This is a genomic window from Bacteroidota bacterium, from assembly GCA_016213405.1.
Classification (GTDB): Bacteria; Bacteroidota; Bacteroidia; order Palsa-948; family Palsa-948; genus Palsa-948.
On sequence record JACRAM010000125.1, the window covers coordinates 115,344 to 173,014 of the forward strand.

A 57,671-nucleotide genomic window follows, 5' to 3' on the forward strand; every position below is an offset into this window, starting at 1 on the left:
ATTACAGGAAAAAGCGACAGGCGCGGAGTGGAACTGAGATTACTGACACTTGTTGGTCATTCCATTGCTTTAGCAAAACCTGTTTATCTGAATATATGGCATCAAGACCTTGTTAATCCGCCTTTTGGAAATATCACCACGGAGAGGTATGATCCTACGAATCCCCTGCATACACCTAATTATATTATTGGACGTGCAGGATATTTTCATGGGTTTAGTGAAATGAATTTTTTTCCCGGTGGATTTTTTAAACTCGGATTAAGTTTTGAGCATTCCAATTTAGATGATGACATAAAGCTTCTTGAATTAGGAATGACGGTGGATGCTTTTTACAAAACAATTCCCATCATGGCGAATGCGAAGAACAATCAGGTATTTGTAAATGTGTACCTGAACATCATGTTCGGTAAGAAATGGTTTTAACCCACCGAAGTACGAATCATTTACGAACCTACGAAGTACGAACAATAGATGAAACCGCCTGTAAGAAGAGATGATTTAGTTTTTCCTGAGTTGAGTTATCAGATTGTAGGATGTGCGTATGAAGTATTTGACGAATTAGGTCCTGGTCATTTGGAGAAAATATATCAAAGAGCATTTGCGATTTCCCTTAAAAGAAAGGAAATAAAATATGCTGAACAAGTTGGCTATTTATTAAAGTTCAAAGATGAAATTGTAGGAAAGGGAATTCTTGACTTTTGTGTTGACGATAAAGTGATAGTAGAATTAAAGAAAGATGGTAATTTTTCTAAAACCCATATTGAGCAGGTTTTAAATTATCTCAAACTTTCCGACTTGAAGTTAAGCATACTCATTAATTTTACCAAAGAGGGAGTTAAGTTCAAAAGAATAGTAAATATCAATAAATAGTTTTCGTAGTTTGTAACTTCGTATTTTATTCGTACTTCGATGGAATCAACAGCCGAACCCCGCCTGAAGAAACCCGACTGGCTCAGAGTTAAACTTCCCGCAGGAGAAAATTATTTGCACGTTCGCAAGTTAGTTGACACGCACAAGCTTCATACGATATGTGAAAGCGGCAACTGCCCGAACATGGGCGAATGCTGGAGTGCGGGCACTGCCACCTTTATGATTCTTGGAAATGTGTGCACGCGCTCTTGCGGATTCTGTGCAGTGGCAACCGGCAAACCTGGCGCAGTGGACAAAGAAGAACCCATGCGTGTTGCAAACTCTGTGAAGCTGATGAACGTAAAACATTGCGTCATCACTTCGGTGGACAGAGATGATCTGACCGATGGAGGTTCTTTCATCTGGGCTGAAACCATCCGCGCTGTAAGAAGAATTTCTCCGCAGACAAAATTCGAAACCCTTATTCCTGATTTCAAAGGGATAAAAGAAAATATGGAGAGGGTTTTTGTTGAACGCCCGGAAATTCTTTCTCACAACATTGAAACGGTGAGAAGACTGACCAAGCAAGTGCGCGTTCAGGCGAAGTATGACAGAAGTCTGGATGTTCTGCGCGCGGCAAAAGAATTTGGATTGAGAACAAAATCCGGAATCATGCTTGGCTTGGGAGAAACCGAAGAAGAGGTTCTGGAATCAATGATTGATTTGCGGAATGCGAAAGCGGATGTGCTCACGCTGGGGCAATACCTGCAACCCAGCAAACAGCATTTGCCTGTGGCAGAATTTATTCATCCTGATAAATTTGCAACGTATAAAGAGATTGGTTTAAAGATGGGATTCCTGTTTGTTGAAAGCAATCCCTTAGTGCGCTCTTCGTATCATGCCGAGAAGCATGTGCTGTAACGCTCAGCACCACAGTTCATGTTAGCAAATGCGCCCCACGTTTTGTTTGTCCGTGCGAAGTTGTCGACTCCAAAACCCCAAATTCCAAGTCCCAAGTCCAAAGTCCCAAGAAATACAACATCCGCTGTTTCTTGGTACTTGCTGCTTGAGACTTTGGTCTTGTTACTTGGTTCATATTTCTTCCCCAGCTTCTGGAAATAAATTCAGAATTAATACAGAATATAGTAGTACTATTGTTTAGTTTTAATGCTTTTGAAACCATTATTCAACAAAAACACTTATCATGAAAAAACTATTAATCATTTCAGTTGCTGTCCTGCTTTTTGCTTCCTGCGAAAAGTTAGGCATGGGCAAAAAACACAAAACCTGTGCAACCGTTTCTGCCGATGCAGTTCCTGCTGCGGTTACCAAAGCATTTTCTGACAAACATCCAGGCATTGCTGTAACCAACTGGTTCAACAAAGATGACAAGGGATATGCCGCCAGGTTCAACAGCAGAGGAAAAGACGCGCTGGATTTTTTCGACAACAATGGAAACTTTCAGAAAGAAGAAGTGGATGAAGACAACCAGCAAGGCAACCATCAGGATGGTGATGACGATGACGGATGCGAGTGTGAAACGGGAGATTAATTAATCAGATTTTAATATGGTTCAACAGCTTCATGGCTGTTGGGCAGTGTTTTTTATTGATATTATAGTCAGGAAAACAGTAACTTTAGTAAAATTTTTTATGAAAAAAATTCTTTTCTCTTCTATTGCTGTTTCAAGTATAACGATGAATTCTTTTTCTCAATGGAATTTCAGTTCAGCCATTAATACTCCTGTCTGCATTTCCGCAAACGATCAGAAAAATATCAGCATGACATCTGATTCAAAAGGAGGTGCGATTATTACATGGGTTGATTTCAGAAACAATCTCATTCGTTCTGATATATTTTCGCAGCGGATAGATGCTTCAGGATTTGTGAAATGGACATCCAACGGTACATCCATCTGCACTACCGCTGCAGATCAAACCAATCCATCAACTGTTGAAGATGGAATAGGCGGAGTAATTATTGCATGGGATGATTCCACCAACGGCAACAAAGATATTTTCGCACAGCGGATTGATTCATCCGGAAATATAAAATGGGCTGTGAACGGAGTTCCGGTCATAGTGAAAGCCGGTCAGCAGAAAAATGTTAAGATAACAACAGACGGATCAGGAGGAGCGATTGTGGTGTGGGAAGATTCTATTGGCGGAACCTGGGATATTTACGCACAGCATATTAACGGAAATGGTGCAACCACATGGACAGCCGGAGGGGTTGCCATCTGCACAGCAGCGTTCACACAAAAAGGCGCTCGATTGATTCCTGATGGATCAGGTGGAGCCATCATTATCTGGCAGGATAAACGAGGCGGTTTTGATTATGATGTTTATGCACAAAGAATAAATTCTTCCGGAGTTTTTCAATGGGCGGCAAACGGAATAGTTATTTCTGCCCTCACCGGAAACCAGCGCAATGGCAAAATAGTTTCTGACGGTGCAGGCGGTGCAATCATTGTTTGGGAAGATAAACGTGGCGCACTGGCGTATGATGTGTATGCACAACGTGTAAATGCTTCAGGAGTTGTTCAATGGGCAGCAAACGGAACAGCCGTTTGCACGGCAGACAGTTCTCAAACATCCATTGATGTAACTTCAGATAATATAAGCGGAGCTATTGCAACATGGAGAGACAAACGCAGTGGACTTTATCATGATGTATATGCACAGAAAATAAATTCAACCGGAACAATGGCATGGGCTGCAAACGGAATTGCCATTTCAAATGCTGTTAATGCTCAAACCAGTCCGAACGTCTGTGCTGACGGTGTTGGCGGAGCCATAATTGCATGGGAAGATTCCTGCTGCAACAATAGCTGGGATATAAAATCGCAGCGGGTGGATGCAAACGGAACAGCGCAGTGGGCGGCAGGAGGAGTGCTTATCGGCTCTGCTGCTAATACCCAAAACAACGTGAAAAATATTTCAGATGGCGGAGGTGGAAGTATTTATGCTTTTCAGGATTTCAGAAGCGGAACAAACTATGATATTTATGCGCATCGCATACTTTCAAACGGAACAGCGGCTTCTGTGGATGAACTCGATGTTCAAAGTTCAATGTTTCAGGTTTTTCCGAATCCGAACAACGGGCAGTTTACAGTTTACAGTTTACAGTTTACAGTTTACAGTTTAGAAATCTATAACCTATTTGGAGAAATTGTTTTCCTACAAACCGTAGACCGTAAACAGGAAACCATAAACATTTCTGATGTCCCCAGCGGACTTTACTTTTATCAAATAACTGCTGACGACAAACAGCTTTCGACAAACCATGTTATTTCAACCGGCAAGTTCATGATCACTAAATAATCTTTCTTAAATTTACGTTCTCTGTAACAGATGGATATGGGTATGCGTCTAATGTAAACCAAGATTACTTTAATCACAGTATAAACCTGATACTTGATGAATAGATTCTTTACTCTTCTTTTATGCGTGAATTTCTCGTTTGCTTTTTCTCAGCCCTCGCTGAACAGCAGTAATTTTCCGCTTGCAGGAGTTTCATACAACCGTTTTATTTCAATCGGAGGTTTTGTTGGCAATGCTGGAGCCAGCCAGTTTTACGATTTTACAAATACGTTTATCTGGATGAATGACACCGTGCGCTATATCAGTCCGTCTGCAACACCTTATGCTTCATTTCATCCCGGAGCAAGTGTGGCATCAGTGCAGCCTGGCGCAATCACACAAATCACCTATTACTCTTCCGATGCAAATGCTTTTTGGGCAAGTGGCGCTACTCTCATTGGGGACTTTGGAATGGGTTTCACTATTACTCATGCCAATTATCCGCTGCCTTATACCGATACCCTTGTGTCAAACCAATATACGTACGGTCATATTGAAACAGAAATTTCAGGAATACGGTTTGTGAATATTTATCCCGGAATAGATTATCAAACCATTTCAGGAAAATATATTGTTTGCGATGGCTACGGAACTCTTTATGCCCCGCTTGATACATTCACTAACGTGCTTCGTGTAAAATATGTTGAGTATAAATATGACACCGCATATTCAAACAATGTTCCGATTGATGCAAAAACGGATACATTATATTATTACAAATATTTTGCGCAGAATATCCGTCACCCCGTTCTGATTGCTCACACAGATAAATTTGATCAGGTGCAGTATATTGAAGCGCTGGTGATGCCTGATGTTTTGAATGGCTGTACCGATAGTTTAGCACAAAATTTTAACCCGATTGCAAATCAGAATGACGGTTCCTGTATTTATTGTAATCAGATAAGTTATTCCATTTCTGCTGATACTAGTATTTGTGCTGGTGATACAATTACGCTGAATGCAACTGGCGCTACCAATTTTTTGTGGTCAACAAGCGATACGGTTTCTCCCATTCTTGTAAGCCCTGATTCAACGCAGACGTTCAGCGTATATATGAACTATCAATCGTATTGCTGGCAAATTGGAGCAGTAACTGTTTCTGTTTATGATGATGCACTGGCGGGGTTTTGGGCTGATATGACAAATCCAATTGACGGAGACACCATTTTATTTGTAAACACATCCACAAATGCAACAAATTATTTCTGGGACTTTGGCGATTCCACCACCAGTACAGAAGAAAACCCGCGCCATCTTTACGCAAGCGCAGGAACAAAAACAATTACGCTCATTGCTTCCAATGCCTGTTCATCCGATACGTTGATTATGACGATTGTTTTTTCCGGTGTGGAAGATTTTCTGTCTTCAGATTTCATGCTTCAGGTTTATCCGAACCCGTCAAACGGCAAGTTTACAGTTTACAGTTTACAGTTTACAGTTGGCGAACATTATCAATTAGAAATCTATAATCTACTCGGAGAACTTGTTTTACAACAAACCGTAAACCATAAACAGGAAACCGTAAACCTGAGCGGAGCGAACGGAATTTATTTTGTCCGGATGAAAGCCGGTGATGTGTTCTATCAGAAGAAAATTGTAAAAATGTAAACAGAAAATGAAAAAAATAATCTGTGTAATCTTCTTTATTAATCTGTGTAATCTGTGTTTCTCCCAAATCGTCATCAATGAAGTTTGTTCTAAAAACAATTCTATTATCAAAGATGAAGACGGTGATTTTTCCGACTGGCTTGAGTTATTTAATTCCGGTGCAACTGCGATAAATCTGAACGGATATTATCTCAGCGATGATTTCGCCAATCTTTCTCAATGGCAGTTTCCCGCAATAACCATTCAGCCCCAGAAATATCTTGTAGTTTTTGCTTCGGGGAAAAACCGTAAAACGGTTATTGACCATTGGGAAACACCGGTAAATGCAAACGATTTTTGGAGATATATCATTCCTGTTGTTCAACCGGTTTCTAGCTGGAATACGGTTGGCTTTAATGATACCGGATGGAATCTGGGGATTGGCGGTTTCGGTTATGGCGATGGCGATGACAACACGCTTCTCACTCCTCCTCTCTGGTCAGTGTTTACGCGCAAAACTTTTACGGTGAGTGATACTTCAAAGATCACTGCTGCAATATTAACAATGGATTATGATGATGCTTTTGTTGCCTATGTGAATGGTGTTGAGATAGCCCGTTCTAACATTGGTGTTACCGGTACCCCACCGCCTTTCAATATGGCAGCATTTAAAGAACACGAAGCTCTTTTATATCAGGGGCAACTCCCTGAAAATTTTCAGATTGATATGAGTTTGCTGAAATCAGTTTTAGTGAACGGAACGAATGTGCTCTCCATTCAAACTCATAATAATAACAATAACTCTTCTGATTTATCTTCCATTCCATTTCTTTCATTCGGGATAAAAGATGCTTCTGTGTTCTGGGGTCCTCCACCAGCGTGGATTTATCTTGGCAAGTCTACACTTCACACTAATTTCAAACTTAACGGAAACGGTGAAACAATTTATCTTTCCGATGCATCGCAAACAGTAGTTGATATGTTTAGTTTTCCATACTTGCAATTGGATAATTCTTACGGACGATTTCCGGATGCAAATCCTCTTCTTGTTTATTTCGGCACTCCCACTCCTGATTCTACCAATAATGGTTCAGTTACAAGCATCAGTTATGTAAGTGATCCGATTTTTTCATTGCCTGCCGGATTCTACAATGGCTCGCAAACACTGGCTCTTTCGTGCAATACAGTTGGAGCTGCAATTCGTTATACTACTGACGGAAGCACTCCGAAACAAACTTCCTCTCTGTATTCCTCGTTGATTGCCATTGACTCAACCATGGTGATTCGCGCACACGCATTTATCGGCAGCGGACAACTTCCGAGTGAGACAGTTACCAACACTTATTTTATCAATGACAGCGCTTCGCTGCCTGTGATTTCACTCAGCACAGATCCGGGATATTTGTTTGACTGGAACAGCGGAATTTATGTTCTCGGTCCAAATGCCGACACGATGTCTCCTTTTTTCAATGCAAACTTCTGGCAGGATTGGGAAGTTCCAGCGAACATTGAATATTTTGACAAGCAGAATATTCAGGCGTTTGAACAAGGAGTCGGCATCAGAATACAGGGAAATTATTCACGTGCGAATCCGCAAAAAAGTTTTAAAGTGGCAGCTCGTAGCGTATATGGAAAATCAAAGTTTGATTATCAGTTTTTTCCAGATAAGGAAATCACGGAATTCAATCAAATTATTTTGCGAAATGCTGGGAATGACTGGAATGGTTTGCATTTCAGAGATGCAGTCATTCACAAACTCTGTAATAAAAAAACAGACCTTGATGTTCAGGGATATCAGCCCTGCCTTGTTTTTATTAATGGTGAATACTGGGGGGTGTATAATATCCGCGAAAAAATAAACAAGGATTACATTGCTGAAAATCATGGAGTAAATCCCGACAGCATTGATTTATTGCAGTACAACGGGTTAGTGATGGATGGCAATGTTTTCGATTTCTACCAGTTTGCAACTTTTGTCCTTAATAATAATTTAGACGATACCGCCAATTACTCTGTGGTAAAATCCTGGCTTGACATTGATAATTTCATTGATTATTTTGTAGTGGAAACATATTCTGAAAATGGAGATTGGTTAACGAATAATGTACGATTCTGGCGCGAACAAAAAAATGGAGCTAAATGGCGGCATATACTTTGGGACCTCGATTTTTTTGGTACATCATGGTGGAGTTTTACTGCTAGTTCACTGGATTCAAACCTGAATAAACCGTTTTCTTTTCAATCTATATTATTCAATAAACTTGTTCAGAATATTGAATTCCGAAATCAATTTATTAATCGCAATGCTGATTTGCTTAACACGATTTTTACTCCTGATTATCTGAAAAATTATGTAGCTGCCGTGCATGATTCATTAGATCCCGAAATGAAGCGTCACTTTGCACGATGGGGCTTCGGAGTGAATGAACCTGCTTATGGTTTGGGAGGACAGGGCAACTATAACGACTGGAAATACTTTAATCTTTCTCAATTAAATACCTTCATCAATTACCGCCCCACCACTGCCAGGAATCAAATTCAGAATACGGCTTCACTTAAAAAACAAGTTCCTGTTACTTTCAATGTATATCCTCCGGGTGCAGGCAGCATTGAGTTAAATACCATTGAACTTGATAGTTTCCCCTGGGCTGGAATTTATTTTGACAGTGTACCCATCACCTTCAAAGCAGTTCCGAATCCCGGTTATCAATTCGCTTTCTGGCAGTCAACTATTTTAATTCCGAATCCGAATTTTAATCAGAGCATAAAGATAAATGTGGATACAAGCGATGTTTTCACTGCCTATTTTTTCGGTTCACCTGATACCAACCGAATTGTTCTCAGTGAAATAAATTATAAATCCTCAACTGCCCTTGATGCCGGAGATTGGGTGGAATTGTATAATTACGGAACCGTGGATATTGATATTTCCGGATGGAAATTTAAAGACAGCGTGGTAGCAAACAGTTTTTTTATTCCTCAAAATACTATTCTTGCAAAGAACAATTATCTTGTTTTATGTCAGGACACGGCAAAATTCAAAGCTGCTTATCCGAATGTAAATAATTATGTTGGACCATTTAATTTTGGTTTAAGTTCTGGTGGAGATTATTTACGATTGTTTGATAAAAATGAAAATTTATTTTTATCTATGACATACAGTAATACTTCTCCATGGCCAACCGGATCGAATGGCACGGGCAAAACATTGGAATTATTGGATGAAAACGGAAGCATGAATAATCCTTTTAATTGGTTCAGCGGATGTGTGGGTGGCTCACCGGGTGTTGCCTTTTTCCCTTGTCCACTTTCAGTTGATGAAGAAGGAATCGCTGACAACGGGTTAAACCTCTCAAACTTTCCGAATCCCTATAATAATTCAACTACAATTACATTTACATTGAAAGAATCCGGTCTTGTGCGGCTTATCGTTGTGGATGCTTATGGCAAACAAGTTTTCACTCTTTTAAACGAACAAATCTCAAGCGGAACTCATAATATTCCTTTCAATCCGGGGGCCGTTTCCTCTGGAATTTATTTTTATCAGGTGAGTACAGCCAAATTATCCGAAACGAAAATTATGCAGTTGATAAAATAAAAAAAACAAAAATTATTGACTACAAATAATGATTCTTAGATAAACCAAAAGTGTTTCCTTTTAATAAAATCAGAATGATTCATTATATTATATCAAAAGGAAAATTAATTTTGACAAACTAAAATTAGATTATGAAAAAATTTATTCCGCTTGTTTTTCTGATTTTTCTTATTCCCATTGTTGTTTTCAACTCCTGCAAAAAAGGAGCAGGCGAAGGAGGCAGAGCAAGCATCAAGGGAAAAGTTTATACAGTTAACTATGATGCCCAACTACTGGCAAAAAGAGATTCCGGATATCTCGGAGGTCAAAAAGTGTACATCATCTATGGCGATGAAACAGCCGTGGGCAGCAATCAGGATTCTAACAATGAAGGCGCTTATGAATTTACCTACCTCCGGAAAGGAAAATACAAAGTATATGTTTACACAAAAGTTGCCAATGGGCAGTTGGATTCAGCCGTGGTGCAGTCAGGAGAAATTACGGATAAGAAACAAACTTTAGAACTTCCCGATTTTAAAATCAAAACCAACAAGAATTAATTCTTTTATGAAATATTTTTTTCTTGTTGGAATATTACTCGCTTCATTTTCTTTATTTGGTCAAAACAAAAAAGAAAAAAAAGCTATTAAAACCTACGGCATTAAATCCGTTATTGAAAATGTAACTGAAACAGTGAATGGCAAAGAAACAACAAGAAAAGATTCCTATACTGCTTATGACAAAAATGCCAACATTATTTTAAACGAAGAATATCGAAAGGACGGAACGCTCAAACACAAGGAAACAGCCAAGTACGATTCGAAAGGAAATAAATTAGAAGAAACAGTTTTTGATGCAGCAGAAACTCAGCTCAATGCTGAAAAGAATGTAAAAAAAGTTTGCAAGTATGATTCGAATGATAACAAAACGGAAGAACTTGAATACGATGGCAGCGGAAAACTTGTAGCGAAAACACAAAGTTCTTTTAACAGCAATGGAGATAAAATTCTTGAAGTGGTGTATGACGCTACAGGCAAGCTTACAAAAAAAATTATTTATATCTACAACGCAAAAGGGTTGAAAGTTGAGAAAAAAGAATACGATGGTGCAAATATGCTCGTGTCAGACAGGAAATATACTTACGAATACTAAACAATGCCTGAATTGAACGAAGTCATAAACAAATTTGAACCCATCACGCTTGCTGAAATGGAGAGCGTGAAATTGATGGAGCGCGTGGATTCAAAATATGTTTTTCCATTTTTACAACTCCCGCGAATATTGGATGGGATGGCTTCTACCTACCGCCTTCTGTCAATTAATGATATCCGAATTCATCGCTATGAGTCACTCTATTACGACACAAAAGATTTTCAACTTTATGGACGGCACGAGTTAGGAAAGCTGAACCGTTGGAAACTTCGATTCAGAAGATACGCTGATTCAGGAGGGTTGACTTTTTTCGAAATAAAGTTTAAGAATAGCAAGGAAAGAACAATCAAGAACAGGGTGAAGATGAAAGAGATTGGAAACAGGATAGAAGGAAAAGCAGATGACTTTCTTAAAAAAATCACTTCCTTCAGCGCTGAAATGTTCGAACCAAAAATATGGGTGAATTATTCCCGCATGACTTTTGTAAATAAATTTTCTCAGGAACGCCTGACCATTGATACGAATCTTCATTTTATTAAAGCGGCTCCTGACGGGAATATTATTGAGGCGCGATTTCCACAGATGGTAATTGCTGAAGCAAAACGGGAAAAAGCATCTTCTGTTTCTGAATTTATACGTATGGTTCGGATGGGAGCCATCCGCGAATCAGGAATCAGCAAATATTGTTTTGGCATTTACAATCTTTTCGATTCAGTAAAGAAAAATAATTTTAAGCCACGCGTGCGTTTCATCCATAAAATGGCAGGCACAAATTTATCACCAACAGGAACCTAAAATAAAATAATATGTATTTACTTCAGGAAACACAGGATGTAGTTGCAAGCGGATGGGATTTATTTAATAAACTGTCCCTCAAATTTTTTATCCGCCTGACAGTTGATCTCAGTTCAGTTTTCATACTGATCCGGTTTATTTATTATCCCAACTACCGGACCAAGGAATTCTTTTTCACTTTTTTCATTTTTAATCTGGTCATTTTCCTTATCACGTATATGATGAATAAGGTGGAAATGTCCATGGGTGCAGCATTTGGTTTATTTGCCGTGTTCAGCATCATGCGCTACCGTTCGGAAGATATTTCGATAAAAGATCTCACCTACCTTTTTCTGGTTATTGCAATAGGTTTGATCACAGCAGTTTCAAAAGGCGGATGGGATGAATTATCTCTTATCAACTCAATTATCATTATTGTTGCTCTTCTGCTTGAAACAAATATTCTGATGAAAAGAGAACTTGGCAAAACGGTTATGTATGAAAATATAGAAATGATCAAGCCGGAGAATCATGAAAAACTCCTGGAAGATCTCAGAACACGCACGGGTCTGAATATTCACCGGTTCAGCATTGTAAAAATTGATTTTCTGCGTGACTTGGCAAATATTCGTGTCTATTATTACGATACACGAAGCAAGATTTCAATTTAAGAAGCAATGACTAAAAAATTATTGTCTTTCTTTTTTGCCTATTGCCTATTGCCTGTTGCCTATTGCTTTTCTCAGGATTATCCAGATGCAGGCTCATGGAATACATTAAATATTGACAAAGCAATAAACGGCAAGCTCACTGCACTGTTTACAGAAGAATGTCGCTTCAAAGAAAATTTTTCTCGCTTAAATCTTTTTTATACAAATCTTGGTATTGAATATAAGGTCGCAAAAAATTTTAAAGTAGCGTTGATTTACCGTTGGATTGATAAATTCCAGGACGATAATTCTTATAGTTTTCGCCACCGGCTCATGCTTGACTTGACTTTCAAACAAAAGTTCGGAAAACTTACAGCGTCTTACCGCAACCGAACTCAAGTGGAAGATCGCGATATTTATTCCAGCGATAACGGAAGTGTTCCAGAATGGTATTCAAGAAATAAATTCGGAGCAAAGTATGATATGGGGAAAAGATACATTCCTTTTGCTTCTGTTGAACTCCGCTACCAGTTTCGTGACCCAAGAAACATTGAAAGTGATAAAACCTGGCACCGCGAACGCTATGTGCTTGGCGCGGAATATAAAATCAATAACAAAAATATTTTTAGCGCCTATTACCTGATCCAGCGCGAACACAATGTTCTCAGCCCTCAGAACCTCTATATTGTAGGGCTTGAGTACTCGCTTTCACTCTGAGTTTTTCCTGCATTAATTTTTCAGTTGTATTTATTTTCATTCGTACATTCGTACAAATTCGTTTGGAGTTTATTCTGAGCGAAGTCGAAGAATAGAAGTATGCATTTTGAAGTCACAGAAGATTACCTCGATAAAATTTCCACAGCGATCAGGTCGAACGACATTAAATCGCTCGAGAAGAAATTAAAAAAACTTCACTCGGCTGATATTGCAGGAATACTGAATGAGCTTGAGCTTGAAGACGGAAAAAAACTTTACAATTTTCTTGATGATAAAATCGCTGCCGATGCGCTTATCGAAATGGAAGAAGACAAGCGCGAGCGATTTCTTGAATCGCTTACTTCCGCACAGATTGCCGACCATCTTGACCACCTTCCTTCCGATGAAGCCGCTGATGTAATCCAGGAACTGCCGGACAAAGTTCAGGACGAAGTTTTACGCGAACTTGAAAAGGATGATGCCGCACAGGCAAGCGACATTGCTGACCTGCTGAAGTATGACGAGAATACTGCGGGTGGTTTGATGCAGAAGGAACTTGTGAAGGTGAATATGAACAAAAGCATGATCGAATGCGTGCGCGAACTCCGAAAACATGCCGACCATATTGAAGATATTTATGCTGTATTTGTGGTGGATGATATAGATAGATTAGTAGGGGTTATCTCTCTCAAAAAAGTTTTAACAACATCTCTTCGTGTAAAAATTTCTGATGTGTATGAACCCGAAGTGATTTCCGTAAAGACAAACATGGATGCCGAAGAAGTTGCCCAGTTGATGGAAAAATACAATCTCGTCTTTGTTGCTGTGGTGGATGGACTTGGAAAATTAGTTGGAAGAATTAACATTGACGATGTAGTGGATGTGATACGAAAAGAAGAAACCGAGGATGTTCAGAAAATGGCTGCCGTTCAGGTGCTGGACGAACCCTACATGAACAGTTCTGTTTTTGAAGTGATAAAAAAACGCGCGGGCTGGCTGATGATACTTTTCATAGGCGAAAGTTTTACCGCCACCGCCATGGGTTTTTTTGAAAACCAGATTTCAAAAGCGGTGGTGCTCGCACTCTTTGTCCCGCTTATCATTTCCAGCGGAGGAAATACGGGTTCGCAGGCAAGCACGCTCATCATCCGTTCCCTAGCTCTCGGAGAAGTTTCTGTGAAAGAATGGTGGAGAATTTTCAGCAGAGAAATCAAAGTGGGTTTGATTCTCGGAATTATTTTAGGCATCATCGGATTTTTACGTGTAATAATCTGGTCTGCATTTATTCATGTTTATGGAGATCACTCCGTACTGGTCGGTCTCACTGTAGGAATTTCTTTGCTTGGTGTTGTGCTATGGGGAAATTTAGTGGGCTCAATATTTCCAATATTGCTTAAGAGGGCGGGACTCGATCCCGCTGTTTCGTCCGCTCCGTTTGTCGCAACGCTGGTTGATATCACAGGACTTCTCATTTATTTTACCATCGCATCACTTCTTCTTACTGGGATTTTGCTATGAAAATGTTTTTTCTTGATTCCATCCACCCTTCTCTGAAAAAAGAGCTGGAGAAAAATAATTTCATCTGTGATGAAGATTTTATTTCATCGAAAGAAGAAATTGAAAAAAAAGTTTCTCAGTACGATGGAATTATTCTCAGAAGCCGACTTAAGATTGACAAAAAATTCATTGACTGTTTTGTTCCCTCCCTGAAGGGGAGGGTTAGGGAGGGGCTTCACTTCATTGCCCGTGTTGGAGCAGGCATGGAACACATTGATGTTGCCTATGCAGAGAGCAAAGGGATAAAATGCATTTCTTCTCCCGAAGGAAACCGAAATGCAGTTGCCGAGCATGCGCTCGGAATGTTGCTGAGCTTGCTCAATAATATTTCAAAAGCGAATGCGGAGGTGAAAGAAGGAAAATGGATTCGTGAAGCCAACCGAGGAACGGAACTGGAGGGAAAAACTATCGGCATTTACGGCTATGGAAATACAGGAAGCGCTTTTGCAAAAGTGCTGAGAGGATTTGATGTGAAAATTCTCGCTTACGATAAGTACAAGGCTGTTTCTCTCCCTCTTGGAGGGGGTGCAGGGGGAGGACTTTATCAATCAACTCCTGAAAAAATATTTTCTGAAACAGATGTGTTGAGCTTGCATTTGCCTCTTACCGGTGAAACCAACTATTTAGTCAACGATTCCTTCACCAGCAAATTCAAAAAAAATATTTATCTCATCAACACTTCCCGCGGGCAAATTGTAAAAACAGATGACCTTGTGAAAAATCTTAAATCAGGAAAAATCCTTGGCGCCTGCTTAGATGTGTTGGAATATGAGGAAACTTCTTTTGAATTTTTGTCCCCCTCTGGAGGGGGAGAAGGGGGAGGACAATCATTTCAATATCTAAAATCTTCCAATAAAGTAATCCTCACCCCCCACATTGCCGGCTGGAGTTTTGAATCAAGTGAAAAGATGGCGATAATTCTAGCAGAGAAAATAATCTCTCTCACCTCAAAATAAGTAGCCGGTTTGAGTCAAGTTTAATAAAGATAAACAGCAAAATTGTAAACGCCCATAGGGAAGAACCTCCATAACTGAAAAACGGCAATGGAATTCCGATTACCGGAGCAAGCCCAACTGTCATTCCCACATTTATAGTTACGTGAAAAAATAAAATAGAGGCAACTCCATAACCGTAAATCCTGCTGAAAGAGGAACGCTGCCGTTCTGCGAGAAAAATTATTCTAAGAATAAGCGCAAGAAATAAAAATAAAATAATAGCGCTTCCCAGAAACCCCCATTCTTCTCCAACAGTACAGAAAATAAAATCGGTGCTTTGTTCAGGAACAAAATCATATTTCGTCTGCGTGCCTTGCAAAAACCCTTTTCCGGTAAGTCCCCCTGAACCAATAGCAATCAAACTTTGATTGACATTGTAGCCCGCTTTCTTTTTCATGTCTTTGTCAGCTTCCTTTCCCAAGAAAACATTAATACGTGTTTTCTGATGAGGTTTCATTTTGCTGAAAGCGTAATCCACACCAAACACAGCGCCCGAAGCCACAACCAGCAGAGCGAAAACTCCCATAAGAAATCTTCTTGCTCTTTTCTTATTTCTGCTATTCATCCAAATTACAAAGGCAATAATGCCGGCAATAACAGCCAGAAGAATTACAAGCATGATTTTATTTACAAGCAAAGCAGAGATGAGAAGAATGGTTGCAAAAAAACCTCCCAATAAAAAATTTCCTGAGAAACCTTCTCTGAATAAAACGAAAATGAATGCGATATATACTAACGCTGTTCCTGCTTCTTTCTCCAGAACAATAATCATCGCAGGAAAGAGAATAATGAAGAATGCTATCGCTTTTGTTTGAATTCTCTCAACCCGGATATTCATTGCACTCATATATTTTGCAAGCGCAAGAGCTACCGCAAATTTTCCAAACTCAGCGGGTTGTAATCCGAAATCACCGAACCTAAACCACGATTTGCTTCCTGAAATTTCTCTCCCGAAAAAAATTACTGCTACCAGTGTAACAGCGCTGAAAATATAAATAGGATAGGGGAATGCCGTAAAGAAATTTGCATCAATAATCAAAATAATAATAGCAATAAGAATTGCGCTTCCTATCCAAAGCAACTGCTTTCCATATTTCTGAGAAATGTCAAAAATGCTGTTGTGCTCGTCATTATAAACAGCAGCGTAAATGTTCAGCCAGCCAAGCAATACAAGAACAAGAAATAGTCCTGTTGTTATCCAGTCAATGTTTTGAAAAATATATTTTTGTTCGCGGGACATTTTTATAAATTATTATTCATCTCCTGTAAGAGATTTATCTTCTTCCTTTTCTTTTTTATGAATCATATCTCCTTCCAACATTCTTTTTTCAATTTCAGGACGTTTTATTGAATCTGTCAGATATTTTTCAACTATCAAACTTCCGATTGGTGCAGCCCATTGTGCACCCCATCCACCGTTTTCTACTGCCACGGCTACTGCAATCTTTGGGTTATCTCTTGGAGCGAAACATACAAACATCGAGTGGTCTTTTCCATGAGGGTTCTGTGCTGTTCCGGTTTTTGCGCACATTTCGATTCCTGAAATTTTTGAGGCAGCTGCTGTTCCGTTTTTAACGGCTTGACTCATGCCTTCAATCACTATACTATAGTAAGAAGTATCTGTAACAAGTGTATAATGTTTTTCTTTAAATCTATCGAGGGATGGATCATTTTCATTTCTGTCAATTGCTTTTACAGTATGCGGAATAAAATAATATCCTCTATTTGCAATGATGCAAACAGCATTTGCATTTTGTAATGGAGTGATTCCAACTTCCCCCTGCCCGATGGCGAGAGAAATAATAGTGGAAGAATGCCATCGGTGCTCTCCGAATATTTTATTGTAATAAGGAATGGTTGGCAGTGATCCGCGAAGTTCATTAGGAATATCTGAATTAAGATGCGCTCCTATTCCGAAACCTGTAATATAATTTCTCCATACAGAAAACACAGCCTCCATGGTTTTATATTTTTTGTTGTCCATCACGCTTTTGAATACGTGACAGAAATAAGTGTTGCACGAATGCTGAATAGCTGGTTCAAGAATTAAATACCCATGACTTGCATCACATTTCAATTGTTTTGCGCCACCATAATTAAATCCACCCGCGCAGAAATAGGATGTCCCTGGAAAAAGAACTTTTTCATTTTGCCCGACAAGCGACATGATAAGTTTAAAAGTGGAGCCGGGAGGATAAGAAGCCATTAACGCACGATTGAACAGCGGCTTCATAGAATCCAGCTGAAGTGCTCTGAAATTTTTCGAAAGCGTGCTGCCTATGAGAAGATTAGGATCATAACTCGGACTGGAAACAAACGCAAGAATTTCTCCTGTGGACGGATCAATGGCGACAATGCTTCCGATTTTATTTTGCATCAGTTTTTCTCCATACTCCTGCAGAGCTGCGTCAAGAGTGCAAACCAAATCTTTTCCCGCACTTGCAATCGTATCATAGATTCCATTCATGTAACTCCCTTGAGAACGGTTATGTACGTCCACCACTTCAATATGTATTCCTTTTATTCCTCGTAAAGGAATCTCGTATGCTTTTTCCATTCCGCTGATGCCGATGTAGTCACCATCTTTATAATAAATACTTGTATCCGTAATTTTTTCTGAAACTTCGCCCACATAACCAAGTAGATGGGCTGCAATAGGGTCGGGATATTTTCTGAGCGTTCGAGGCTGAAGAAAAAATCCTGAGAATTTATATAACCTTTCCTGAAGAATGGCGGAATGTTCAACGGAAATTTCTTTTTCAAATACAGACGGCTTCAGAGGGGAATTAGGCGCCAGTATTGCTTTTAGCATTTTCTTTTCAAAAGTTATTTTATCTATTCCAAGTGTTTTGCAAAAATCTACGGTGTCAAAATCTTTTACCTGTTTAGGAATCACCATTAAATCATAAGCCGCCTGATTATACACGAGTCGTTTTCCTTTTCGGTCAAAAATATTTCCCCGAGCCGGATAATCGGTCATGTAGCGAAACGCCTGATTGCGCGCAGTGAGTTTGTACTGATCGTCAACTATCTGGATGTAAAATAGCCGTGCAAGAAAAATCATAATAATGGAAGAAAAAATCGCAATGATGACATATTGTCTGTCGGAGTACTGCGAAGTCATTACGATTTAGAATTAGAAAAGAAAAACTGGCTGATAAAAACAAGTGTGAGCGTGAATATTGAACTGAGAATTACCCGGAAGAAAGTGGAGAAAAATTCAGAGAGGGAAAATATCTCCATGTAGAATAAAAATAAGTGATGCACCAGAACTAAAATTCCAGCATACGAGAAAAACCAACCGAAACCGAATTGCTGAATAGTTGGTTTTTGCACCACATCGTAGCCATCTCGCGGAGAAATTAATTTCAGAATGGGCTTACGGAGAAATGCCATGAGTACGGATGAGGCAGCGTGCAATCCCCCTGTATCTGCAAACATGTCAATACTGATGCCGAGCACGAACGCAAGCAGAAGCACGAGCCAATCGGCTGTCTGAAATGGAAGCATAAGGATGAAGAGCACATAGAGAAAAGGATTGAGGTAACCACTCAGTTGGATATTGTTCAGGATGAGAACTTGAAACAGAAGAAGAAAAAGAAATCGAATAATATTTCTTGTTACTTCGTTAATCATGCTGAGCGTTTTTTTCCAAAGTTGTTTGTTCTTCTTTCATTAGATTGTTCACAATATTCACGTATAATAAGCGATTGAAATCGGTAGATAATTTTATTGTAACATCATAAAAAGTATTGCCCGCAATCTTTTCAAACTCCTCAACAGTTCCAACCATAATTCCTTCAGGAAAGATAGAAGAATAGGAACTTGTTACAATTGTATCTCCTTTTGCAAGTTCAAGGTGAGAAGGAATTCGCTCCATCTCCGCATGCCATTCATCATTTCCGCTCCAAGTTAAAATAGCGTTTTCTCCAAACTTTTTTATGTTTACAGTAATACGCGTGTTCTCATGAAGCAGCGACATGACAGAGCAAAAATTATCTGATACATCCCTGACAATTCCTACAATTCCATCGCTGGAAATAACAGCCATTTCTTTTTTTACTCCCAGCTTTGAACCAACATTGAGCGTGAGATAATTTTTTCTGCGGTTGGTTGAATTGTTCACCACTTTTGCAATGAGATAAAAATATTGCTGCTTGAGTAATGAGTCTTTTACAGATACAGGAGTATTGCTTTGATGCATAAACGATTTGCTAAGCTGATTCCTTAGTATCACATTTTCTTCTGCCAGTTTTTTATTTTCTTGCTTCAATCCGAAATAATCCGTGAAGCCAGAATAAGTTTCATAAATATTTCCCGCAATTGCATTGGATGAATTCAGAAAATGCGCACGCTGAAAATGATTATTCTGAATCACAAGATAAACGGAGAACGATTCGAGAAAAAGAAAAAGTATGATGTAATAATTTCGGGTGAGAAAGAGAATTAGATTTCGCATCTCATTCGATAATGGTTTTCATTATCTGATCAGGAACGGAAATTTATCTGCATTCTTCAGTGCAATTCCTGTTCCGCGCGCAACCGCGCGAAGTGGATCTTCCGCCACATGAACAGGAAGTTTTGTCTTAAGAGATATTCGTTTATCAAGCCCGCGAAGCAAAGCACCGCCTCCTGTAAGATAAATTCCTGTTCGGTAAATATCAGCAGCCAATTCGGGGGGAGTAATTTCCAGCGCGTTCAGAATCGCTTCTTCAATTTTCGCAATGGATTTATCAAGCGCATGAGCAATTTCAGAATAGGAAACAAAAATTTCTTTCGGCACTCCTGTCATCAAATCTCTTCCGTGAACAGGATAATCAGGAGGGGGATTATCTAGTTCGGGGATGGCAGCACCAACCTCAATCTTGATTCTTTCCGCAGTGCGTTCGCCAATCAGAATATTATGTTGTCTGCGCATGTAATCTTCTATATCAGCAGTGAGTTCATCACCTGCAATGCGGATGGATTTATCGCAAACAATTCCGCCAAGCGCAATGATTGCAATGTCGCTTGTTCCACCACCAATATCCACAATCATATTTCCCATCGGCTCTTCCACATCAATGCCGATACCGAGTGCGGCAGCCATCGGCTCATGAATGAGATAAACTTCTTTACCGCCAGCATGCTCTGCAGAATCTTTTACCGCCCGCTTTTCGACTTCCGTGATTCCGGAAGGGATACAAATAACCATACGAAGTGAAGGAGCAAACAATCTCCTACCGGGATTTATCATCTTTATCAATCCGCGAATCATAAATTCTGCTGCGTTGAAATCGGCAATAACTCCATCGCGGAGCGGACGAATAGTTTTTATGTTCTCGTGAGTTTTTCCATGCATCTGCATTGCCAGCTTGCCGACCGCAATCACTTTTCCTGAATTGCGCTCTATGGCAACAATAGAAGGTTCGTCAACCACTACTCTATCGTTGTGAATGATGACCGTGTTTGCCGTTCCGAGGTCAATTGCTATTTCTTGTGTGAGGAAACTAAAAAAGCCCATAGAAAGAATGTACGATTTACAATTTACAATTTAAAAATTCATAACTCAAATTTGCGATTACTAATGACTAAAGGATAATGACTAATGACTTTCTTATTAACAGATTAATGTTTGAAATGGCGAGTGCCAGTTACCACCATCGCCATATTATTTTTGTCACAGCAATCAATCGAATCTTTATCCTTGATGGAACCTCCTGGCTGAACAACAGAGGTGATTCCTGCTTCATGCGCAATCTGAACACAATCTGGAAATGGGAAAAAAGCATCCGATGCCATCGCTGCTCCTTTCAAATCAAATCTGAAAGTTTTTGCTTTTAGGATTGCCTGTTTAAGCGCATCTACGCGAGAAGTTTGTCCGACTCCGCTTGCAAGGAGTTGTTTATTCTTCGCTAAGACAATCGTGTTTGATTTTGTATGCTTCACAATTTTATTAGCGAAAACCAAATCAATCAACTCCTCTTTCGCAGGAATTTTTTTTGTAACTGATTTCATGTCTGATTCAGTTTCAATCTTTGAATCTCTGTCTTGTTCTAAATATCCATTCAAAGTTGTACGGATAATTTTTGAAGGAAGTTCGGTTGATTTCTGAATCAGAATGATTCTGTTTTGTTTTTGCTTGAGTATGTTCAGTGCATTTTCGTCATATGCTGGCGCGATAATCACTTCAAAGAAAAGCTTATTTATCTCCTGAGCAGTTTCTTCATCTACTTTTGCATTTGTAATCAGGACTCCACCGAAAGCGGAAATAGGATCGCCAGAAAATGCGTCTTGCCATGCTTCAACTAATTTCGGACGTGAAGACAGTCCGCAGGCGTTATTGTGTTTGAGAATAGCGAAAGTGGTTTCTGAAAATTCAGCAATAAGGTTTACAGCAGCATCTACATCTAAAAGATTGTTGTATGAAAGTTCTTTTCCATTCAACTGAGAAAATATTTTTTCAAAGTCACCATAAAAGGTTCCTTTCTGATGAGGATTTTCTCCGTAACGAAGTATTTTTGATTTTGAAGCGGTACCGTTCATATTCGACATTGTAAGCTTTGGTTCTCCAGTAAAGTAAGAATGAATGGCAGTGTCATATTTCGAAGTAACTCCAAACGCTTTTGTAGCGAGATATTTTCTGTCTTCAAGTGATGAAACTCCTTTATTCTCATCCAGAATTTTCAGGAGGAATCCGTATTCGTTTTTTGAAGGAACAATTATCACATCATTAAAATTTTTTGCGCCAGCGCGGATGAGAGAAATTCCTCCTATGTCAATCTTTTCGATAATTTCTTTTTCATCTTTTGTTTTTGAAAGGGTTTCTTCAAACGGATACAAATCCACAATCACTAAATCAATCTCAGGAATCTGGTATTCTTCCAGTTGGGAAGCGTCTTCATTTTTTTCTCTTCGGCTCAGAATTCCACCAAAAATTTTTGGATGAAGGGTTTTCACACGCCCGCCAAGAATGGAGGGATAGGAAGTGAGCTTTTCAACGGACGTAACTTGCACTCCAAGTTTCTCAATAAACTCCTGCGTTCCGCCCGTGCTGAAAATTGTTACGCCAAGTTCTTCTAGTTTTTTTACAATCGGTTCAAGATTGTCTTTATAGAAAACGGATATGAGAGCGCTTTTTATTTTTTTATTCATTTAAATACAGATTCAAACAGATTTATTCGGATGCATACGGAAAAAATTCATCTGTCTGAATCGTCCTTTTATCCGTTTGCATCTCGAAGAACAAAAGTATGATTTTACCTGCTACTAAAGTACGAATCTTTACTGATGTACTAATCTAAGTGGGTTTTGCCTTCATTAGTATATTCGCACCCAATTAGTCCCGAAGGGATGCCTTCGGCATAATTTAGTAGAATGCTTTTTCTTACTCTCTTCAAAGAAAGTTTTCTCTTCGCCATACAAGCGCTGGTGACGAACAAGCTGAGAAGTTTTCTTTCCCTGCTTGGAATAACTATTGGAATTTTTGCCATCATTTCTGTTTTCACAATGACGGATTCACTTGAATTCAAACTGCGCGATAGTGTAAAATCGCTTGGCGATAACGTCATCTATATTCAGAAATGGCCATGGACTTTCGGTCCGGATTATCCCTGGTGGAAATACATGAATCGCCCAGTACCGAACATCAGTGAATTGGATGAAGTTCGGAGAGTGTGCCTGAAAGGTGAGTCATTTGCTTTCATGGTTTCAGCAAGAGGAACTGCAAAGTATAGAAGCAACAGCGTGGAGAATTCTGATTTGCAATGTGTGTCGCATGAATATGATAAGATTCGTTCATTTGAAATCGTGAATGGAAGATATTTTTCCGAAACGGAATCATCAAGCGGGAGAGCCGTTTGCATCATAGGGAATACAATCGCAGAGGGTTTATTTGAGAGCGAAGACCCCATCGGTAAAACAATAAAAGTGCGCGATAGCAAATTGGCAGTAATTGGCGTTTTGAAAAAAGAAGGAGAGAGCATGATAGGAAGCAATGTTGATACTCAAGTTCTCATTCCGATAAATTACGCGCGCAACATTGTTGATTTACGTAGTGATAGATTTGAACCGGTGATTCTCGTGAAAGCAAAGCAGGGAGTTTCAAATGATGAGTTGATTGATGAACTTACAGGAATCATGCGCGGAATCAGAAAACTGAAACCCATTGCTGAAGATGATTTTGCCTTGAATCAAACATCTATGCTCTCTGCGCAAGTCGGAGATTTATTTAATGTAGTTGGAATTGCCGGATGGATCATTGGCGGATTTTCAATTTTAGTTGGCGGATTCGGAATTGCAAATATTATGTTTGTGTCTGTAAAGGAAAGAACCAACCTTATTGGAATTCAGAAATCTCTTGGTGCGAAAAATTATTTTATACTCTTGCAATTTCTTGCTGAAGCGATAATGCTTTCCATCATAGGAGGAATTATCGGACTTCTTTTGATTTACGGAGGAACTTTTATAGTGGAAAGTTTAATGGAAATGGAAGTGAATCTCACGCAATCAAACATTATTCTTGGTTTAACAATCTCCGCGTTGATTGGAGTTGTCTCGGGGTTCGTGCCTGCCTACAACGCTTCGCAACTAGATCCTGTAGAAGCAATACGCACAAATTAGCGCAAGAACCAAATAGCAAATATCAAATCACAAATAAATTCCAACACCCAAATACAAAAATTCAAACAATAAAAAGCAAAATGTTAAAAGAAGAAAAGAAGCCAGTTTATGATTTAGAAGAAAGAACTTTTCAGTTTGCAAAGCGAGTTAGGCTATATGTAAAAAATCTTCCTAAAACAACAGCTAACATTGAAGACGGAAAACAAATAATCAGAGCGTCTGGTTCTGTTGGCGCAAATTATATAGAAGCGAATGAAGCATTAAGCGACAAAGATTTTCGCATGAGAATTAAAATTTCCAGAAAGGAATCAAAGGAAAGCGCTTATTTCTTGCGATTGATTTATGAAACAAATTCTTCTGAGTTTGAAAAAGAGGGACGGCTATTACAAGATGAAGCAGTGCAATTAAAAAAGATTTTTTCAACCATTATCAATAAATCTTGATTGTTTTGAATTTGGATTTTCATATTTGGTATTTATTTGTGATTTGTTATTTGTATTTTGGAATTTAAACTTATGGAAATAGTAAGAAAACGCCCGATCATTCTCACCATCATCTGCATCATAGGAATTTTATGGAGTTTGTTGAATTTCATTTTTGTTTTTTCTCCTTTTATAAAGAAAATCTCTGACTGGGCTCCCGCGATTTATGGAATTATTGTGGCGATTCAGTTTATTTCTTTCATCGGAATCTGGCACATGAAACGATGGGGAGTGCATCTTTTTATTTCCGCGTTCTTTGCCAAAATAATTTTCTCTATCCTGATTGACGATGTGAGTTATATGGGAATTGTTCTCTCTGTGATTTTCACAATCTTCTTCCTGGTTTATTACAGGAGGATGGATGAGGAACTGTAATTAATCTTTCATTCTCTTCATTATCTCCATCGCTCCATCAATATCTTTTATATTCTCAACTTTCAACGTCAGTTTGTTTTCACCCTCATTCATCGTGCAGGTTTTCGGATTACTCTGCACGAACCGCAAATTTTTTGAGAAGGTTTCGCTTTGATAGTAAGGGGAGTTTTTATTTGAGACAAACCATGCCGTAAGCTTTCCATTTTTCAAAAAAAGTTTTTCAAAACCCAGTTCAATCGCCAGCCATCGCAGCCGGACAACAATGATGAGTTTTTTTGTCTGCGATGGAATTTCTCCGAACCGGTCCTGCAATTGTTTTTCAAAAGCAGTGAGGTCTTCTTCTGTTTTGCTGTTGTCTAACTGCTGATACAATGCAATACGTTCAGCAATGTTCTCAACATATTCATCAGGAATCAGAATGGATAAATCAGTATCAATCACACAATCACGTGTGAAGGGGCGAGAGTCGAGAGTCGGGTGTCGGGTGAAGTTTTCCCTCGTCTCTCGTCCTTCGTCCTTCGTCTCTTGCATTTCTTCTTTCAGTTCCGCCATCGCTTCATCCAAAATCTTTTGGTACATCTCATAGCCGATTTCAGTGATGAACCCGCTTTGCTCTGCTCCCAATAGATTTCCCGCTCCGCGAATATCCAAATCTCGCATAGCAACATTAATTCCGCTGCCGAGTTCGGAGAATTCTTCAATGGCGCGCAATCTTTTTTTTGCTTCGTTAGTTAACGTGGCGTATGGAGGCGTTAGCAAATAGCAAAAAGCTTTTTTGTTCGAGCGACCCACTCGCCCGCGTAACTGATACATATCGCTCAACCCGTAATTCTGTGCATCATTAATAATAATCGTGTTCGCATTTGGAATATCCAATCCGGATTCAATAATCGTAGTACACACGAGCACATCAAATTCTCCTTCTACAAAATTCATCATTGCTTTTTCAAGCGTCTCGCCTTTCAATTGTCCGTGAGCAACTAGCATTCTCGCTTTCGGACAAAGTTTTTGAATGAGTTCAGCATAGCGCCCGATATTTTGGACCCGGTTGTGAACGAAAAATACTTGCCCGCTTCTTTGCAATTCATATTCGATTCCTTCCTTAATTATTTTTTCATTGAACTGGTGTAGTTCTGTGTGAACAGGATAACGGTTTGGCGGTGGCGTGTTGATGATAGACAAATCCCTCGCACCCATCATAGAAAACTGGAGTGTGCGCGGAATAGGAGTTGCAGTGAGCGTGAGTGTATCTACATTTGCTTTTAGAAGTTTTAGTTTATCTTTTGCACCTACTCCGAATTTCTGCTCTTCATCCACAATCATTAATCCTAAATCTTTGAACTTTACATCCTTTCCAAGCAAGCGATGTGTGCCGATGATGATATCAGTTTTTCCTTCGGCAAGTTTTTTCAGAGATTCTTTCTGGTCTTTTGCTGATTTGAAGCGGTTGATGTAATCTATTGTTACAGGTAATTCTTTCATGCGATCGGAAAATGTTTTGAAATGTTGAAGTGCCAGAATAGTTGTCGGAACAAGAACGGCAGTTTGTTTGCTGTCGCAGGCTGCTTTGAACGAAGCGCGAATGGCAATTTCTGTTTTTCCAAATCCAACATCTCCGCAAATTAACCTGTCCATAGGAGATTCTTCCTCCATATCCCGTTTCACATCGTTGGTGGATTTTAATTGGTCAGGTGTATCTTCGTAGATGAAACTCGCTTCAAGTTCATTCTGCAAATAACTATCTGGAGAGAATGCAAAACCTTTCTGTTGTTTTCTCTGCGCGTAAAGTTTGATGAGGTCGAACGCAATTTCCTTGACTTTCTTTTTTGTTTTACGCTTGAGATTTGTCCATGCATTTGAACCAAGTTTGTCAAGTCGTGGTGCTTCACCTTCCTTCCCTGTGTGTTTTGAAATCTGGTGAAGCGAGTGAATGCTTATATATAAGGTGTCGTTATCCTTATAAACTAACCGAATCGCTTCCTGTTCTTTTTCGTTCACCACAATTTTTTCCAAACCGCCAAATCGCCCGATGCCGTAATCAATATGCGTTACATAATCTCCCGGCTGAAGTGATTTCAGCATTTTTATAGTGAGCACTTCGCTTTTTTTGAATCCACCGCTTTTTATTTTGTAGCGGTGATACCTGCCAAAAATCTGGTGGTCAGTGTAACAGGAAATTTTTTGATTATTGTCAACAAATCCTTCATGGATGGAAGAAATTAACGGAGTGAATTCTAAATTTTTTCCTTCACTGCTTAATGATTCAAAAATTGCATGCAGCCGTTCAGATTGTTTTGCTGAATCGCAGAAAATAAAATTCTGAAAATCTTTTTCTGAATTCGTTTTCAGGTTTGCTTCAAGCAAATTGAAATTTTTATTGAAGGAAGGTTGAGGGGAGAAATTAAAGTTGATATATCCTACACCTTCACCCCCTCCGGAGGAGGACAAATTTCCAAATTCAACTATCGATACTTTTTGAAATTCGTTTTTCAATTCTTCTGCGCTGAGAAACAAATCAGATTTTTCCGAAAGTGATTTTAATCGTTCGTCTATTATATTCAGAGATTGGGGTGCATTATCAATCCAGATACATAAATCATTTTTGTTTTCAAGAATGAAATCAATAATGGAAGTTGATTTGCCTTCAGACATTTTTTCTTGTATGTTCGGAAGAATGGACGCACAGTCAAAGTGCTGAAGCGAAAGCTGGCTCACTGTATCGAATGTTCGGATGGATTCAACTTCATCACCTGAAAGCTCGATTCGGAAGGGCGCATTGTTTGAGAAAGAAAAAATATCCACAATTCCACCTCGGACAGAGAACTGCCCAGGTTCCACTACATAATCACATTGTTCAAAACCATATTCATTTAAAATGTCCGTGAGAAACGATAGAGAAATCTTTTCCCCTTTAGTGATGTTTATTGAATTTTTCTCAAGATGCTCTTTTGAAATTACTTTTTCGGCTATTGCATCCGAATAAGAAACAATAATTAATAATTCATTTGAACGAAGTGCATTCAGAACTTCTGCCCTCAATTGAATGGATGAAGTATCTTGATCTTCAATTGTATATGGTTTTTTGAAAGAAGAAGGAAAAAATAAAGCTTTAGAGCCAAGCGTTTCTAAGTCATTCAGGATATAGGCGGATTCTTCTTTGTCCTGAAGGATTACAAGATGAACTCTTGATTTTTTTTCAGAAACAGCACGAATGATAAATGAAAGTGAAGAACCTGCAAGCCCTTTGATTGAAACAGATTTTTTTTCTTCTAAAAGTTTCGCAATAGATAATACTCTCTCATCTCCGAAATAAATTTTCAGAAGAGAAGAAAGATTTAATGCAGATTTCACAATTATTGTCCTGTCAGTTCTCTCACTTTATCGCGATACTCTTCAGATTTATCTTTATTGCCGATAAGTTCATACGTTACTGCAAGATTACCGAGCGCCTGCGTATTGTTCGGATAAAGTGCGACCACTTTATTCAACACTTCAATATTTTTCTGATAATTTTTTAACATGCCGTAACAGTTAGCAAGATTAACAAGAGCATCCACCAATGCCGGATTTAATGCGACAGTTTTTTCAAGCGAACGTGCCGCATTCACATAATCTCCCTTCGAAGCATAGTCAGTTCCAAGTTTATAATAGAAATTATAATCTCTTTTTTCTTCAGGGGTTGCAATTAAAAGTGAATCGAGATTGTTGGAAGAAGGAAACATCCGCACATCCAGTCCAGTTTTCTTTTTATGTGACTCACTGTTTCTTTTTCCATCGGGGAAATACGGATTTACTTCCACCGCTTTATTATAATAGTAAGAAGCAAGTTCCTGCTTGCCTAATCCCTCATATAAAATTCCGAGATTGTTGTAGGAAATAGCGTAACCAGGCGCTTCCTGTATGGCACGTGTGTAATAATAAATCGCAGAATCATTATTCACCTTCACCGTTTGATACGCAACGCCTAGTTTGAAAAATGCATCTCCAAAGTGTGGATTGATACGCAACCCTTCTCGTAATTGTTCAGTGCCTTTGTTAAACCACTCAGTTTTTTTCTGTGGGTCTTTTTCTGCAATTCCAAGGTTGATGAGTTCGCTCCCGTAATGCCTTCTCACCTGACAGGAATTGGGAGAGGAATTTACATCCGTAGAAAACAAAGTCATGTTATCGTGCCAGATAGGGTTTCGGGTAATAGTTTTAAATGAATACAGAATAAAAAGTAAGCCAACGGGCAGAATGAATTTCACTTCTTTCGCAAGAGAAATAATTTTTATTTCTGCAGAATGAAGATTCGTTTTTGAAAATTTCAGAAGAAGAAAAACTATTGTAATACAAAATCCAAGCGAAGGCGCATACATGAATCTCTCTGCCATGATTCCTCCTCTGAGAAAAACAAACGCGAGAGCGGGAGCAAGCATCACACAGAAAAGTAAAACTCCTAAAGAAAGAACAGATTTTTTAAATAGTCCTTTGAAACTGAAGTAGGCGAGCACAACAGCAATGAGAAATCCAAACAGAACCAATGGCGAACCAAATCCAGCCGATGGAATCTGGTTGTACGAATAATCATACGAAAGCGGATGAGGGAAAACAACTAGCTGAATGCAGTGCATGAAAATCAAAAACGTGGAAGAAAGTTTTGTTCCTGCTTCAGTGTAAGGATAATTCACAATGTCTTTTGGGATTTGTCCGGTTACTGTTCCAAGTACTTCGTATTTGTGTATTTGGAAAAGTAAAATCATCAGCGCAAATGGAATTGTTTTTACCAACGCTTGTTTGATAGTGAGATTATAGGAGAAAAATAAAATCAGAGGAGCGATTAGCAAGCCAGTCATTGCCGACTCTTTAGAGAGAAGTGCGAAATAGAAAAAAATACAGGAAAGAAAAATAAGTTTGAAATTTGTTTTTTGATACCTGTATGCAAAAAGCAAAAGAAAAATTCCGATGATAAGATTCAGAAAAGCAAGAATCTCATCACGGCTTTTGATATTCGCCACCACTTCGGTGTGAATTGGATGAGCGATGAAAAGCAGCGTGATGATAAAAGAAAATATTGGGTGAAAGTTCCGAAAGAGATTCATTAAGAGAAGGCAAAGAAAAAATCCTGTCATTGCGTATAGAATCACATTCCCCAGATGGCTAACGTGAGGATTCTTTGGAAAAAACTGATTCTCGATAGCAAAAGTTATCATTGAAAGCGGACGATAGTAACCAAGATTCACATTGTCAAAATGCCACATACCCACACTAAGAATTTTCGGAATGCCGCTGATGCCTTCCATTACATACTCATTGCCGGTGATAGCTCCTACATCGTCCAATACATAATCATGTTTCACAGTGTTCACGTACAGGCAAAATGCAACTACAGCAGAAATAACTGCTAACCAGATATTTGGTTTAAACACAGTCAAAGTAGATTGCTTGCTTTGTTTTTGCTGTGCTTTTATTTGCTTCTTTGGCTTCATGAAAAGAATCGACTGTAAATATAATTTTCAAAAACGAATCAGAAAGAATTTATTTTCCAGAGAAGTTTTTTGCTTTCTCACTGTATTCTTTCGCTTTTGCTTTATCTCCCATCAGTTCGTAGGTCACTGCAAGATTTTTATACGCCTGAGTACTGTTAGGATTTATCGCGAGAAGTTTATTTAAAGTAGAAATATTTTCAGCGTATTTACCAAGCATTCCATAGCAGTTGGACAAGTTAATATAGATTACTTCCTGTTTCGGCTCCAGTTCAATCGCTTTTTCAAAACACTTGATTCCTCCTGTAAAATCTCCTTGCGAAGCACAGTTCGTTCCGAGCTTGTAATAAAACAGAGCATCTTTTTTTTCTGAACTTTTTTCGATGGCTTCAAAATCAAGCTGGGAAGGGAAGATGTGAACATCCAAACCGGTTTTTTTCTTGTGCTCTTCATGATTTTTTATTCCATCAGAAAATGAAGAATTAATTTCAATAGACTTGTTAAAAAAATAAGATGCCAGCTCTTGCTTGCCTATGGATTCGTAAACAAGTCCGAGATTACAATAGCTCATTTCAAATTTCGGAGCTTCCTGTATCGCACGATTGTAATAATAAATTGCGGAATCATAATTTATTTCCACTGCCTGATACGCAACTCCCATTTTGAAAAGCGCTTCGCCATGATGAGGATTTATTTTAATCGCTTCTCGAAGTTGTTCTGTTCCTTTGTCAAAATATTCTTTTTTCTTAGCTACATCTTTTTCTTCCATTCCTAAATTGATGAGTTCGTTGCCGTAATGTTTCCGTACCTGACAACTGTTGGGAGAAGTCTTTACATCCTCTCCTGCCAACGTAATATTATTTTTCCAGTACGAATTTCTGTCTATTGTTTTGAATGAGTACAAACCAAAAATTAATATGAAAAGTAAAAAGAATAAAGGTTTTATTTTTAATTGCCGCATGCTAAATTCCGGTATTTGAAAATTTATTTTTGTGATTTTCATTAGAAGAAACACAAGAACAATACAGAAACCGAGAACAGGAGCATACAAAAACCGTTCGGCTAAAATTCCACCTCGCAGTAATACAAAACCCAGTGCGGGCGCGAGCGTGATGAGAAAAAATAATATTCCGAACGAAAATGGAGATTTATTTTTCATATTGGAAAATCCCAGCCATGCAAGAGAGATGCCTATAAGGATTCCCAGCCAAACCAGAACAGAAGAAAATTTCACCGCGGGAATCTGGTTGAACGAATAATCATACGAGAGTGGATGAGGAAGAAGAACAAGCTTAATGCATCGCAGGAAAATCAGAAAGGCAGAAGGCGCTTCTGCATTTGCTTCCGCATAAGGATAGTTCACAATATCCTTTGGCACATCCGTTGAAAGAGTTCCGAGTACACCATGCTTCTGCAATAGAAAAAGAATAAGGATACTCAAAAAAGGAATTGTTCGAAGCAAAAGTTGCCTGATAGAAGAACTTTTACTGAAAAATAAAATCAACGGTGCGATTAGAATTCCTGTCATGGCTGTTTCTTTTGAGAGCAGTGCCAGATAAAAAAACAAGCAGGAAAGAATCAAATGCTTTGTGCTTCTTATTTTATTTTCATACGCTTTCAAAAGAAAAAAATAAGTTAAGATTAAATTCAGAAAAGAAAGAATTTCATCGCGGCTTTTAATATTGGCAGTTACTTCCGTATGAATCGGATGAGCAATGAAAAGAAGCGTTATAATAAATGAAAATGCAGGATGAAAATTCTTGAAAAGAGTCATAAGTAAAAAACAAAGAAAAAATCCTGTGAGTCCATACAGAAAAATATTTCCAATATGATATGTGTGCGGATCAGTTCCAAAGAACTGGGTTTCTATCGCGAACGTTACCATTGAAAGCGGGCGGTAATAACCCAGATTGATATTTTGAAAATGCCACATTTCTGTTTGAAGAATTTTTGGAATCCCGCTTATTCCCTGCATTACATATTCATTGCTTGCCGTAACTGCCCCGTCATCAAGAATGAAATTATGCGAAACAGTATTCAGATAAAGAGCGATGCCAGCTAAAGCAGAAATAATTGCCAGCCAAAGATTCGGTTTAAATACATGCGGAGCAACTTTAATGACTTTTGCAGATAGATTTTTTATTTGCTTTTTCTTCTTCATAATATTTCCCGAATTTACGAATTACCACATATGTTTATCTTTACAAACTCAATGAAAAAAACTCTTCTTGCCTACTGTCTGTTGCTTACTGCGTACTGCTTTTCCCAACCGAAACTCGTTGTAGGGATTGTGGTTGACCAGATGCGCTACGATTACATTGACAGGTACTGGAATAAATTCAGTAATGATGGTTTCAAGAGATTGGTGAACGAAGGATATAATTGCAAGAACACAAATTATAATTATGTTCCCACGTTCACTGGACCCGGACATGCTTCTATTTATACAGGTGCAACTCCATCTGCAAATGGAATCGTTTCAAATCAGTGGACTAACAGGGAAAACAGAAAAGAAATTTATTGTGCAGAAGATAATTCAGTGGCCACGATTGGAAGCACTTCGGTTGCCGGACAAATGTCTCCTAAGAATTTGCTTTCATCCACCATCGGAGAGGAACTAAGAAAAGAATCAAAGAACAAATCCAAAGTCATCGGCATTGCGCTGAAAGACAGAGGAGCCATTCTCCCCGCTGGTCATAACGCAACGGCTGCTTATTGGTATGACGGTACGAATGGAAACTGGATTACCAGCACTTATTATATGAAGGAAATGCCTCAATGGGTGAACGACTTTAATAAAAAAGAGTTGGCAAAAAAATATTTATCACAAGCGTGGACAACCATTCTTCCTGTTGAACAATACACTGAAAGCGATTCAGATGATAATTTGTGCGAGCAGCCATTCAAAGGAAAAGAAAAGCCGGCATTTCCTTACGACCTACCTACGCTGATGAAACAAAATGGTGAATTGGGATTAATTCGTTCCACTCCTTTCGGCAATTCATTAACAAAAGAGTTCGCGATGGAGACAATCAGGAATGAAAACATGGGAAAGGAAACTGTTTCTGATTTTTTCAGTGTGAGTTTTTCTTCAACCGATTATATCGGGCATCAGTTTGGTCCCCAGAGCGTGGAAGCGGAAGATTGCTACATCCGTTTAGATAAAGATATTTCAGAATTTTTGAAATTTCTGGATGAATGGCTTGGAAAAGATAATGTACTCGTGTTTCTCACTGCCGACCATGGCGGTGGCGAATGTGTTCCTTGTTTGCAGAAAAAAAATATCCAAGCGGGAGTGGTTGATGAGAAAACCGTTGCAGATTCATTAAAAAAGTTTTTCGCAAAAACGTATAACGATTCTCTATTGATTTCTGTTTCCGATTTTGACGTGTACCTTGATAGAGAAAAAATCAATAAGAAAAATCTCAGCGTTCCGAATGTATCCTACAAAGCGGCTAAATATCTTTTAACGATGAATGGCATTTCCGAAGCGCTTACTGCTACTACCATTGACGGAGATAATTTCCATGATTCAATTCATAATAAAGTGAAAGCAGGATTTTATCCTGACCGCTGCGGTGATATTATTTTTGTTCTGAAAGAACATTGGCTCGAAGGTTTTCACAAAGGCACTTCGCATGGTTCGCCTTACTTGTACGATACGCATGTGCCATTGCTCTGGTGGGGATATAATGTAAAGCATGGGAGCTCAAATGAAACGCTCACAATTACGCAAATAGCACCGACAGTTTCCAAATTGCTAAATATTCCAAAGCCGAATGGATGCACGAGCAAACCGATTTCTTCTCTCGTGAAATGAGTGCACAAAAAATCTTCACCCGCACCATATGGACGCTCTCGCTCGTGAGCCTGTTCAACGATATTTCTTCCGAAATGCTTTATCCCGTGATGCCGATTTATCTGAAGTCCATCGGTTTCACAGCGCTGTGGATTGGAATTCTTGAAGGAGTTGCTGAAGTAGTGGTTGGTTTGTCAAAGGGATATTTCGGAAAACTTTCTGACGAAAAAGGGAAACGTTTGCCATTCATTCAACTTGGATATTTTATTTCCGCCATAGCCAAATCAATGCTGGCGTTATATGCTAATGTGGTTTGGGTTTTATTTTCCCGTTCAGGCGACAAACTCGGAAAAGGAATACGCAGCAGTGCGCGTGATGCCATGCTTTCAGATGAATGTTCGCGTGAGAACAAGGGAAAAGTTTTTGGTTTTCACCGCGCGATGGATACAGTGGGTGCCGCCATTGGTCCGCTGCTTGCGCTTGCTTATCTGCATTATTATCCCGGTGATTACAAACCGCTTTTCTTCATTGCGTTTGCCCCTTCGATGCTGAGTGTTCTATTCACTTTGTTTATTCGAGAGAAGAAAAAAGAAACTTCTGCTTCGGTCAGTATGAAAGCAAAAGGAAATTTCTTCTCCTACTTCTCCTATTGGAAAAAATCTTCTGGCGAATATCGCTCGCTTGTTATTGGTCTTCTTTTGTTCGCGGTGTTCAACAGTTCGGATGTGTTTCTTCTGCTGATGGCAAAGAACGCAGGCATCTCAGACCAGAATATTATTCTGGTGTATGTTTTCTATAACCTTGTGTATGCCTTGCTCTCGCTTCCGCTGGGGCATCTTGCCGATAAAATAGGAATGAAAAAAACTTTTGTGTCAGGACTCTTTTGTTTTTGTATTGCTTATACGGGAATGGCGTTTGTGCAAAACACCGCAATGCTTCTTGCTATCTTTTTTGTGTATGGCATTTATATTGCTTCCACCGAAGGAGTTTCAAAAGCATGGATCGCTAAAATTGCTCCGCCCAGTGAAACCGCCACCGCCATTGGCTTTCATGCCAGCGCGCAGAGCATTGCGCTGATGATTGCCAGCAGTATGGCAGGATTGATTTGGGTACTCACTAATCCACAGGTAACTTTTTTAGTTTCGGCAAGCGGTGTGTTTGTTGCTTTGATTTACTTTGCAGTTAAAACCAAATAACATGAAATATCTTTTTACCACAAAGTACGCGAAGGAATACACACAGAGAAACACAAAGAAAATCCCTTTGTGTCCTTTGCGAAATCTCTTTGCTCTCTTTGCGGTTACTGTATTTTTTTCATGTGGGAATGAGCAGGAAAAAGATTTTCCTCCCACTCCCCAAGACCCGAAAGATTCAGTTGTGAATGCTCCGAAAAATATGGAAGAAGATTTTACTCCTATTCTGAAAGAAATAAACATTACCAACATCAATCAATACATTCATCCTGAGAAAGGGTTGTGGCTGATACAATCTTCAGGCGCGATGCCGAATATGACCAACACTACGCAGGTGGATAAAAACTTTCCTGTTGATTTTGCAAATGTGAAGAATGAAGAACTTCCGAAAGTAAACTGCGATTCAAAATCATTCTGGACGAAAGAAGGTTGCTTTGTGCAGGAAGTAAATTCATTTAAAGATGAAAAAATATGGACGTATTGCGGATTAAATAAAGAAGATGAAGTAAAAGTTTCTGAACTGGCACGAACTATTTCGTGGACTGTGATTAATACTTCTCTTTATGCCCGTTATTATTTCTCGCTCATTGATGGTAAATGGTATTTGGCTTTTGTGGATTTGAGAACTCCCTGCTCAGCTTAGTTGGTCTACGCCTCATTCCGAGTAAATACTGTTGCTGTTGCTTGCATCTTACTTCTTCCCGATTATCTCAAACTTCTGAGAAATGGTTTCGCCAAATTCATCTACGAGCGTGAGGGTGTGCTGCCCTGCTTCGGGAGAAAGTCCCATCTGGTGAATTCCTTTTGTACTTCCTATATAATTATCATCCAGGTGCCAGTAAATAGTTGTTTCGGGTTTGCGGTGCGCTACGCGGAAAACAGTTTTGCCTGTGCTTTCATCCAGTTCAACGGGAACAAAAATTTTGCTCTCCTGTTTCGGATACAATAGTTCCATGGAAGCTACGCTGGTTGTGTTGCAATCTTTTCTGAACGATGGAAGTTCGCTGTAGGTTGGATTTTTTGATTTGTAATACCACTCCATCGCAGGCGGCAGCACAAACCATGATTTATGAATGATGCTTGAAACATTTTCGCAATCGCTGTTCACGCGCCATCTTCCTGTAGCATCCAGATGAATGAGGCGGTGATACGGACAAGGCGCGGTTTTCAATCCTGCCGCCTGCACCCATTGTTTTTCTTTGTGCTCGCAAATGGGCAGCGCGCGGTAGCCGCTTTCTTTGCACACTTCTATTTCTCTCATTTCATCCTGCGGCATCTTGAACCAGCCCCAACCCTCTGAAGGTGAGGGGAGCGCTCCGAAGATTTCAAAAAGAATCGGAGCTGCAGTGCCGATGCCTGTGAGGTTGGGTCTTCCTTCTCCGTTGGCGTTGCCCACCCAAACACCTACTACATATTTCGGTGTCACGCCAATCGCCCATCCGTCTCGGTAGCCAAAACTTGTTCCGGTCTTCCACGCAATCTTTGACGAAGAAGAAAACATCTGCCAGCTTGCGTCAATATCGGGTCGGTTCACTTCTGCCATGGCTTCGAAGGTTAAATAAATGGAGGCAGGATCGAGAGAAATGGTTGATGGTTGATGGTTGATGGTTGATGGAGAAGAAAAATAATTGAGTGGATATAATTCTTGAGAAAAATTTTCTCCGCTATTTGCATGATTCAACGTGCGCGCCATGCTTGCATAAATTCCACAGAGATCCCAGAGTGTTGCTTCGGCTCCTCCGAGAATGAGTGTGAGTCCGTAATGGTCGGCAGAATTATTCAGCGTGGTGATGCCGAGTTTTTTGAGGAAGTAATGAAACCTGTCCACTCCATATTGCTGAAGCATTTTCACGCAGGGAACATTAAGCGAACGTGAAAGCGCACGCCTGGCGGGAACCGCGCCATCATAAGTGAGATAAAAATTCTGCGGAGAGAAGTCTCCTATCTGCATGGGAATATCAGGCACAAGAGTATTCGGAAGGATTTCTCCATCACTGAGCATGGCTGAAAATAAAAATGGCTTCATGATGCTGCCGGTTGAACGAGGTGAAGTGATGATGTCAACAGAGTTGCCGTGAAGGTCTTTGCCCTCATTCCAACCATCTCCCACAGAAGAGGGCGTTGTATTTCCAACATACGCCACCACATTTCCTATCTCCACATCGGCAACAATTGCTGCTGCATTGAAGATTTGATTTCCCTGAAGTTTCAGAGAATGTTTCTCTACAATGTTTTTTATCCGTTCCTGGAGATTTGCATCCAGCGTGGATAAAACAGTTTGTCCGTTCATTCCTTCTTTGGAAGCGCGGTCGAGCAAATGAGACGACAACTGCGGAAGCGGAAAAGGTTTTTCGGGAAGCGGTTCGGATTGAGCAAGCACGCAGCTAAGCGAATCCATTTCTCCTGATTTCCATAGGGAAATTAAAAGACGGTTTCTTTTTTCCAGCAGCCGCTTATGATTTTTTCCGGGATAGATTAGCGAGGGAGCGTTGGGAAGAACTGCCAACGTGGCAGCTTCAGACCAGGAAAGTTCTGCGGGCTTTCTTCCGAAATATCTCCACGAAGCGGCATCTAATCCAACTACATTTCCTCCGAACGGTGCGTTAGAAGAATACAAAGCAAGAATTTCTTTTTTGGAATAGAAAATTTCTGTACGTGTGGCAAAAATTATTTCTATTATTTTTTCAAGAACTGTTCTCCCCTGCCCTTTCCTTGAAAGGCGAATCACCTGCATGGTGAGCGTACTGCCTCCGCTTTTTACTTTTCCGGATTTAATATTCAGATACAACGCACGAAACATGGAGACAGGATTAAATCCTGGATGGCTGAAAAAATATTTGTCTTCAAACTCCGTAATTGCTTTCGCAAACTTCTCCGGAACTTTTTCGTCATAGGGAAAACGCCACTGTCCGTCATCGGCAATCTTGGCTCCGAGCAGAATTCCGGTTTTATCTTCCAGAACGGTGGAGGTCGGGTCTTTGAAAAATTTTAAAGGAAGGCAAAAACAATACCAAACGAACAAAATAAAAAAAAGCAACAGGAAAACTTTTTTCTTTTTGCCGAGGTTAAGAAATTTATTTTTCAGAGAAGAGAACACAGAGCAGAGTATAAAAAAATCCCCCTTCCGAAGAAGAGGGATTGTGGGATTGCTTCGTCATTTCATTCCTCGCAATGACGTACTAAATTAAATCGCTCCAGGCTTCACAATTTCAATCCACTGCCCGGGCTTGCGTGCATTGATTGTGTTGTCATACATCGCTTCACAGAGAACAGTTGGCAGATAAAACTTTCCGATGTATGCCGCGTTCAAAATGATTCGGAATGTAACAGGTTGCCGCACTCCGACATTAAAATATGTGTACACCCTGTCATCGCGAATATCCTGATAAGTCGGGTAAGAACTCTTAAGGACTGAAGCTGTTTCATCCATGCGCGTGTTGTGAATTTCCCATCCTGAAGGGAAAATCTGCGTGAGCGCCATTTCCTGATACCAGTTATTCTTGATTCCTGAATTAGAGATTATGACTTCGGCATAGAAATCTGTTCCCTGTTCAAGTTTGGAAACATCGAGCGAGCCGCCATCCATCGTATGATAGGAAATATCCATTCCCAAATTGCTTTCGGAAGAAGTTTGGTCTCCTGCTTCAGGAATTCCTTCCAGAATAATTCTCGCATAGAGAACTCCTTTTCCGTTGTTCGTCACGGAAACTTTTCCTGCATCGGCTCCTTTTATTCCCATGTTCATTTGCGACATAGGAAGTTTTGTGTTCTTGCTTTCAGGTGTAGAATTGTTAATCGAATACGAGTAACTCATCGTACCTGAACTTCCACCTGTTTTTGCAAAACGCGAGACTGCGATCAAAGAATAAGCAGTCGTTTGTGTGCTCATCCAATAATTTCCGTTGCTAAGTGAAACAGAAAGTTCTTTCACGAGCGGTGCAGCTTTCACATAATCACCCAATACGCAAAGCGCTTCAATGATCATCGCTTCATCGCGGTCGCTGGAGCCATACGAGTAAGAAAGCTCAGTGTATTTATCCACTTTCGTTGTTGTGTTGTACACGAGTTGCTTTGCCACTTCAGTCTGACCAGCAAGTGCATACGCTGCAGCCAAACGCCACCTTGCATTTGCAGAAAGGTAGGGTGATTCACGCAAGCGGTTCATCGCACCGAGTTCTGGCGATTTTGCAAGAGCAAGAGTATAGAGACGATATGCCTGCATCAAATCATCGTTGTAATAATAATACTGATAGTTTTTAGGATGATACGTCCATGAGTTGACAAGTTTCTTCTGATATTTTTTCCAGTTGTCAATTAATCCTGCAGGAAGGGTGTATCCTTTTGCTTCCGCTTCTAAAAGAAAATGTCCTGCATAAGAAGAACCCCAGTCGTTCGCGTCATAATCTCCGGGCCAGTAACCAAGACCTCCGCTGGATGTCTGGAAAGTTGTGAGTCTGCGGACTCCTGCTTTGATGTTGTTGTCAATCGCTGCTTTGAAATCGCTGTTGAGTTCCATGATATCGGAAAGAAACAACTGCGGGAAAACCGAAGAAGTGGTTTGCTCCACGCATCCGTGAGGATATTGGATCAAATATTTCAAACGGTAATCCAGATTCACAGGAGGAATGCCAGAAATTTCCAGCGTGCCTTTATTTGTTCCCGCCATTCCGTTTGGTTTGTAGTCCGAGTTCCAGGTTTTGCCGGGTTCAATCACGGTTTCAATAAAGTCGGTGATTTTCGGATTGGGAGTGCGAACATCAATTTCAATATCGTAAGTCGCTTTTTCTTTTCCGCAGGTGGCAATCACTTTCACTTTTCCGATTCCGAGCAGCGGATTTATTTTCATAGGGAAGTTGATGACCTCATCCCCTATTTCCTTGAAGGAAATATTTTTCTTCGTTCCTTCCAGCGGAGAGAAATATTTATTTGCCTGCACTTCCACACTTACATTCTTGATATTTTTTTCCATAGCGAAAACTGTGACAGGCAAATCCACTATTTCATTCGGACCCACCACGCGCGGCAAAGTTGCAAGCACCATCACAGGTTGTTTCACAGGAACGGCTTTGTCAGAGGAGCCATACGCAGCGCTTCCGCTTTTTTTCGCAGAAGGTTCTCCAGCCACCACCATCACACGCACAGAGCCAACATATTGAGGCATCATAAATTCGTGCGTTGCTTTTTTCCCTTTATCAATATGAAATGGTCCCAGGAATTTCACCATCGGCTTGAAGCGGTTTGCTTTTGCTCCGCCTTTTCCATCGCCTTCACCGTCACCTCCAATCGCCAGAAGTTTTTGCATCATCGCGCCAAAAGCTCCAATGACATTGTCATACATATCCCATGTTTTTACTCCGAGCGCTTCGCGCTGGTAAAAAATTTTCCACGGCTCCGGAGTTTCAAAACGTGTGATGTCAAGCAAACCTTCATCCACCACTGCGAGCGTGTAGGTCATCGGCTTTCCGTTTTCTTCACCAACAGTTACGCTTGCTTTTTGTTCTGGTCTCCAGAACTGCGCAGTCTCAATCGTTGGTCGCAAATGTGTGTTCGGGTCTTCTACCGAAATCGGAATCACTCCATACATTCTTATAGGTAAATCATTCAGCGTTTGCGCGTGTGGCTGAACGAGCGTTACGTGCGCGTAAACATTCGGAGCCATTTCAGCAGTAACGGGAATAGAAATTTCCGTTGTACCTTTTTTTGTTTCCGCCCAGAAAGCATTCAAAACTTTTGAGCCCGTTTCAATGGAAACCAACGCGCGTCCGCCTTCGCCTGAAGGAATAGTGATCTTGATATTATCGTTCACGGCATATTTATCTTTATCCGTTGTCACCGCAAGAATGGTTGCGCCCTGGCTGTCGTCTTTCTGAGAACGACCCGCCCATGCCGGCCAGTCAATGTAAACGGTTTGCCCTGTGGAATGTCCGCTTTCATTATCTGTAACGCGGACTAAAAATCTTCCCCAGTCCGGGCGATTCACGCGCAAAACAAATTGTCCTTTTCCATTCACGGTAGAAATTTCCTGAGAGAAATACGGCTGATGATATTGATCGCCTACATATTGTCCGAGGTCATCACCGTAATGATCCCACCACCAGCGCCACTGCACTTTGTAAACTTTCACAGTGAGCTTGTTTTTTGAAATTGGTTTCCCGTCTTCATCCACCGTTGCAATGTTGATGATGTGATTGGTATCGGTGACGAGGGTGCCTGCGTATCCTTCGCCATCAGGCATTTTTATTCCAACATACGATTTGTATGGAGAATACGGGAGAGAAAATCTATCGATAGAAAAATTTCCGCCTTCTTCAAACACGCGGCAGATAAAATAGGCGCGCAGCATTCCGGGAGCGGAAGATTTTACTTTCAGATTAGGTGTGACGGTTGCTTTTCCTTCTTCGTTCAGTCGGTCGTCAAAAATTGTTTGCTGCTCGGAATAGAAACGCGCGGTGGGATCATCAAAGACATAACCGTCATATCCTTTGAACGAAGTAGATTGCTGATTGAGCGTTACATCCACCTGTGCCTGAAGATTTTTCGCGATGGCTCCGTGCAGCCATTTCACTTCCAGTTCGCCTTTTGTTTTTTCTGCATCGGCATAAATTTTTTCTTTTCCAAAATCCAATCGAATTTTCAGTCGGTTCGGCATGATAGTTTCAATCTTCACATCCTTGCTGAACGAAGCGCCTCCGACTTTAACACTCGCGTTCCAGTTTCCTGTAGGAGCTTCGTGATCAGTTGCAACCGCGAAACTGTAAAATCCGTTCAGCCCTTTGGTGGAAGTAATTTTTTTCACCACCTGCCATTTAGGATTTCTCAATTCGAAAGTCACGGGGTGATTTGCAGGAAGAGTTTGTTGCTTATCCTCAAGAATGAAAGACATAAAGAGCGAATCACCCGGGCGCCACACTCCCCGCTCACCATAAATAAATCCTTTCAAACCTTTTTCTACGGTTGCTCCGCCCACATCAAACATGCTGAGTGAAAGCGATGCTCCGTCTTCCAGTTTTAAATATCCACGCTGGTCGCCATTTTTCGCAACGAGCAGAAACGGAACTTTTTTCATGTTATCAATCTGCGCCATTCCTTCTCCGTTTGTTTTCACGGAAGAAATTAATTGTTGCTGATAATTATATAATTCAACATTCACGCCCGACTGCGGCTTGGTGGTTTTCAAATCGGTGACAAGGAAAGTCATTTGTCCGCTCGTTCCTTTTTTGGCAATGATTCCTAAATCAGAAGCAAGAATGTTTCTGCTTACTTCGTGATTCTTGTTGTAATAATAAAACGATGGCGTGCAGGGGTTTTCGCGATCAGCGTACTTATATCCTCCTCCACCTTCGTCTTCACCATAATAATCGCCTTCATAATAATCCTCACCGTAATAATCGTAATCGGAATAATAACTCTGCGACTGATCGTCATCATTTTCGTTCAGGTTAACCTCCTCATCCACTTCAGCAAGAGTTTTTTTATCGGCTGATTCTCCTTCGCAATGGCAAACGGCATGCTGCTTGCGGAAACCAAGCGTTACCTTATATATAGCACCCGGTTCGGCTTTCACCATATCGGATAAATCCATATAGTAAGTGCTCCATTTGTGAAGTTCCATTTCTGTTTTCGGATTCAGCGTGATGGTTTTTTTCATAATCATTCTTCCGACCCTTTTCAGTTCGCGCTCTCCGCCTAAATCATTCACCTGAAGAAACTGAGTGATATTGTTTTCAAAAATCTTCACCACTTTCACATCTACCGCTTTTAAACTCACAGCTTGAAATGGTAAAACAAATCCTTCGTTTGAGCTTGGGAGGATTACTCCTTTGCCTACAAATTGTATCTGTGGTTTTATTTCTTCAAATAAAACTTCCATCGTCATCTTCGCTTTGAGCGGATAGCCCAGAATATTTTTCACACCTGTTTCCACAGTCACAGTTCTCACACCTCCCTGCCTCGAAGCTGGATATGCTTTCACTTCGTTGCCTTCAATCATAAATTTGAGCGAAGTGCTTTCTCCGCTGAGGCGGATGAGTCCGTCAAGGACTTGATTATCCTGAAGTGGGTCTGAGAACTGGACAGAAATATATTGCTCGGGTTCCTGCACCACTTTTATGTCCATCACTTTGAAATCTCCCAGCGCGGGAATGACAAACTTTTGCGAGTTGGTGACTTCAACGCCAATCGGAGCGCCCGTCCAACTTATGTTCACTTCCATTTCTTTTTCTTTTCGCTCCACGCTGTCAATTACAAAGCGGTGTTTGTTTTCTTCCGCGTGTTCCCAAATCACTTTCAGCTTTCTTCCGCCTTCAGTTGCGGTGAGGATTTTTTCCACATCTCCGCTCTCAGCCACATCCGCAGTGGAAATCAATCCTGTTACGCGCTGCCAGATCATTTCTTTCTTGTCAATGGTTTTCATTCCGTCCACATACACTTCCATGGATTGTGTGATAACGGTAAAATAAAAATCAAAGTCCTCAAAGTCAGGCGGCACCTGCGCAACTTTCGAAAGATGAAAGGTGGCTTCATAATTTTGTCCGGATGGCAAACCATTCTTCGGGCGGAATTCAAGTGTGCGGTTGTCAACCCAAACGGTGGTTCCTTCAATGTTCGGGCTGAACTCGAAAAGTTCTTCTTCCAGCGGTTTGTTCAGTTCCACTCCGTTCACTTCGCTGGCGAGCAAAATGCGGACGGTGCTTTGCTTGGAAATGTATCCCGAAGTGAATGCGGAGATGTATTCGCTGAAAGCAGGATTGATTTTTTCAGCACGCATTTCGTTTCCACCTTTTTTCAGAAAGGGAATAGAAACAATTCCAATCACTGCGAGTGCAGTGAGGAAGAACATCGTTTTACGGTTCATGAAAAATAAGTTTAAGAGTTATGAGTTAATGAATTAATGAGTAATAAATCAATGAGGTTTAGGAGTTGTTGGAGGAACTGCAACAGGTTTTTCTTTTACTGCGTAATCATCTTTGTAAGTATATCTCACTTTCAGATTGTACGTAAACTGCGCAACCGGTTCAATCACGTTTGGATTAATAACGATGTCATAATTGTTGTAAGGAAGTTTATCGTAATACAAAGTTGCCTGTTTGGGCTGATAAGAAATGCTGGTGGATGACACACCGCTTTTCTTCAGCGCCTGCAAAGAAGAATTGTTGTAAGCAGTATAACTTCTGTAGCGTTCAATCGGATAAATGCTCTGCACATCTTCTCCCATCACCTGGAATTTTGGATTAAACTTAATGCCGACTTTCTTGTAATCATCTGCCTTTTGATTCAGAAGTTTGATAGAAGCATCGCGCAACGAATCATACACTGCGCTGATGTTGGCAACCACATAATCCACTTTGATGATGTCGTAAATCTCGCTCTTAGCGGCAAGTGTTACAATTTCATCCAGCGTTTCATTTTTCTTGTAGGCGATGTGAATGTTTTTCTTCAGTTCAAATCCGCTGGGAACTTCATTGTATTTCTTGCTGAAGATTTTTTTCTCGATGGAATATTCAAACACCGGCACCTGCGAAACGAAGTCAACAAATATATCTTCTTTCTTCACGGCTGATTTTGTGAGCAGTGCAACAAAGCTGTTGATGCGGTCATTGATCATGCGCTGGCAGGAATCAATTGTTTCTGCCGCCTGAGAAACTCCGAGCAGAACCACATACGAACTTGCCTTCACATTCATGAGCGAGCTGACACTCAGTTCGAAAACAGAATCCTTAATTATCCAGGCGTTGGCTGATGAAGTTGTGTAGTAAGTTTGTGTTTGCTGCTGGTAGTTGTAATTCTGTTCGTTGTACTTTGGCGCAGCGCTGATGGACGCTTTATAATTATCAGCCGCCTGATTGTAGGTGGCGTTGCCGGCCATCTGGGAAAACAGCATGTAAGATGTAAGAAGGCAGATGGCAGATGTGAGGAAAAGTTTTTTCATGATAAAGAAAAGTTTAGGAATTGGATTTCAAGTTTCGGTGGTGTAAAACGAGCGGAGAACGATTGAGTTGAAAAATATTTTGTGCGAATATAAATTTTCCTCAAACAGAGTCCCGCCCAAGTTTCTCAAACTGAGGTAAAAGTTTCCAACAAGATATTAGAAATATATCCAAGACATCCCCCAGTTTCGAAAAGCCGAAACTTTCCCCCTTTAGAAAGGGGGAATAAACTACAAATACATCACCTCTTTAACCGCCTTAACCACTTTTGAGGCATTGGGGAGGGATCTTTCAACCAAAATTCCTGAATAAGAAAGCGGAACATCTTCGCTGTTGACTCTGCGGACGGGAGCATCGAGGTAATCGAAGGCATTTTTCTGAACGTGATAAGCAATTTCGGTAGAAATATTGCCGAGAGGCCATGCTTCTTCCACCACCACAAGGCGGTTGGTCTTCTTCACGGATTCAACCACCGTTGCATAATCAATCGGGCGGATAGAGCGCAGGTCGATCACTTCGGCAGAAATGTTCTCTTTGGCAAGTTCATCAGCGGCTTTGTACACTTCCTTTATAATCTTTCCGAAACTCACTATGGTTACATCGCTTCCCGTACGCTTTATATCGGCAACACCAATCGGAATCAGGTATTCTCCTTCGGGAACTTCGCCTTTATCGCCATACATCTGTTCGCTTTCCATAAAAATCACAGGGTCGTTATCGCGGATGGCAGATTTGAGAAGTCCTTTTGCATCGGCAGGATTGGAAGGTACAACAACCTTGAGCCCCGCGCAGTTTGCAAACCAGTTATCAAACGAGTTGGAGTGCTGTGCCGCTAATTGTCCCGCAGAACCTGTTGGTCCTCGGAAAACAATCGGCATCGGGAACTGCCCGCCACTCATATTATACATCTTGGATGAGCTGTTTATCACCTGGTCAATGGCAACGAGCGAAAAATTAAAGGTCATGAACTCCACGATGGGTCGCAAGCCGTTCATTGCCGCGCCCACGCTGATGCCCGCAAAACCGAGTTCGGCAATGGGAGTATCCACCACGCGCTTGGCGCCAAATTCCGCCAGCATTCCCTGGCTCACTTTGTAAGCTCCATTGTATTCTGCCACTTCTTCGCCAATGAGGAACACGCGCTCATCTTTGCGCATTTCTTCGCTCATAGCTTCACGAAGCGCTTCGCGGAATTGGAGGGTTTTCATAAATTAAGGATAGCAAATGTAGAAAAAATCTGTGGTCACATCGAGTAGGTTTCGCTCTGGAAACCGTATCGAGATGTATGTTTCACAACCCGTTCTCGAATATTTTTTTTAAAATTTCGGACAGGGCACAATGGGTTTTGTCCTGATGTCTTTTCGTTTATTCGGGTCGCAGAACTGATAAGAGACGGTTATTTCGTGCGAGCCGGCAGTATTACCATAAAGCCACGAAATAGTATAATCATAACTGTAAGCAAATTTCATTCTGTCGATAATAAGTCCTGCAAGAAAAACAAGCGCATCGTTATTGGGATATCCCTTTTTATATGCCTTCAATAACGGAATCCCCCGATACCAAATTCCCAACGATAACGGCAGGTAAGTATAATAGCATCCTGCGTCCAACTGGTCAAACTTTTTTTCTGCGCGATAATTAATAACAGGCGTGATGAATTGTTTAGCATGTTCATATCCATATTCGCCTTTTTCTTTTTTTAAAGCGAATTTTGTTCCTCCCTGAACTGAAAAAAGAACCGGCAATTTACTTTCGCTGGAAATTACCGCCTGATTGGGTTGATTAAGATGATGTACGGCAAAACCAATCCACGCCTTTTGTGTAAAAAACACAGCACCTGATGCAAAATCAAAATAATGCACGCGCGTAGTATTTGGCTGGTCAACGGATGTGGCTGTTCCATACGCAATCTGGTCGCCAAAAAGAAATTTACTGAAGTCATAATCGCGCAACACATAGCCGCCTTCTGCTCCTAAGTTGGCTGCCCAGTTTCTGGAAATCGTAAGCTGGTAAGAATACTGTGCAGAGAAGGAAGTTGAACGCAAACCAGCGCTTCCTGCTTTGTCATTCACGAACAAAAAACCAAGTCCGCTATTTTTTTTTGTAATGGCATGGTCAAAGGCAATCACGGAAGTTTTGAAAGCGCCCGGAATAGATGGCCACTGAACGCGGTATGCCATGTTGAGCCGCGCACAAACTCCTGATCCTGTAAATGCAGGATTCAAAAAAGTAGGTGTTGCATAAAACTGTGAAAGCTGAAATGCCTGACCTTGCACGTTTCCTGAAACAAATAAAACAAAAAGAGACATATAAAATACCTTTCTCATAAAATTCATTTTCGCATTTTATACAATTTTATAGTATTGATTGATTGAGAAACATCGGAAGAAATTTTACCGGAAAAAGAAACATATCCTTCTGCCTCAACAATCATTTTATATTCCTTTCCGGGTAACAAAATCATGATGAATCGCCCGGTCAATGGATTGGAATTAGTATGAAAAAGTCCTTCTAATTTTTCGTTTTCCAAATCAAATAAAGTACCCTTAGCGTAAAGCGGTGCATCTGCTGAATCAGAAACCACCCTTCCTTTATAAACACTGTATCCCAAATCTTCTTCTTCAGGAAAATGAATCATATAAATATCGGCACTGCCATAACCGCTTTTCCGCGCGGAGGAATAATATCCCGTTCTTCCATTCACGGAAAGAACAAAATAAATATCATCGTCCGGTGTGTTGATAGGATAACCGAGATTCTGAGGAGCCGACCAAGTTCCATCTTCTCCAAAAGTGGTTTTGAAAATATCATACCCGCCCATATTTTTATGCGCTTTGGAACTGAAGTAAAGCGTTTTGTCGTCAGGATGGATGAAAGGAGAGTCCTCATCTTCAGCCGTATTGACCGAAGCACCAAGATTGACCGCTTTGCTCCACTCGCCATTCGGCAGTTTCACCACCTTGTAAATATCTTTTTTCCCGAAACCACCCGGACGGTTGCTGGAAAAATAAAGTACCTGTCCATCTGCGGAAATGGATGCGCTTGGTTCTGTATAATCAGTTGTATTGATTTCAGAAGGAAATTTTTCAGGGACAGTCCAGTCCTTTCCATTGAAAGAAGAAAAATACAAATCACCAGATAACAAATCTTTACTCGTGCGGTATAAAAAAAGCAATTCGCCATCGGCAGAAAGTCCAACACATGCATCGTGCGTGGGTGTGTTGATATTGGCGCTGATACTTTTCGGCACACTCCAGACACTATCCTTTTTATGTGAGACATATACGTCTTCAAAATAATCTCCGTTCGGATCCAACTGATTGCCCGTGCTGCCTTTTCTTCGCGAAGTAAATATGAGAAGGGATTCATCGGCTGAAATTACAGGAACATAATCGGGAAATTCTGAATTGATGCCATTGCCGATGTTTTCAATCTTTACATTCAAAGGAGTTCGAATCATTTCTTTTGCCGTCTTGCATTTACTGATAAGAAAATCCACTTCTTCATCAGAAAAAATTTTCTTATCGGATTTTTTTTTGCACTCCACAAACGAATGAATTGCCTCGTCAAATTTTCCGTTGAGGTGATGAAGATTTCCGAGATAATAATTTGCATCTGAAATTCCACCGCGCAATGCTTTTTCAAAATAAGGAAGCGAGCTCTGTTTGTATTTTTTGAAATTGTACAGGCATATCCCCGTCTTGAAAGATACTTGCACGTTGGTTGTATCCATCCCGTACGCTTGCTGATATAATGAAAATGCACTTTGGAAGTCGCTGTTGTAAAAATAAATGTCGGCTTTGCGCTCATACCGCAAAACTTTTCGCTGTATTTTTTTACCAGTGTTTTCGTTCTGAGCAAAACAAACAGAAAGAGATAGAAGCAGGGAACAAAGAAAAAGGAAGCTATTTTTTTTATGAAGAATCATACTGTATTGTTATCTCAGTAAAGTTACATCTCCCGCTTTCTCCACAGATTTTCCGTTAATAAATTTCGCAAACACTTTCCACACATACACATCCTGCTGACACAGCTTATCGCGGTAGTAGCCGTTCCATCCGATTTTTAAATCTTTTGATTCAAAAATAAGTTCTCCCCATCGGTTGAAAATCATCAGGCGATATTCGTCTAATGCAGAAGCAAAAGGGAAAAACACATCGTTGTCGGTGTTCAACGGATTGTATCCTCCGCCATTAGGTCCATTCGCATTCGGAGTGAAAACATTCGGAAAAATAATATCGCCTTCGCCTGTGGTTTCCATGCGGAAAGTATCCGTGCATCCATATTGATTGGTGGTGATAAGCGTGATGACGTAATTTCCGACAGCAGAATAATAATGCTGAGGATTAGAATTGGTTGAAGTTCCTCCATCGCCAAAATACCATAAGTAACTCACCGCACCCGAAGATTGATTAATGAAATTAATAGTTTCTCCATAGGTGGGCAGACTGCCCGTCATCGGTGTAACAGAAGGATTGGTAGTAAAATTCGCTATCGGCTCAGGATACACAATTACTGAAACAGCAAGTATTGCCGTGCAGCTCTCAGCAGAAATTACTGTGAGCGTTACATTAAAAGTTCCGGAAGAAGAATAGGTATGCAATGGATTTTGAAGTATGGAAGAATTTCCATCTCCAAAATTCCAACTCCATGAAATAATATTTCCTGATGAAAAGCCATTGAAAGATGTTGGTTCATTCACACAAACGCTATCGGCAGAAAAATTCGGAACAGGCAGGGGATTAACTATTACGGTAACAGCATCTGAAGCGCTGCAGCCGGTGGCATTCGTGACCGTTGCGGTGTAAGTAGTTGTAACTGCCGGTGCCACTGCTATTGTTGCTGCCGTTGCTCCGGTATTCCATGAAAAAGAATTTCCTCCCGAAGCGCTGAGCGTAGCCGAAGCGCCAGCACAAATACTTGCATCCACTCCTGCATTTGCCGCAGGCGGTGGAACCACCGTCACTATTACATCATCGTCATCGGTGCATCCGTTGGCATCGGCAACAACAATTGTATAAGTTGTGGTTGAAGTAGGAATAAAAATAACATTAGCAGTAGTAGCGCCATTGCTCCATGAATAACTTGTTCCACCTGATGCATTCAATGTAGTCAGCGTATTCTGACATACGCTGATATCAGGTCCGGCATTTGCGATAGGAAGCGGATTCACCGCGATAGTGACAAAAGCAGGAGCAGAACATCCGTTGGCATCGGTGACAACCACAGTATATGTTGTTGTACTGCTCGGTGCCACTGCTACTGCCACTGTAGTTTGTCCTGTGCTCCACAAATAATTTATTCCTCCTGATGCGGTGAGTGTTGTTGAAGAATTCAAACAGATGCTCAGATTGGTTCCCGCACTTGCAGGAGGAAGCGGATTCACTGTAACTATCACAGTATCGGCAGCAGTACATCCATTTGCATCGGTAATAATTATTGTATAAGAAGTAGTAACTGCAGGTGATACTGCTATTGATGTTGTAGTTGCTCCTGTGCTCCACAAATAATTTATTCCTCCTGATGCGGTAAGCGTTGTTGAATTATTCAAACAGATGCTTGCATCCGGTCCTGCATTTGCGAGAGGTGCGCCAATGCCATTCACATTAACCGTATCAATAAAAATACAGCCGTTGGCATCGGTGATTGTTACCGTATAATTTCCAGGTGATAAACCGGTTGCCGTGGTGGTGGTCTGCCCGTTATTCCACAAGAAAATGTACGATGGTGTTCCGCCAGAAACATTTACAGTGGCGGTTCCGTTACTCACACAACTGCTGCTGTTAGTAGAAGAATGAGTTGCCGTAATGGCAGTTGGTTCATTCACAGAAATAGTATCCATCGCTGTGCATCCGTTGGCATCAATAATTGTTACAGAATAATTTCCAACTGTTAATCCCGTGCTGGTAGAAGTGGTCTGCCCGCTGCTCCATACATAAGTGAAGGGAGAAGTTCCGCCCGAAGCATTCACGGTTGCGCTTCCGTTATTTCCTCCGAAGCAGGAAACACTTGTTTGCAAAGAAGAAGCAGTAATAGCGGGAAACAAATAGACAACACCTGTTGCAAGGGATGTACATCCGTTTGCATCTGTAACCACCACAGAATAATTTCCCGCAGGCAATCCTGTTGCCAATATAGTGGTTTGCCCATTGCTCCACAAGTAAGAATAAGATGGAGTTCCCCCTGTTGCTGTTGCTACCACCCAGCCGTTGCTTGCACCGCTGCAAATATTTATTTGTGAAGATGTGGATGCAAGAACTGCGGGCTCTGTAATAACAATGGTTGAAACAATAGTACAGCCGTTCATATCAGTAACCAGTACCGTATAAGTTCCTGCCGTGAGATTAACAATGTTCTCAGTCGTATCTCCATTGCTCCATAAATAAGTATAAACGGGAGTTCCGCCAGAAGCAGAAACCCACGCTGTACCATTGCTTCCACTGAAACACGAAACATTATTCTGCGAGGAAGAAAATGAGAGTGGAGCAGCGGGCTGTGTGATGGCAACTGTATTCGTTGTTGTGCAGCCATTCGCATCAGTAACTGTTACGGAATAATTTCCTGCAATCAATCCGGTGGCGGCAGAAGTAGTTTGTCCGTTATTCCACAAGTAAGTATACGTTGGCGTTCCTCCCGAAGAAGAAATTGTTGCCGAGCCATTGTTTCCTCCGAAGCAGGGAATAGAAGTAGCAGCAGCATTAGCAGTAAGCAGTGTAGGTTGTGTGATGGAAACGGACGCTGAAGTTGTGCACCCATTGGCATCGGTGATGGCGATAGAATAATTTCCTGAAATTAATCCGGTTGCTGATGAAGTGGTTTGTCCATTGCTCCAGAAATAAGTGTAAGACGGAGTTCCGCTTGAAATATTTATCGTTGCATTACCATTGCTTCCTCCAAAACAGGAAACATTTGTTTGCGATGAAGCGGCAATGACAGCAGGAAACAAAGTAATGATACCCGTTGAGGTGGTGGTGCAGCCATTGGCATCCGTAACTGTAACAGAATAATTTCCGGCAGGCAACCCTGTTGCTGATATTGTGGTTTGTCCATTATTCCATAGGTAAGTATAGCCAGGTGTTCCTCCTGAAACAGAAACAGTGGTTGAACCATTGCTTGCACCGCTGCATATATTGGTCTGCGAAGCAATGGAAATAAGAGGTGCAGGAGGTTGTGTGATGGTTATGTTTTGTACAGCGCATCCATTTGCATCGTTGGCAGTTACCGTGTACGTTCCTGCTGAAAGCCCTGTTACCGATGATGTGGTTTGCCCTGTTGGATTCCATAAATAAGTATAAGGAGGAGTTCCTCCAGAAGGAGAAATGGAGGCAGAACCATCGCTTCCGCCAAAGCAGGAAACATTGGTTTGAGTAGTAGTGGAACTGAGACCAATGAGCGGTTCTGTAATAGTAACTGTTGAGGTTGCTGTGCATCCGTTTGCATCGGTGGTTGTAACAGAATAATTTCCTGCAATCAATGCAGTAGCCGAAGAAGTTGTTTGTCCGTTACTCCACAAATAAGTATAAACAGGTGTTCCTCCCGAAGGAGAAACCGATGCTGAGCCATTGCTTCCACCAAAACAGGAAACATTCATTGACGAAACCGTAGAGGTGAGTACAGTAGGTTCTGTTATGGAAACCGTTGCAGTGTTTATGCACCCGTTTGCTTCAGCAACGTTTACTGTGTAAGTTCCCGCAATCAATCCGGTTGCTGAAGAAGTAGTTTGCCCGTTACTCCATAAGTATGTATAAGGTGCTGTGCCTCCTGATGCTGTCGCTGTCGCTGTTCCATTGCTTCCTCCAAAACAGGAAACATTGCTCTGCGATGCAGTGATGAGAGGAGAAGGACCTATGATAACGGTGGTGACTGTGGACGGAGATAAACATCCGTTTACTGCAGCGGTAACCGTATAAGTTCCGGCATTGGCAGTGGTAACATTAGGAATGGAAGGATTCTGCAGCGAAGAAGAAAAACCATTTGGTCCTGACCAAGTGTAAGCTGCTCCCAAAGCTGCGTTTGCAGAAAGTGACAGTGTGCCTCCAATGCACACCGGACTATTGCTTGTTGCTGTGGGTGCAACAGGAGGTGGAACCACCGTTACTGTCACAGTGCCATTTGCGGTGCAGCCGCCATTATCAGCATTCACAATATATGTGGTGGTAACGGTTGGTGTGGCGATAGGATTTGCTGATGTGCTGTTATTGAGCGAAGAGGCGGGCGACCAAAGATAAGTTACCCCAGCGGGCGCAGTAGGCGATCCTCCTAAGGTAACATTGCTTCCAAGACAAATGGTATTATTATTACCGGCATTCACTGTAAAAGGCACAGGTCTGCCGGAAGGAACAAGCGATGCATTCAGGTAAAGCCGCGCTGAATTTATATCAAGCTGCGTGGTGAAAGGAGAATAATCGTGCCCGCCAAGATAGTAGGTATTGCCTCCTGCAGAATCAGGATCAGTAAGGTGGGCTGCCATGGCAATTACGGTATCAATATTATTATGACTGATGCAATAATAAAATCCAGGAATCCATGCTGAACCTGGCGCCCGTATCCAGTTTTTTCCAGAGCCGCCCTCATTGGCTCTCATCGCTCCGTGAAACTGCATATATGCCAAATCATTGTTATAATAATTATTAGTTACTGCAACACCTATCTCGCTTATTCCATTGTCTGTATGAAAAAAACTCAGGTTCTCATAAGTGGTCACACCATGGCACTGCGCTAAAAAATTTCCACCGCTCAGAACATAGTTTTTAATATTGTTGGTGATAGGGGTATTTAATGGAGGATTTCCCTCCCCCGACCAGTGCGGCTCTGAACAAAAAGTATAACATTGCGAGATTCCCGGAAACACTCCCGCACTAATCACATAATAGTTGGTAACTCCTCCTGCGTTGAGAATAGCCACATGGATTGCCTGATTTCCTCCATTATTGAACACGGCAATTTTCGGACGGAAGTTTAATGTATAGCGAACATCCACCGTTACATTTTGCGTGAGCCGGAATACGGCAACATTATTGGCGAACGAAGTGATTACCTGCGTGGCGGTTTGCCCTGTTATGGGTGAAGGAGTATTTACCCAAACGCTGTCAATAATAAATGCGCTTGCGATAAAATCAGTCATTGCAGAAGCAACAAAAGAAGGATAAAGCCGCTCGGCTGTTGCAGAAAAATCAATGGCATCTTTTACTTTGCCTGCACTGATAATCCACTTCACCGGAATATCATTCATCAGAAGCGCATGCACAAGCCCATAAGATTTTAAGTTGAATAGTCCGCCATTATCCTGATTCACATTGTCCATCGGAATTACCAGCGAGCCGATGGTAGCTGTTTGAAGATTAGCGCCTGGACCTGGTAAATCGGGTTGGATGGACTGAGAAAAAGAATTGCTATTGCCTATCCAAAAACAAATGAAGAAAAATATTTTGTAACGATTCTGCATACATGTTTTCTTTAAAAATCAGAATTTATATGCGATGTATATTGTATTTTACAAATTAAAAACAAGTTTATTTCAGGAGTTTGCACACATTATTATACGAGAAAATCAGAATATGTTAAACATTTTTGATGAATAAGTGATTTTATAATGACCAACGAGTGTATTTCTTCGACAAACCCTGAGTATCAAAATGAAAAAAAGAGACGACAAAACAGCAAAATCACAAAAAATTATCTATGAAAATAATTCCAAAACTGGGCTTAGAGTAACATACCTAGTGGCAACAAGGAAGTTTATTGTGCAGTAAATTTATTTCATCTTGGTCACAGTCCCTATGTAGCGATGTTCTTTATTGAAAATATCGAGAACACGGATCTTCCAGACATATACATCTTCCTGCACCACTGCACTTCCGCCCTTAATGGTGCCGTCCCATCTTTCATTATAATCGTGCGTAATAAAAATCAGGTTGCCCCACCTGTCAAAAATGAGCAGTTCGTATTCTCTTATTCCGATTCCCACTCCGCTGAACAAATCATTATGATTATCTCCGTTTGGTGTAAATGCATTGGGAACATAAAACGCAAAATCGCGGACTTCAACAAAATGCATCACGGTATCAATACATCCGAATTGTGAAATCACAATCAGCGTTACATTATACATTCCTGTATCTGCATAACTATGCCCCGGGTTTTGCACAGATGAACTGTCTCCGTCTCCAAAAGTCCAAGCCCATTGAACAATACCTGTATAGGATAAATCAGAGAACGCAAATAGTTCGCCCAGTTCGGTAATTGAATTGGGAGAAACAGAAAAATCGGCAGTTGGCTGGGCATACACAAACACGCTGTGTGAAATGGCAGTTGTGCATCCATTGTTTGATGTAAGTGAAAGTGTTGCTGTGTAAGTTCCTGAAGAAGAATAAATATGGGTAGGATTCTGAACCGTATCGGTATTGCCATCGCCAAAAGCCCAGTTCCAGTTAGTAATACTTCCCTGCGGAATCATAGATAAATCACTAAATGAATTTGTGAAACCTATGCACACGCTGTCTGCAATAAAATCAGGAACCGGGTTAGGATAAATTACAATAGTGTCGCTGACGGTATCGGCACATCCGCCTGAAGTGGTTGCAATAAGGGTTACTGTGTATGTTCCAAAGCCAACATAGGTATGCGAAGGACTCTGTTGAGTGGAAGAGTTTCCATCTCCAAAAGTCCATGTCCATGTTAAGGGCGGAGCGGTTGAATTGTTATTAAACTGCGCAGGATAATTTTCACAAATATTCTGAAACGAAAATGCTGCGATCGGCAATGCAAGAACATTTACAGGAATTTGAATTGTACTCTGGCAACCGCTGTCTGAAGTTACCGTAAGCACCACGTTAAATGTTCCGGCAGCAGTATAGGTGTGCGATGGATTCTGCAAAGTGGAAATATTAGAAGCACCGGAATTAGGGTCGGCAAAATTCCAATTCCAGTTTATTAAACTGCCTGGTGAAACAGATGACTGGTCGGCAAACAAGGTGGTATTGCCAATACAAACGGTGGATGCCGTGAAACTTGCCTGCGGAAGAGGATTTACAATTACCACCTTCTTCAAACTGTCCACGCATCCGAATTGATTTGTTGCAACCAGCGTGACAGTAAAAGTTCCTGCATTGGAATAGGTATGATTGGGATTTTGAATAGAAGAAGTATCGTTCGGCCCAGATGACGGTTCTCCGAAATTCCAAAGCCATGATGTGCTTCCGGTGGATTGATCGGTGAAAGAAGTTTGTGTATTAAAGCATTCGTTAGGAGCAACAAATGCAACTACCGGCAGTGCATTTATTGTAACCATCACAGCGTCTGAATTGCTGCAGCCATTTGCATCGGTCACGGTTAGCGAATAAGTTGTAGTTGATGCGGGAGACGCAACAGGATTAGAAATATTGGTGCTGCTTAATCCATTCGCTGGCGACCATAAATAAGTTCCGCCTCCGCTGGCATTTAATTGAGCAGAAGTTCCGGAACAAATACTCACATCCGCTCCCGCATTGGGAACAGGAAGTGCGTTTACGGTTACTGTTACATTAGCTGAGGCAAAACATCCGTTGACATCTGTAACAACTACAGTATAGGTTGTACTTGCATTTGGTGTGGCAACAGGATTGGAACAAGTTGTACAATTCAATCCGGCTGCAGGAACCCATGCATAGGTTCCTCCTCCAGTCACGCTGAGCGTAGTCGAAGCGCCAAAGCATACGCTTGCATTCGGACCTGCATTGGCTATAGGACCGCCTGTAGAATTGACTGTTACGGTTGTTGAATATGTGCATCCGTTTGCATCGGTAACAGTAACGGAATAAGTTGCTGCCGCCAATCCGGTAGCAGTAGAAGTAGCTTGTCCGTTGCTCCATAAATAAGTAAATGCTCCGGTTCCTCCCGAAGGAGAAACTGTGGCGGAACCGTTCAGTTGGTTGCAAATTTCATTTACTGAACTTGTGGTTGCTGTAATCGCAGTTGGCTGAGAGATTACAACTGCGGCTGAAGAAGTGCATCCGCTGGCATCGGTAACTGTGACCGAATAATTACCGGCTATTAATCCTGTTGCAGAAGAAGTTGTCTGTGAGTTACTCCATAAATAAGAATACCCTCCTGCTCCGCCACCTGCAGTTACAGAAGCAGAACCATTGCTTCCACCATTGCAGGAAACATTTGTTGAAGATGGAACGGCTGTTACCGCTGTCGGCTGAGTGATTGTAAATGCGGAAACTGAAGTACATCCGTTGGCATCGGTAACAGTAACCGAATAATTTCCGGCTGATAATCCGGTGGCTGAAGAAGAATTTCCTCCGCTTGGATTCCATGCATAAGTATAAGCAGGAGTTCCTCCGCTCATGTTTACTGAAGCGCTTCCGGTATTTCCTCCATTACATGTTACATTTGTTTGTGATGGAACAGCCGAAAGCGCAGTGGGTTGTGAAATGGAAACTGTGGTTACAGATGAACAGCCATTGGCATCGGTTACAGTAACCGTATAATTACCGAAGGAAAGTCCGGTAGCAACGGAAGTAGTTTGCCCGTTGCTCCAAACAAAAGTATAATTGGGAGTTCCTCCGGTCATTGTTGCAGTTGCATTGCCAGTGTTTCCACCATTGCACAAAACATTATTACTTGATAGAATGGAAGCCGTTCCTCC

At 40.8% G+C, this 57,671-nt stretch carries 37 protein-coding genes (2 of these 37 cut by a window edge); 20 read left to right on the forward strand and 17 right to left on the reverse strand.

The window, feature by feature from the left end:
• From HY841_15510 to HY841_15575, 14 genes are all read left to right on the forward strand, one after another.
• Positions 1-423 carry the 3' portion of a hypothetical protein gene (locus tag HY841_15510; protein ID MBI4932165.1) on the forward strand. Its footprint begins 354 nt before the window's first position, so only the last 423 of its 777 coding nucleotides appear in the window; its start codon lies beyond the left edge, outside the window; its stop codon occupies positions 421-423.
• A 48-nt stretch (positions 424-471) separates the two neighbouring features.
• A complete protein-coding gene (locus tag HY841_15515; GenBank protein ID MBI4932166.1) occupies positions 472-870 on the forward strand; it encodes a GxxExxY protein in 399 nt (132 codons plus the stop codon).
• A gap of 39 nt (positions 871-909) precedes the next feature.
• A complete protein-coding gene (lipA, locus tag HY841_15520) occupies positions 910-1,770 on the forward strand; it encodes a lipoyl synthase (GenBank protein ID MBI4932167.1) in 861 nt (286 codons plus the stop codon).
• A gap of 283 nt (positions 1,771-2,053) precedes the next feature.
• The gene (locus HY841_15525; GenBank protein MBI4932168.1) at positions 2,054-2,401 is read left to right on the forward strand and encodes a hypothetical protein; all 348 of its coding nucleotides are present in this window, start codon (positions 2,054-2,056) and stop codon (positions 2,399-2,401) included.
• Positions 2,402-2,501: 100 nt separating this feature from the next.
• Positions 2,502-4,172 carry a T9SS type A sorting domain-containing protein gene (locus HY841_15530; GenBank protein MBI4932169.1) on the forward strand — a complete coding sequence of 557 codons (1,671 nt, stop codon included), beginning with the start codon at positions 2,502-2,504 and terminating at the stop codon, positions 4,170-4,172.
• 96 nt (positions 4,173-4,268) lie between these two features.
• Positions 4,269-5,819 carry a T9SS type A sorting domain-containing protein gene (locus tag HY841_15535; protein ID MBI4932170.1) on the forward strand — a complete coding sequence of 517 codons (1,551 nt, stop codon included), beginning with the start codon at positions 4,269-4,271 and terminating at the stop codon, positions 5,817-5,819.
• 7 nt (positions 5,820-5,826) lie between these two features.
• Positions 5,827-9,396 (forward strand): CotH kinase family protein, encoded by a 3,570-nt coding sequence (locus HY841_15540; protein MBI4932171.1) that lies wholly within the window; start codon positions 5,827-5,829, stop codon positions 9,394-9,396.
• A 131-nt stretch (positions 9,397-9,527) separates the two neighbouring features.
• Complete coding sequence (locus HY841_15545) at positions 9,528-9,935, forward strand: hypothetical protein (protein ID MBI4932172.1); 408 nt, start codon at positions 9,528-9,530, stop codon at positions 9,933-9,935.
• A 7-nt stretch (positions 9,936-9,942) separates the two neighbouring features.
• On the forward strand, positions 9,943-10,527 hold the full coding sequence (locus HY841_15550) for a hypothetical protein (GenBank protein ID MBI4932173.1): 585 nt from the start codon (positions 9,943-9,945) through the stop codon (positions 10,525-10,527).
• A gap of 3 nt (positions 10,528-10,530) precedes the next feature.
• A complete protein-coding gene (locus HY841_15555) occupies positions 10,531-11,322 on the forward strand; it encodes a polyphosphate polymerase domain-containing protein (protein ID MBI4932174.1) in 792 nt (263 codons plus the stop codon).
• 11 nt (positions 11,323-11,333) lie between these two features.
• Positions 11,334-11,972, forward strand: a complete 639-nt coding sequence (locus HY841_15560; protein MBI4932175.1) for a DUF4956 domain-containing protein — start codon at positions 11,334-11,336, stop codon at positions 11,970-11,972.
• 6 nt (positions 11,973-11,978) lie between these two features.
• On the forward strand, positions 11,979-12,668 hold the full coding sequence (locus HY841_15565) for a DUF2490 domain-containing protein (GenBank protein ID MBI4932176.1): 690 nt from the start codon (positions 11,979-11,981) through the stop codon (positions 12,666-12,668).
• A gap of 99 nt (positions 12,669-12,767) precedes the next feature.
• Positions 12,768-14,165: a magnesium transporter gene (mgtE, locus tag HY841_15570; GenBank protein ID MBI4932177.1), complete on the forward strand. Its 1,398-nt coding sequence runs from the start codon at positions 12,768-12,770 to the stop codon at positions 14,163-14,165.
• Complete coding sequence (locus HY841_15575; protein MBI4932178.1) at positions 14,162-15,160, forward strand: hydroxyacid dehydrogenase; 999 nt, start codon at positions 14,162-14,164, stop codon at positions 15,158-15,160. The genes mgtE and HY841_15575 overlap by 4 nt, the downstream gene beginning before the upstream one ends.
• Here HY841_15575 and rodA read toward each other — a convergent pair.
• From rodA to purH, 6 genes are all read right to left on the reverse strand, one after another.
• Entirely contained in the window at positions 15,147-16,439 is a 1,293-nt protein-coding gene (rodA, locus tag HY841_15580; GenBank protein ID MBI4932179.1) for a rod shape-determining protein RodA, read from the reverse strand. The genes HY841_15575 and rodA overlap by 14 nt on opposite strands.
• A 12-nt stretch (positions 16,440-16,451) precedes the next feature.
• A complete protein-coding gene (mrdA, locus tag HY841_15585) occupies positions 16,452-18,323 on the reverse strand; it encodes a penicillin-binding protein 2 (GenBank protein MBI4932180.1) in 1,872 nt (623 codons plus the stop codon).
• On the reverse strand, positions 18,323-18,835 hold the full coding sequence (locus HY841_15590) for a rod shape-determining protein MreD (protein MBI4932181.1): 513 nt from the start codon (positions 18,833-18,835) through the stop codon (positions 18,323-18,325). The genes mrdA and HY841_15590 overlap by 1 nt, the downstream gene beginning before the upstream one ends.
• Positions 18,828-19,658 (reverse strand): rod shape-determining protein MreC, encoded by an 831-nt coding sequence (mreC, locus tag HY841_15595; GenBank protein MBI4932182.1) that lies wholly within the window; start codon positions 19,656-19,658, stop codon positions 18,828-18,830. Before mreC ends, HY841_15590 begins: the two co-directional genes overlap by 8 nt.
• A 21-nt stretch (positions 19,659-19,679) precedes the next feature.
• Complete coding sequence (locus tag HY841_15600) at positions 19,680-20,702, reverse strand: rod shape-determining protein (GenBank protein MBI4932183.1); 1,023 nt, start codon at positions 20,700-20,702, stop codon at positions 19,680-19,682.
• 104 nt (positions 20,703-20,806) lie between these two features.
• Positions 20,807-22,333, reverse strand: coding sequence for a bifunctional phosphoribosylaminoimidazolecarboxamide formyltransferase/IMP cyclohydrolase (gene purH / locus HY841_15605; GenBank protein MBI4932184.1), 1,527 nt, complete (start codon positions 22,331-22,333; stop codon positions 20,807-20,809).
• Positions 22,334-22,555: 222 nt separating this feature from the next.
• On the opposite strand from purH, the gene HY841_15610 reads away from it, so the two are divergent.
• From HY841_15610 to HY841_15620, 3 genes are all read left to right on the forward strand, one after another.
• On the forward strand, positions 22,556-23,800 hold the full coding sequence (locus tag HY841_15610; protein MBI4932185.1) for an ABC transporter permease: 1,245 nt from the start codon (positions 22,556-22,558) through the stop codon (positions 23,798-23,800).
• A gap of 80 nt (positions 23,801-23,880) precedes the next feature.
• The gene (locus tag HY841_15615) at positions 23,881-24,243 is read left to right on the forward strand and encodes a four helix bundle protein (GenBank protein MBI4932186.1); all 363 of its coding nucleotides are present in this window, start codon (positions 23,881-23,883) and stop codon (positions 24,241-24,243) included.
• A 72-nt stretch (positions 24,244-24,315) separates the two neighbouring features.
• Entirely contained in the window at positions 24,316-24,657 is a 342-nt protein-coding gene (locus HY841_15620) for a hypothetical protein (protein ID MBI4932187.1), read from the forward strand.
• On the opposite strand, the gene mfd is transcribed toward HY841_15620, so the two are convergent.
• The 3 genes from mfd to HY841_15635 are packed head-to-tail and all read right to left on the reverse strand — an operon-like array spanning position 24,658 to position 32,283.
• Positions 24,658-28,008, reverse strand: coding sequence for a transcription-repair coupling factor (gene mfd, locus HY841_15625; GenBank protein MBI4932188.1), 3,351 nt, complete (start codon positions 28,006-28,008; stop codon positions 24,658-24,660). It lies immediately after the preceding gene.
• Between the two features lie 2 nt (positions 28,009-28,010).
• A complete protein-coding gene (locus tag HY841_15630) occupies positions 28,011-30,125 on the reverse strand; it encodes a tetratricopeptide repeat protein (protein MBI4932189.1) in 2,115 nt (704 codons plus the stop codon).
• Positions 30,126-30,174: 49 nt separating this feature from the next.
• A complete protein-coding gene (locus HY841_15635) occupies positions 30,175-32,283 on the reverse strand; it encodes a tetratricopeptide repeat protein (GenBank protein MBI4932190.1) in 2,109 nt (702 codons plus the stop codon).
• Positions 32,284-32,334: 51 nt separating this feature from the next.
• Between HY841_15635 and HY841_15640 the strand changes: the two genes are divergently transcribed.
• Genes HY841_15640 through HY841_15650 form a run of 3 tightly spaced genes read left to right on the forward strand, consistent with a single transcriptional unit; the run spans position 32,335 to position 35,757 of the window.
• The gene (locus HY841_15640; protein MBI4932191.1) at positions 32,335-33,942 is read left to right on the forward strand and encodes an alkaline phosphatase family protein; all 1,608 of its coding nucleotides are present in this window, start codon (positions 32,335-32,337) and stop codon (positions 33,940-33,942) included.
• A complete protein-coding gene (locus HY841_15645) occupies positions 33,939-35,117 on the forward strand; it encodes an MFS transporter (GenBank protein ID MBI4932192.1) in 1,179 nt (392 codons plus the stop codon). The genes HY841_15640 and HY841_15645 overlap by 4 nt, the downstream gene beginning before the upstream one ends.
• A 1-nt stretch (position 35,118) precedes the next feature.
• Complete coding sequence (locus tag HY841_15650; protein MBI4932193.1) at positions 35,119-35,757, forward strand: hypothetical protein; 639 nt, start codon at positions 35,119-35,121, stop codon at positions 35,755-35,757.
• A gap of 48 nt (positions 35,758-35,805) precedes the next feature.
• On the opposite strand, the gene pbpC is transcribed toward HY841_15650, so the two are convergent.
• The 8 genes from pbpC to HY841_15690 form a co-directional block, all read right to left on the reverse strand.
• The gene (pbpC, locus tag HY841_15655) at positions 35,806-38,199 is read right to left on the reverse strand and encodes a penicillin-binding protein 1C (protein MBI4932194.1); all 2,394 of its coding nucleotides are present in this window, start codon (positions 38,197-38,199) and stop codon (positions 35,806-35,808) included.
• A 99-nt stretch (positions 38,200-38,298) separates the two neighbouring features.
• A complete protein-coding gene (locus tag HY841_15660) occupies positions 38,299-43,968 on the reverse strand; it encodes a hypothetical protein (protein MBI4932195.1) in 5,670 nt (1,889 codons plus the stop codon).
• Between the two features lie 48 nt (positions 43,969-44,016).
• On the reverse strand, positions 44,017-45,042 hold the full coding sequence (locus tag HY841_15665) for an SIMPL domain-containing protein (GenBank protein ID MBI4932196.1): 1,026 nt from the start codon (positions 45,040-45,042) through the stop codon (positions 44,017-44,019).
• A gap of 228 nt (positions 45,043-45,270) precedes the next feature.
• A complete protein-coding gene (locus HY841_15670; GenBank protein ID MBI4932197.1) occupies positions 45,271-46,248 on the reverse strand; it encodes a pyruvate dehydrogenase complex E1 component subunit beta in 978 nt (325 codons plus the stop codon).
• Between the two features lie 108 nt (positions 46,249-46,356).
• Positions 46,357-47,367: a type IX secretion system membrane protein PorP/SprF gene (locus HY841_15675; protein MBI4932198.1), complete on the reverse strand. Its 1,011-nt coding sequence runs from the start codon at positions 47,365-47,367 to the stop codon at positions 46,357-46,359.
• 5 nt (positions 47,368-47,372) lie between these two features.
• Positions 47,373-48,968, reverse strand: coding sequence for a PD40 domain-containing protein (locus tag HY841_15680; protein MBI4932199.1), 1,596 nt, complete (start codon positions 48,966-48,968; stop codon positions 47,373-47,375).
• Positions 48,969-48,977: 9 nt separating this feature from the next.
• Positions 48,978-54,485 (reverse strand): PKD domain-containing protein, encoded by a 5,508-nt coding sequence (locus tag HY841_15685; GenBank protein ID MBI4932200.1) that lies wholly within the window; start codon positions 54,483-54,485, stop codon positions 48,978-48,980.
• Positions 54,486-54,794: 309 nt separating this feature from the next.
• Positions 54,795-57,671, reverse strand: partial view of a PKD domain-containing protein gene (locus HY841_15690; GenBank protein ID MBI4932201.1) — the 3' portion only. Its footprint extends 1,956 nt past the window's final position; the window shows 2,877 of its 4,833 coding nt (coding positions 1,957-4,833); the start codon falls outside the window, past its right edge — the gene reads right to left on this strand; its stop codon occupies positions 54,795-54,797.

What these genes read in the sequence shown, in the direction of transcription:
- HY841_15540 (MBI4932171.1), top strand. Translation starts at nt 5,827, where the DNA reads ATGAAAAAAATAATCTGTGTAATCTTCTTTATTAATCTGTGTAATCTG.
- rodA (MBI4932179.1), bottom strand. Translation starts at nt 16,439, where the DNA reads ATGTCCCGCGAACAAAAATATATTTTTCAAAACATTGACTGGATAACA.
- HY841_15675 (MBI4932198.1), bottom strand. Translation starts at nt 47,367, where the DNA reads ATGAGAAAGGTATTTTATATGTCTCTTTTTGTTTTATTTGTTTCAGGA.
- HY841_15635 (MBI4932190.1), bottom strand. Translation starts at nt 32,283, where the DNA reads ATGAAGAAGAAAAAGCAAATAAAAAATCTATCTGCAAAAGTCATTAAA.
- HY841_15590 (MBI4932181.1), bottom strand. Translation starts at nt 18,835, where the DNA reads ATGATTAACGAAGTAACAAGAAATATTATTCGATTTCTTTTTCTTCTT.
- mrdA (MBI4932180.1), bottom strand. Translation starts at nt 18,323, where the DNA reads ATGACTTCGCAGTACTCCGACAGACAATATGTCATCATTGCGATTTTT.
- HY841_15525 (MBI4932168.1), top strand. Translation starts at nt 2,054, where the DNA reads ATGAAAAAACTATTAATCATTTCAGTTGCTGTCCTGCTTTTTGCTTCC.
- HY841_15600 (MBI4932183.1), bottom strand. Translation starts at nt 20,702, where the DNA reads ATGGGCTTTTTTAGTTTCCTCACACAAGAAATAGCAATTGACCTCGGA.
- HY841_15680 (MBI4932199.1), bottom strand. Translation starts at nt 48,968, where the DNA reads ATGATTCTTCATAAAAAAAATAGCTTCCTTTTTCTTTGTTCCCTGCTT.
- HY841_15550 (MBI4932173.1), top strand. Translation starts at nt 9,943, where the DNA reads ATGAAATATTTTTTTCTTGTTGGAATATTACTCGCTTCATTTTCTTTA.
- HY841_15515 (MBI4932166.1), top strand. Translation starts at nt 472, where the DNA reads ATGAAACCGCCTGTAAGAAGAGATGATTTAGTTTTTCCTGAGTTGAGT.
- HY841_15645 (MBI4932192.1), top strand. Translation starts at nt 33,939, where the DNA reads ATGAGTGCACAAAAAATCTTCACCCGCACCATATGGACGCTCTCGCTC.
- mreC (MBI4932182.1), bottom strand. Translation starts at nt 19,658, where the DNA reads ATGCGAAATCTAATTCTCTTTCTCACCCGAAATTATTACATCATACTT.
- HY841_15565 (MBI4932176.1), top strand. Translation starts at nt 11,979, where the DNA reads ATGACTAAAAAATTATTGTCTTTCTTTTTTGCCTATTGCCTATTGCCT.
- HY841_15560 (MBI4932175.1), top strand. Translation starts at nt 11,334, where the DNA reads ATGTATTTACTTCAGGAAACACAGGATGTAGTTGCAAGCGGATGGGAT.
- HY841_15685 (MBI4932200.1), bottom strand. Translation starts at nt 54,485, where the DNA reads ATGCAGAATCGTTACAAAATATTTTTCTTCATTTGTTTTTGGATAGGC.
- HY841_15640 (MBI4932191.1), top strand. Translation starts at nt 32,335, where the DNA reads ATGAAAAAAACTCTTCTTGCCTACTGTCTGTTGCTTACTGCGTACTGC.
- HY841_15630 (MBI4932189.1), bottom strand. Translation starts at nt 30,125, where the DNA reads ATGAAGCCAAAGAAGCAAATAAAAGCACAGCAAAAACAAAGCAAGCAA.
- lipA (MBI4932167.1), top strand. Translation starts at nt 910, where the DNA reads ATGGAATCAACAGCCGAACCCCGCCTGAAGAAACCCGACTGGCTCAGA.
- HY841_15650 (MBI4932193.1), top strand. Translation starts at nt 35,119, where the DNA reads ATGAAATATCTTTTTACCACAAAGTACGCGAAGGAATACACACAGAGA.
- HY841_15620 (MBI4932187.1), top strand. Translation starts at nt 24,316, where the DNA reads ATGGAAATAGTAAGAAAACGCCCGATCATTCTCACCATCATCTGCATC.
- purH (MBI4932184.1), bottom strand. Translation starts at nt 22,333, where the DNA reads ATGAATAAAAAAATAAAAAGCGCTCTCATATCCGTTTTCTATAAAGAC.
- HY841_15665 (MBI4932196.1), bottom strand. Translation starts at nt 45,042, where the DNA reads ATGAAAAAACTTTTCCTCACATCTGCCATCTGCCTTCTTACATCTTAC.
- mgtE (MBI4932177.1), top strand. Translation starts at nt 12,768, where the DNA reads ATGCATTTTGAAGTCACAGAAGATTACCTCGATAAAATTTCCACAGCG.
- HY841_15615 (MBI4932186.1), top strand. Translation starts at nt 23,881, where the DNA reads ATGTTAAAAGAAGAAAAGAAGCCAGTTTATGATTTAGAAGAAAGAACT.
- HY841_15535 (MBI4932170.1), top strand. Translation starts at nt 4,269, where the DNA reads ATGAATAGATTCTTTACTCTTCTTTTATGCGTGAATTTCTCGTTTGCT.
- HY841_15670 (MBI4932197.1), bottom strand. Translation starts at nt 46,248, where the DNA reads ATGAAAACCCTCCAATTCCGCGAAGCGCTTCGTGAAGCTATGAGCGAA.
- HY841_15555 (MBI4932174.1), top strand. Translation starts at nt 10,531, where the DNA reads ATGCCTGAATTGAACGAAGTCATAAACAAATTTGAACCCATCACGCTT.
- HY841_15575 (MBI4932178.1), top strand. Translation starts at nt 14,162, where the DNA reads ATGAAAATGTTTTTTCTTGATTCCATCCACCCTTCTCTGAAAAAAGAG.
- HY841_15545 (MBI4932172.1), top strand. Translation starts at nt 9,528, where the DNA reads ATGAAAAAATTTATTCCGCTTGTTTTTCTGATTTTTCTTATTCCCATT.
- HY841_15530 (MBI4932169.1), top strand. Translation starts at nt 2,502, where the DNA reads ATGAAAAAAATTCTTTTCTCTTCTATTGCTGTTTCAAGTATAACGATG.
- HY841_15610 (MBI4932185.1), top strand. Translation starts at nt 22,556, where the DNA reads ATGCTTTTTCTTACTCTCTTCAAAGAAAGTTTTCTCTTCGCCATACAA.
- HY841_15660 (MBI4932195.1), bottom strand. Translation starts at nt 43,968, where the DNA reads ATGAACCGTAAAACGATGTTCTTCCTCACTGCACTCGCAGTGATTGGA.